Genomic DNA, 55447 nt, shown 5'->3' on the forward strand with positions numbered 1-55447 from the left:
CCCGCGACGAACCGGTCGCCCGCACGAGATCGGTGACGATCTGATTGGCCTCGTTGGCGTCGGCCGCCCAATGCACCACCCCACCGGCCGCCGTGACCTTCTCCTCGAGCTGCTCCAGCAACTCCGGAAGGTGCGCCATGGTGTGGGCCTTCAGCGCCGAACCGGCCGCCCGCAGCTCCTGCCAGTCCGGCAGTTCCGCGATGACCCGGCCGGACTTGCCGCGGATCGTGGTGGTCGCGTGCTGAAGATTGCGCCGCAGTTGCGAGTCGGCCAGCGCCGTGCGGGCCGCCGCCGGGAAGGACTCGTCGCCGCGCAGGTGCCCGACGCCTCGCGGCGCGTGGACCGGCATTCCCAGGAACGTGCTCATCAGGCCTCCGTCGATGCCAGGATCTCGGCGAGGTGGACGGTTCGCACGCCGGTGCGCAGCCGGGACAGGCCACCGCCGATGTGCATCAGGCACGAGGCGTCACCGGCCGTGCAGACATCGGCGCCGGTGTCGAGCACGTGCCGCATCTTGTCGGCGAGCATCGCGGTGGATGTGTCGGCGTTCTTCACCGAGAACGTGCCGCCGAAACCACAGCACTGCTCGGCCGCCGGCAGCTCCACCAGATCCAGGCCCCGGACGTTACGGAGCAGGCGTTCCGGCTTGTCCCCCACCCGCAGCACCCGCAGCGAATGGCAGGTCGGGTGGTAGGTCACGCGATGCGGATAGTAGGCACCGACGTCTTCGACGCCGAGGACATCGATCAAGAGCTCGGACAGCTCGTACGTACGGGAAGCGACCGCCGAAGCGCGAGCCGCGAGCTTCGTGTCGTCGCCCGCCACCATCGCGTGCTGGTGCCGCACCGAGCCGACACAGCTGCCGGACGGGGCGACCACCACGTCGAACCGCTCGAAGGTCTGGACGTGCCGTTTGACCAACGGCAACGCGTCCTTCTGATAACCGGTGTTGATGTGCATCTGGCCGCAGCACGTCTGCTCCGGTGGAAAGACGACCTCGTGGCCGAGCCGCTCCAGCAGCAGCACGGTCGCCTTGGCCGCCGCCGGAAACATGGTGTCCGCCAGGCAGGTCACGAACAACGCGATGCGCATCCGACCACCCCTTACGTGGTGATTCGCTGGGCCGCCGCTCGCCACGCGGCCGGGTCGCCGCCCGGCTCGTAACGCACGATCTGCTGAGTCTCCCGCAGAACGGCGCGCAGCGCTGCCAGCTCGCCGCCGATGACGCCGGCCGCGCGGGCCTGAACCAGGACGTTGCCGAGCGCGGTCGCCTCGACCGGCCCGGCGAGCACCGGCAGCCCGCAGGCGTCGGCGGTGAGTTGGCAGAGCAGCTCGTTGCGGGCGCCGCCACCGACGATGTGCACCGCGTCGACCGCCCGTCCGGCCAGCTCCTGGGCCTGCTCGATGGCGCTGCGCTGGGCGAGCGCGAGGCTGTCCAGGATGCACCGGGTCACCACGGCCGGGGTGGCATCGTCCGGCAGCCCGGCCGCCCTGGTCAGCCGCCCGACCATGTCTCCGGGCGGCAGGAACACCGGATCATCCAGATCCACGAGGTGTTTGAGCGCCGGTTCCCCGCCCGCCGCGCGCAGCAGCCCGGCGATATCGGAGATCTCCCACTCCCGCATGGCCTCCTGCAGCGGCCACAGGCCCATCACATTGCGCAAATAACGGATGGTGCCGTCGACTCCGCCCTCGTTGGTGAAGTTCGCTTCGCGCGACGCGGCGGTCAGCACCGGCTGCGGCAATTCCAATCCGACCAGCGACCAGGTCCCGCAGGAGATATAGGCGAATCGCTCGCCGGCGGCCGGCACTCCGACCACGGCCGAAGCGGTGTCGTGCGAGCCGACCGCGACCACCGGCGTACCGCCGAAATAACCCGTCACCGAACCCGGCTGCCGAATCTCCGGAAAGAGCGACGGCCGAAGGCCGAGTTCGGCGATCAACGACAAGGACCAATTGCGGGTACGCACGTCAACCAGCTCCGTGGTCGACGCGTTCGTGTATTCCGCGCCCAGCTCCCCGGTCAGCCAATAGGCCAGCAGATCGGGGATGAGCAGCATCTGCGCAGCGACGTCGTATTGCGGCGTCGCCCGCGCCGCCACCAGTTGATAGATCGTGTTGAACGGCAGCTTCTGCAGGCCGGTGATCGCATAGAGCCGCTCGTCGGGAACCGGCACCGAGATGCCCTCCGTCCGAGCGTCCCGGTAATGCACCGGATTGCCGAGCAGCGCTCCCGACGCGTCGAGAAATCCATAGTCGACGGCCCAGGAATCGATCCCGATGCTGTCCACCGGGCCGGCTTTCCGGAGACCTTCGAGCGCGCCGCGATAGAGGCGCAGGATGTCCCAGTGCAGGGTGCCGCCGGCGCGCACCGGCTCATTGCCGAACCGATGCGCCTCCGACAGGGCGAGCCGGCCGGGCTCGACGAGGCCGACCATGACGCGCCCGCTGGACGCGCCCAGATCGACCGCGGCGAACGCTTTCGCTTTCACCGGAGGAATGCCGCTGCCACCCCGGCGTCGACCGGGATGTGCAGGCCGGTGGTGTGCGTGAGGTCGCCGCCGGCCAGCGCGAAGACCGCGTTGGCGACGTGCTCGGGCAGGACCTCGCGCTTGAGCAGCGTGCGCTGCGCGTAGTACTCGCCGAGCTTCTCCTCGGGCACGCCGTAGACGGCCGCGCGCTTCGCGCCCCAGCCACCGGCGAAGATCCCGGAGCCGCGGACGACGCCGTCAGGGTTGATGCCATTGACGCGTACGCCGTAGGCGCCGAGCTCCGCGGCCAGAAGGCGTACCTGATGGGCCTGGTCGGCTTTGGTGGCGCCGTAGGCGACGTTGTTCGGCCCCGCGAAGATCGAGTTCTTGCTGGAGATATAGACGATGTCGCCGCCCATCCCCTGCGGGATCATGATCCGGGCGGCCTCGCGCGAGACCAGGAAGGATCCCTTGGCCATCACGTCGTGCTGCAGGTCCCAGTCGGCCTCGGTCGTCTCGAGCAGCGGCTTCGAGATGGACAGCCCGGCGTTGTTGACGATCAGGTCGACGCCGCCGAACGCGAGCACCGCCTCCCGGAGCGACTCGGTGATCGCGTCGGCGCTGGTCACGTCGGCCTCGACGGCGAGAGTCACGTCGCTTCCGCCGATCTCGCCGGCCACCGTCCTGGCCGCCTCGAAGTCGCGGTCGGCCACGATCACGCAGGCGCCCTCGGCGGCGAGCCGCAGCGCGATGGCCCGGCCGATGCCCGAGCCGCCGCCGGTCACATACGCGATCCGGGTCGCGAGGGGCTTCGGCTTCGGCATCCGCTGAAGCTTCGCCTCCTCCAGGGCCCAGTATTCGATCCGGAACTTCTCGGCTTCGTCGATCGGCGCGTAGGTCGACACCGACTCGGCGCCGCGCATCACGTTGATCGCGTTGACGTAGAACTCGCCGGCCACCCGCGCGGTCTGCTTGTTGGCCCCGAAGGAGAACATGCCCACGCCCGGCACCAGCACGATCGCCGGGTCGGCCCCGCGCATTTTTGGGGAGCCGTCAGTGGCGTGGCGCTCGTAGTAGCCGCGGTAGTCGTCCCGATAGGCCGCGTGCAGCTCCTTGAGCCGGGCGGCCACCTCCGCCAGCGGCGCGTCCGGCGCGGTGTCGACCACCAGCGGCTTCACCTTGGTGCGCAGGAAGTGATCGGGGCAGGAGGTGCCGAGCGCGGCGAGCTCGGGCAGCCGGGCGCTGTTGACGAAGTCGAGCACGACGTCGCCGTCGGTGTAGTGGCCGACCTGGGGCCGGTCGGTGGACGCGAGCCCGCGCAGAATCGGGAAAAGCTCCGCCGCCCGGTTCTTCCGCTCTTCCGGCGGCAGCGTGGTGTGCACGGCCGCCCCGAACGGCTCCGTGCGCCCGTGCGCGGCCAGATAGTCGGCGGCCAGCGCGATGATCTCGCGCGAGTTGGCCTCGGCCTCGGCGCTGGTGGCGCCCCACGCGGTGATCCCGTGTCCGCCGAGGATGACGCCGATGGCCTGCGGGTTGGCCCGCTGCACCGCCGCGATGTCGAGCCCGAGCTGGAAGCCCGGCCGCCGCCACGGCACCCACAGCACCCGGTCGCCGAAGATCTCCTTGGTCAGCGCCGGCCCGTCCGCCGCGGTGGCGATCGCGATGCCGGAGTCGGGGTGCAGGTGATCGACGTGCGCGACGTCGACGAGCCCGTGCATGGCGGTGTCGATGCTGGGCGCGGCGCCACCCTTGCCGTGCAGGCAGAAGTCGAACGCGGCGACCATCTCGTCCTCGCGCTCGATGCCCGGATAGACGCTGGTCAGCGCGCGCAGCCGGTCGAGCCGGAGCACCGCGAGCCCCTTCTCGGTCAGCGTGCCGAGGTCGCCGCCGGATCCCTTGACCCAGACGAGTTCGGTGGGCTCGCCGGTGACCGGATCGGTCTCGGTGCCCTTGGCCGAGGTGTTCCCCCCGGCGTAGTTGGTGTTGCGCGCATCCGAGCCGAGTCGGTTGCTGCGCTCCAGAAGCTCACGCACTGCGGGGTTCGTCATTTCCTCACCCGTCATGAAACGTTTCAGAGATTGCACGCAGATTACGGGTGAGGACCGCCCGCGGTCAAGATGCCCATTCGCGCCGCCACCCTGATTACCCACGGGTAAGTCCATCGGGCGAGTCGATGATCTCGCTGACCGGTTACCCGACCCCCTCCGGGGTCGATCACCCAGATGATGTCGATCTTCGTCCTGACCTGCACCGATTCCGTATTACTTTCAGCGGCAACCAACTCCGGCGGTGGCATGGTTGGCGAGGGCCTGTCCCCGCCGGTCACGCGAGAGCGAGGCGAGACAGGGCCGCTACCAAGGAGGACTTGTGGCGAACATCGAGACTTCCCTCAAGGAAGCCATGACGATCGACGGTGCCATCGGCGTCGCGCTCGTCGACCACACCAGCGGGCTGACCCTCGGCACGCTCGGTGGCGGGGCAGTCATGGACATGAACATCGCGGCCGCGGGCAACACCGACGTGGTCCGCGCCAAGCTGCGCACCCTCGACATGCTCGGCTTCAGCGACGGCATCGAGGACATCCTGATCACCCTCGACTCGCAGTACCACCTGATCCGCCTGCTCGGCGGCAGCCAGGGCCTGTTCCTCTACCTGTCGCTCAACAAGAGCCGGGCAAATCTGGGCCTCGCCCGCCACCAGCTGCGCAAGATCGAGGCCGAGCTCGAAATATGAGCTCGGCTGACGGGAGCTTCACCTTGCAAACCGCCGGCCCAGACCCCTATCAGGCAGTCCGCGGCGAGATGGCCGCGCTCCGGCATCAAGTGGCCGGGGTGCGCGGCTGCGTCATCGCCGGCGTCGACGGACTGCTGATCCTGCACGACACCATGACCGGCGTCGAGCCGCACGACATCGCGGCACTGGCGGCCGGTGCGTTCGGCCTCAGCCGCACTACCGGCGCCGTTCTGCAGCAGGGCGGGTTCAGCGAGGTGACGATCCGCAGCCAGAACGGTTACCTCGCCGTCTATGCGGTCGGCGAACTCGCGCTGCTGGCCGTGATCGGGGACAGCGGGTCGAACATCGCCCGCCTGCACCTCGAGGCCCGCCCGGTCACCCAGCGGCTGGCCTCGATGCTGACGATCGACGTGTCCCACCCGTTCGGTTAGCGCCTGTTTCAAAAAGGATGCCGTGCTGCGGCGTGGTCCAGCCGCTGCCTGGCCGCACGCCGGAATCACCCAGATACAACACCGGTATCCGGGCAATTCCGGCGCACACCCAGCCGACACCTGGATCTCACCGCAGCTCGACCCCTTTTTGAAACAGGCGCTAACGCCCCCTGGACGACGCGCGCGCCACCAACTCCGGGGTGAAGAAGAGCTGCTGGTGCTCATGGTCGGGGTTGGTGGCCTCGTCCAGCACCAGGCCGGCGGCGGCCCGCCCCAGCTCCTGCCGGGGCTGGCGCACCGACGACAGCGGGACGGCGGCGGCCGCGGCGAACTCGATGTCGTCGAAGCCGACGATCGCCAGGTCGTCGGGGACCCGCAAGCCGGAGCCGATGCCCTGCTGCAGCAGCCCGAGCGCGAGCAGATCGTTGGCGCAGAAGGCAGCCGTCGGCCGCCGGCGGGCGGGCAGACCGGCCAGGCGTTCGCCGGCTGACCGGCCCCCGGCCACGGTCATCGCCTCGGTCGGCAGGTAGACCAGGTCCTCCGCGGGCAGGCCCAGCTCGGCCCACACCTCGCGGGCGCCCTGCAGGCGCTCGCGCACCTGGCCGATCGACTCGGGGCCGCCGATGAACGCCACCCGCGCGTGGCCCTGCTCGACCAGGTGCTCGATCGCCACCCGGCCACCGTGCACATCGTCGACGGCGACCGAACAGCAGCTCTCGTCATCTCGGCGGCGGTCGACTATCACCAGCGGGACGCCGCGGCGGGTCAAGTCGTACAGATAAGGGGCCTCGGAATTCACCGGGGTGATGAGAATGCCCTGGACGCGCTGCTGGAGCAGGCGGTCGAGGTGGGCCTCCTCGCGCTCGGCGCGGCTGTTGCTGTTGCAGATGAACAGGGAGAGGTCGGCGTCCTCCGCCGCGAGCTCGATGCCCTGCGCCACGTCGTGGAAGAACGGGTTGGTGCCGTCGAGCATCACGTAGGCGAGGGTGCGGCTGGTGCCGGCGCGCAACTGGCGGGCCGACTCGTTGCGGACGAAACCGAGCTCGGCCATCGCCCGCTCGACCCGCTCGCGGGTGCGGGCGCTGACCACCTCGGGGCGGTTCATCACGTTCGACACCGTGCCGAGCGAGACACCGGCGGCCGCGGCCACGTCCTTTACGGACGGCGTCCTGCCGTTCAGCACCGCAAGACCTCCCATTGAAACGTTGAAGCAGCATCTTACGGTACCTGCCACCTGCGCAACGGCCGTGTTTCCGCCAGGTTTCCACCCAACGCTTGACATGTGTGATTGACGCCACCTACGTTTGTGAAACATTTCAACCCCGAGTTCCGGAGGTGGCTCGTGGCGGTGGCAACTGCCCTGCTCGAGGTCCACGACGTGACGAAATCGTTCGGTGCGGTCGCTGCGGTGCAGGGCGTCAGCTTCCCGCTTTTCGGCGGCGAGGCCCACGCGCTCGTCGGGGAGAACGGCGCGGGCAAGTCCACGATCGTGAAGATGCTCGCCGGTGTGCACCGCCCAGACACCGGCACGCTCCGCATGGATGACAACGATGTCGACTTCGCCGGCCCGGCCAACGCCAAAGCCGCCGGCATCGCGGTGATCTACCAGGAGCCCACACTTTTCCCCGACCTCTCCGTCGCGGAGAACATCGCGATGGGCAATCAGCCGCTGACCCGGCTGCGCCAGATCGACCGCAAGGCCATGCACGCCAACGCCGAGCGGCTGTTCCGCCGGCTGGGCGTGCACCTCGACCCGACCCGGCCGGCCCGCGGCCTGTCGATCGCCGACCAGCAGCTCGTCGAGATCGCCAAGGCGCTGTCCAGCGAGGCCCGCATCCTGATCATGGACGAGCCGACCGCCGCACTGTCCCGGGTGGAGGTCGAGCGGCTGTTCTCAGTCGTGCGGTCCCTGCGCGAGGAGGGTGCCGCGATCCTGTTCATCTCGCACCGCTTCGAGGAGATCACCGAGCTCTGCCAGCGCGTGACGATCATGCGAGACGGCAAGCTCGTCGCGACCGAGCTGGTCGCCGACCTCACCGTCGACGACATGATCCGCCGGATGGTCGGCCGCGATCTGAGCGCGCTCTTCCCCAAGCAGGAGGTCGAGCCGGGCGAGGTGATGCTCGATGTGGCGGGGCTCAGCCGGGAGGGCGTCTTCCGCGACGTCTCGTTCACGGTCCGGGCCGGGGAGATCGTCGCGCTCGCCGGCCTGGTCGGCGCGGGCCGCTCCGAGGTGGTGCAGGCGGTCTTCGGCGTCGACCCCTACGACTCCGGCACGGTCAAGGTCAAGGGCAAGCGGCTCAAGCCGGGCTCGCCACGAGCCGCGATGGCGGCCGGCCTGGCGCTCGTCCCCGAGGACCGGCGCCAGCAGGGCCTGGTGATGGAGCTGTCGATCGAGCGCAACGTGACCCTCCCCCGGGCCCGCAAGCTCGCCCGCCTCGGCCTGTTGTTCGGCGGCGCCGAGCGTTCCTCCGCGGAGAGATGGACGCAACGATTGCAGACCAAGCTGGGCAACCTGTCCGACGCGGTCGGCACCCTCTCCGGCGGCAACCAGCAGAAGGTCGTCCTGGCGAAGTGGCTGTCCACCGCCCCGCAGTTGCTGATCGTCGACGAGCCGACCCGCGGCATCGACGTCGGCACCAAGGCCGAGGTGCACCGGCTGATGTCGTCACTCGCGGCGGACGGTCTCGCCGTCGTCATGGTCTCGTCCGAGCTGCCCGAGGTGCTGGGCATGGCCGACCGGGTCGTGGTGCTGCGTGAAGGCCGGGTGGCCGCCACGCTGTCAAAAGCAGAAGCAACCGAAGAGTCCGTTATGTACGCCGCGATGGGCCAGGAGGCGGCATGACGTCGATGGCAGCGAAATCCCCTCGCGCGATCTTGAAAACCCGCGAGCTCGGCATCGTGCTCGCGCTGGCTGCTCTGGTCCTCTACACGACGATCAACAACTCGCGCTTCCTGTCCGGGCAGAGCATCCGCGACAACCTGCTGAACACCGCGATCCTCGCGGTGATGGCCACCGGCCAGGCGGTCGTCGTGATCACCCGGAACATCGACCTGAGCGTGGGCTCGGTGCTCGGCATCTCGGCCTTCGCGGTCGCCACCATGATGAGCGACCACCCCGGCCTCCCGATGATCGTGGCCATCGTCGCCGGCCTCGCCGTCGGCGCCCTGGCGGGCCTGCTCAACGGCGTGCTGGTCCGCTACGGCAAGGTTCCGGCGCTGGTCGTGACCCTGGGCACGCTCTACATGTACCGCGGCATCACCTACTCCTGGGCCGGTGGCTCGCAGGTGAACGCGGACGAGCTGCCCCCGCACTTCCTGAACTTCGCCAACGACAACCTCCTCGGCATCCCCTGGCTGGTGCTGATCGCGCTGATCGTGGTGGCCGGCACCAGCCTGGTGATGCGCAACTACCGGGTCGGCCGCGAGCTGTACGCGATGGGTTCCAGCCCGCAGGCCGCCGAGTTGGCCGGCATCAAGGTCGCCCGCAACCTGCTCGGCGCGTTCGTCCTCAGTGGCGCCCTGGCCGGCCTGGCCGGGGTGCTGTTCGCGGCCCGGTTCGGCACAGTCGACGCGTCGGCCGGCACCGGTTACGAGCTGAACGTGGTGGCCGCGGTCGTGGTCGGCGGGGTCGCGGTCTTCGGCGGCAGCGGCACGGCCTGGGGCGCCGGCCTCGGCGCACTGCTGCTCACGGTGATCAGCAGCGCCCTCGCGGTGCTCGACATCAACCAGTTCTGGCAACAGGCCATCGTCGGCGCGCTGATCATCCTGGCCATCTGCGCCGACCGCCTCGTCGCGGTGCGCATCGCCCGCTCGCTGCGAAGGAGGGACGCGCATGTCTAAGCGGTTGGCAAGCTGGGACAGCATCATCATTCTGCTGACCGTCGCCGTACTCGTAATCGCGTCTTTGATCGTGGACAACTTCGGCACGAGCCGGAACTTCACCTTCATGGTGCTCGACCTGATGCCACTCATCCTGGTCGCGCTGCCGATGACGTTCATCATCGTGACCGGCGAGATCGACCTGTCGGTGGCCAGCACCCTCGGCCTGACCAGCTCGCTGATGGGCTGGTTCTGGAACCAGGGCCTGTCGATCCAGACGATCATCCCGCTCTGCGTGCTGATCGGTGCGATCGCCGGGGCGCTCAACGGCTTCCTGATCACCGGGCTCGGCCTGCCGTCGCTCGCGGTCACGATCGGCACGCTGGCGCTCTACCGCGGCCTCGCCTTCGTGGTGCTGGGCGACGGCGCGGTGGCCGACTTCCCGCTCAGCTTCACCAACTGGGTCACCAGCGGCGCCACGAACATCCTCGTACTCATCGTGGTCTTCGCGTTGATCTTCGGGGTTGTCCTGCACGCCACCCCGGTCGGCCGGTCGCTCTACGCCATCGGTGCGAACGCGCAGGCCGCGCACTTCGCCGGCATCCGGGTGGCCCGCACCAAATTCTGGCTGTACGTCGTGAGCGGCGCGGTCTCCGGCCTGGTCGGTGTGCTGTGGACGCTGCGCTACTCCAGTGCCCGCGCCGACAACGGCGCCGGCCTCGAACTCGCCGTGGTCGCGGCCGTCCTGCTGGGCGGCGTCTCGATCTTCGGCGGCAAGGGCAGCCTGCCCGGCGTCCTCGCCGGTGTGGTGCTGCTGACCGCGCTGCAGAACGCGCTGCGCCTGGAAGACGTCTCCGGGCAGGCGCTCAACATCGTCACGGGCGCTCTGCTCGTGCTGTCCGTCCTGCTTCCCAACGTCGTCAATTCGGTCCGTGGCAACTGGCAGCGGCGCAGGCTCCGCCAGTCCGCCGTTTAGAAGAAGGAGCCAGCATGTTCCGACACCGCTTGGCCGTCATACCCGCGGCCGCGCTCCTGACCCTGGCTGTCGCCGCGTGCGGCGGCACCACCAAGGACAGTTCCGCCGGCGACAGCGCCGGTGCCCAGACCGGCGCCAGTGCGGACCCGAACGCGAAACTCAAAGAGGGCCTGAAGATCGCTTTCCTGCCCAAGCAGCTCAACAATCCCTACACGGATGTCGAGGTGGGCGGCGGTAAGGTCGCGACCGAGGAGCTCAAGGACGAATACAAGCTCGTCGGCCCGAACGACGCGTCCGCCTCGTCCCAGGTCTCCTACATCAACACCCTGATCCAGCAGCAGCAGGACGTCATCGTCGTGGCGGCCAACGACCCGAACGCGGTCTGCCCGTCGCTGAACCAGGCCCGGGCCGCGAAGATCAAGGTCGTCACGTTCGACTCGGACGCCAACAAGACCTGCCGGGACGCGTTCATCAACCAGGCCACCACCGAGGGCATCGGCCAGTCGCTGGCCAAGATGGCGCTCGAGCAGGCCGGTGGCTCGGGAGAGATCGCCGTGCTCTCGGCCACGCCGAACGCCACGAACCAGAACTCCTGGATCGAGGTGATGAAGACCGAGCTGGCCAAGCCGGAGTACGCCAAGCTCAAGCTGGTCAAGGTCGCCTACGGCAACGACGACGACCAGAAGTCGTTCCAGGAGGCCCAGGGCCTGCTCCAGTCGTACCCGAACCTGAAGGTCATCGTCGCCCCGACGACGGTGGGCATCGCGGCCGCCGCCCGTTACGTAGGAAGCTCGTCCTACAAGGGCAAGGTGCAGGTCACCGGCCTGGGCCTGCCGAACCAGATGCGGCAGTACGTCAAGGACGGCACGGTGAAGAAGTTCGCCCTGTGGAACCCGGCCGACATCGGCTACCTGGCCGCGTACGCCGGCGCCGCTCTTTCGAGTGGCCAGATCACCGGCGCCGAGGGCGACAAGTTCACCGCCGGCAAGCTCGGCGAATACACGGTCGGCAAGGACGGCGAGATCGTGCTCGGCCCACCGACCGAGTTCACCGCCGAGAACATCGACAAGTTCAACTTCTGACATGACCCGTTACTGCTTCCAACTCCAGGTCCGCCCTGACCGGATCGCGGAGTACAAGGAGCGGCACCAGACCGTGTGGCCCGAGATGCAGGACGCACTTCGGGCCACCGGCTGGCGCAACTACTCCCTCTTCCTCCGCCCCGACGGCCTGCTGATCGGTTACGTGGAGGCGGATGACCTCGCGACGTCCCAGTCGGCAATGGAGGCGCTGGACGTCAATACCAGATGGCAGGCGGAGATGGCGCCGTTCTTCGCCGGTACCGGCCCGAATGACGGATTCCCTCTCCTTACCGAGGTGTTTCACCTAGAGGAGAACTGACAATGGCTGACCTCGCCGCAGTCAAGCGCGCGCTCACCGCGCAGCGCATCGAGACGCCGTCCTGGGCGTACGGAAACTCGGGCACCCGCTTCAAGGTCTTCACCCAGCCCGGGGTGCCGCGCAATCCGGAGGAGAAGATCGCCGACGCGGCGGCCGTGCACCGGTTCACCGGGGTCGCGCCGACGGTCGCCCTGCACATCCCGTGGGACAAGGTCGAGGACTACGCCGCGCTCACGCGGTACGCCACCGACCAGGGCGTCGGCATCGGGGCGATCAACACGAACGTCTTCCAGGACGACGCCTACAAGCTCGGCTCGGTCACCAACCCCGACGCCGGCGTGCGGCGCAAGGCCACCGATCACCTCCTCGAGGCGATCGACATCATGGATCAAACCGGCTCGCAGGACCTCAAGCTCTGGTTCTCCGACGGCATCAACTACCCAGGCCAAGACGATTTGCGTACGCGTCAGGACCGGCTCGCGACGGCACTGCGCGAGACGTACGACCGGCTCGGTCCCGACCAGCGGATCCTGCTCGAATACAAACTGTTCGAGCCGGCCTTCTACGCCACCGATATCCCCGACTGGGGCACGTCGTACGCCCATTGCATCGAATTGGGCGAGCGCGCGACCGTCTGTATCGACACCGGCCACCACGCGCCCGGCACCAACATCGAGTTCATCGTCGCGTTCCTGCTCCGCCAGGGCCGGCTCGGCGCCTTCGACTTCAACAGCCGCTTCTACGCCGACGACGACCTGATGGTGGGCGCCGCCGACCCGTTCCAGCTGTTCCGGATCATGTACGAGATCGTCCGCGCCGGCGCGCTAGACCCGGCGTACGGGATCGCTTTCATGCTCGACCAGTGCCACAACATCGAGCGCAAGATCCCGGCGATCATCCGCTCGGTGATGAACGTGCAGGAAGCAACGGCCAAGGCCCTGCTGGTCGACCGGGCCGCGCTGACCGTCGCGCAGGACTCCGGCGACGTCCTCGAGGCCAACGCGGTCTTCATGGACGCCTACAACACCGACGTCCGCCCGCTGCTCGCCGAGGTGCGCGCCGACGCCGGCCTGGACCCGGACCCGGTCGCCGCCTACAAGCGCAGCGGCTACGACGAGAAAATCATCGCCGACCGGGTGGGCGGCAACCAGGCGGGTTGGGGCGCCTAAACCCTAAGCCGCCGAGCCTGCCGTCCGATTCTTGCGGCCGTCCCTGACAACGAGGAGCGACCGATGGACCAGGTACTGGACAAGGCCTATACCGTGACCAGCAATCTGTTCGGCCCGGAGTCAGGCATTCCGTGGTGGGCGTGGATGGCCATCCTGGCCCTCGTCTTCTGGAAGGTGCTGATCCCCGAACAGAAGACGGCCCAGCAGATGGCCGACGAACGTGACGAACAGATGCTGGCCGAACTTTTCGCCGCCGAGGGCGGAAAGAAGGGCAAAAAGAAGAAGTAGCAACGAAGGCCCCGAGGATCTCGGGGCCTTCGCGCGTCAGGCGGCCTGGGGTGGGGGCTCGGCCGCGCCGGTCATGATCGCTACGGCCTCGGACATCGAGTGGGACTTCGGGGTGATCACCGTGGCCCGGCGGCCCAGGCGCTGGATGTGGATGCGGTCGGCCACCTCGAAGACGTGCGGCATGTTGTGGCTGATCAGGATTACCGGCAGGCCGCGGTCGCGGACGTCGCGGATCAGCTGCAGCACGCGGTTGCCCTCCTTGACGCCCAGTGCCGCGGTGGGCTCGTCGAGGATCACCACCTTGCTGCCGAACGCCGCCGACCGGGCCACCGCCACCGCCTGGCGCTGGCCGCCGGAGAGCGACTCGACCGCCTGGCCGATGTTCTGCAGGGTGGCCACGCCGAGCTCGCTCATGTGCCGTTTCGCCTCGGAGCGCATGTGGCCGCGGTCGAGCATCCGGAACACCGAGCCGAGCACGCCGGGCTTGCGTTCCTCGCGGCCGAGGAACAGGTTGTCGGCGATGTCCAGGCCGGGCGCCACGGCCAGGGTCTGATAGACGGTTTCGATGCCGGCGGCGCGCGCGTCCATCGGCGTACGGAAATGGACGGGTTGGCCGTCGAGGAGAATCTCGCCGCTGTCCGGGATCAGGGCGCCGGAAAGGGCCTTGATCAGGCTGGACTTGCCGGCGCCGTTGTCGCCGATCACCGCGAGGATCTCGCCGGGGTAGAGCTCGAGGTCGCTGCCGTCGATCGCGACCACCCGGCCGTAGCGTTTCGTGAGGCCACGGGCCTCCAAGACTGGCGTAGTCACGTTTTCACCTTCCTGATCCACTGGTCGAGAGACACTGCGACCAGCACGAGCAGGCCGATCGCGAAGCCCTGCCAGACCACCTCGACCCCGCCCAGCTGCAGACCGTTGCGGAAAACGCCGACGATGAGCGCGCCGATCAGCGTGCCGATGACGCTGCCCCGGCCGCCGAAGAGGCTGGTGCCGCCGAGCACGACGGCGGTGATCGAGTCGAGGTTGTATTCGACGCCGACGTTCGGGCTGGCCGAGGCGAGGCGGCCGATGAGGATCCAGCCGCCGACCGCGTAGAGCAGGCCGGCCACGGTGTAGACGGAGAACAGCACCCGGTTGGTCTGGATGCCGGCGAGCCGCGCGGACTCGACGTCGTCGCCGGTGGCGTACACATGCTTGCCCCAGGCCGTGCGGGAGAGCGCGTAGAAGAAGTACGCGAACAGCAGCAGCATGATGATCGAGCCGTAGGTGAGCCGGAAGCTCCCGATCGGGATCGAGTTGCCGGTCCAGGTCATCAGTCCGGGCATGTCGGTGCCGCGCACCGTCTCGCTGTTGCTGACCACCGAGTTGAGCGAGAAGAAGATGGTCAGCGTGCCCAGGGTGACGATGAACGGGGGCAGTTTGATCCGGGTGACGAGGAAGCCGTTGAGCGCGCCCATCGCGGTGCCGAAGGCGAGCCCGAGCACCAGCGCGATGATCCCGGGCATCCCGCCCTTGGTGCAGAACGTCGCCATCAGGATCGAGGAGAAGACGGCGATGGCGCCGGTGGACAGGTCGATGCCGGCGGTCAGGATGATCAACGTCTGCCCGAGAGCGAGTACGGCGATGACCGTGACCTGTTGAAGGACGAGGGAGAGGTTGGTCGCGGTCAGGAACCGGCCGTTGACGATCGAGAACGCGATGATCGCGACGATCAGCACGGCCAGGGGTCCGAAGACCGGGTTGGAGTGCAGGACATGTTGCAGGCGCAGGCCGAGCGACTCGTTCCGGCGCACATCGAAGTCAGCAGAGGCGGTTGTCGCCATTCTCAACCCCAACAGTTCTGCTTGCCCCACGCGGAGTCTTTCGCCTCCACGCCGGCCTGCGGATCGTCAGTGATCAGTTGGGTACCGGTGTCGTAGAAGTCCTTGCCCGGCGTCACCTGCGGCTTGGTGCCGTCCTTGGCGAACGCCGCGATGGCGTCGACTCCCATCTGCGCCATCTTGAGCGGGAACTGCATCGAAGTGGCCCCGATGATCCCCTTGGACACGTTGTCGACGCCCGGGCAGCCGCCGTCGATCGAGACGATGACCGCGTCCTTGTCCTTCCCGGCGGATTTCAGGGCCTGGTAGGCCCCGGCCGCCGCGGGCTCGTTGATCGTGTAGATCAGGTTGATCGACGGATCTTTCTGGAGCAGGTTTTCCATCGCGGTCCGGCCGCCGTCCTCGGCGCCCTCGGTGACGTCGTGCCCGGCGATCCGCGGGTCGTTCTCGTCGCCGATCTTGTTGGGGTCGCCGACCTGGATGCCGAAGCCGTCGAGGAAGCCCTGGTCCCGCTTGACGTCCACGGAGACCTGGTTGGCGTTGAGATCCAGCATCGCGATCTTCGCCTGCTTGCCGTCCTTTTCGAACTTCGCCTTGGCCCACTGCCCGATCAGCTTGCCGGCCTGGTAGTTGTCGGTGGCGAAGGTGGCGTCGGCGGCGTTGGGCGGGTCGACCGGGGTGTCCAGGGCGATCACCAGCATCTTCTGCTCGTGCGCCCGGTCGAGGGAGGGGACGATCGCCTTCGAGTCGTTCGGGGTGATCAGGAAGCCCTTGGCGCCGAACGACATCAGGTTCTCGATCGCCAGCACCTGGGCCTCGTTGTCGCCGTCCTGCTTGCCGGCGAAGCTCTGCAATTCGACACCCTGGGCTTTCGCCGCGCCCTGGGCGCCTTTCCGCATCTGCACGAAGAAGGGGTTCGTGTCGGTCTTGGTGATTAGCCCGACCACGTCCTCGCCGGAAGCGCGGTTGCAGGCCGCGGTCGTGCCGAGTGCCAACATCAGCACGCAGCACGTCGCGACGGTCCTGGATTTGGTGGGATCGCGCATGCCTCCTCCAAATCGATTGAGCATCATCGCTGCCAGGCAAGTAGACGACCGTGTTCACAACATGTCAACGATGTGTTTCGATTACGTAGCGCTCGGTGATGCGGCGTCGATGGAGGTCTGGACATGGGCAGGACCATCGCGGTGTTGCTGGAAGATGCTGCCCTGCATCGGGTCGTCGAGGATCAGGGCCGCAAGCTCGGCTTCCAGGTGCGTGACGGCGGCGAGGACGAGGCCTTCGACGGGCTGATCACCGATGGATACCGCCCGAAACGGCTGCCGGCGGTGTTCGTGGATCGCGCCGCGGACGATGCCGACGCGGTCGTGTCGACGAACGTGGCGGGGGCCGCGAGCGCGATCCGCCACCTCGTTTCGCACGGGCACACGCGGGCGATCTTCGCGGCCCGCAGCCTGATCAGCCGTCGACGCGCTGTTCGAGCGCATCGACGGCTTCGACGGACCGCCACGCGAGATCAGGATCCCGACGACCCTGATCCCGCGCGGCAGCGGTGAGATTCCCTAGGGGAAATTCGTCACGGTGCGGGGGACGACCGCATCCGCTGTGGCCGCGTCGCCGATCCCGTTGACGACGTGGTCGATCGTGCCCGAGGCCAGCGAGATGGTGAAGATGTTGTGCAGCTTCACCCCGCCGTTGGCCGGCGCCTGGAACCCGTTCGCCGAGTGCACGGCCGGGTTGTTCTGGAAGAACGCGTAGCTGCCCATGCCCCACGCCTCGTGGCTGGTGACGCTGTCGGCCACCTTGTACGCCGGGTAACCGGTGCCGTCGGTACGCCACACGGCGTTGGACGGCGGGTCGTACGGCTGCTCGTTCTGCAGGAAGTAGGTGCGGCCGCCGTTGCCGTTCCAGAGCACCTCGTTCTTCTGGTAGTGCTCGACGAACAGGCCGTACGCGGTGACGTTCTGCCCGTTCACGATCAGGCCGCTGTCCGCGGTGTTGACCGTCCAGCCGTACGTGCCGGCGTTGCCGTGGTCGGCCCGCCACGCCCAGATGTGGTCGATGATCGTGTTGCTGCTGTTCACCAGCAGGCTGTTGGTGGCCTTGCCGGCGATGTAGCCACCGATCCGGAAGAAGACGTCCTGAACGGTGGTCGGGTTGGAAGCGTGCGACGCGGATGAACCGGACGGCCCGATGACCAGCAGGTTCGCCGAGTTGGTGGTGCCCGCGTCGAAGAGGATGCCGGCGATCTTCACGCCGTCCACGTCGGCCACCTGCATCGGGGTGACGCCACCATCGGGGATGATCGTCGCGTAGCCGAGGCCGAGCACCACGGTGTTCGCCCGGGTCACGTTGATCGTCTGGTTCACGTGGTAGACGCCCGGCTGGAAGATCAGGTTGAGGCCCTGCGCGAGAGCCTGGTTGATCGTCGCGGCGCTATCGCCCGGCTTGGCCACATAGAACTGGGTCAGCGGGATCGACGTGCCGGGCGTGTTGCCGTTCGCCCAGCTCACGCCGGACGAATTGGTTGACAGGTTAGGCACGAAAACCGCGTATGCCCCGCCGGCCTGGTACAGGTAGGGCTTCTCCCGGATCACTGGCGTCGACGCGATCGTCGTGTAGGGAGGGTTCGGGAAGCTGGTCGCCGGAGCGCCCTGCACACCCACGAACACCTGGTTCCACACGGCGTTCGAGTTCGACCCGATCTGGCTGTTCCGGGTGAACCACTGCTGCTGCGAGTACTGACCCTCGACCCCGCTGATCCGCGAGTCGGCGATGTAGCCGCCGGACGCCCAGCCGTAGCCGTTCGGCGCCAGGTTCACGCCGCCGTGGATGTCCATCCGCCGGAACGGAGCGGCCTGCGAGACGGCCCACCGGTCGTCGCCGGAAACCGGGTAGAGCGACAGGTTCTCCACCGACCGCCAGAAGTTCTGGGTGGCGTTTCCGGCCATCCAGCCGGCGTCGACGGTGATGTCACCGTTGATCCGGGTGTCCTGCGGGTTCTGCCCGAGCCCGACGACCGAGGTGTAGAAGCCGACCTGGATGTTCAGGCCGTTGTAGGTGCCCGGCTTGAACGCCAGCACGTACCGCTGGGTGCCGAACTGGTTCGACTCCTGCTGCTTGAAGATCGTGTCGGCCTGCGCCTGGATCGTCGCGGTCGACTGCGAAGGGTCGAAAACGATCACGTTGGCGCCCAGCGAGCCACCACCCGGGACGGTCGGCCCGGTGGTGGGCGGCGTCGTCGGAGGCGTGGTCGGTGTGGTCGTGCCGCCGCCGTAAACCTTGAACTCCCAGAGCGAATAGCCGTAGCCGGTGGTGCGCTGGGTGCCGTACATCCGGACATAGCGCCCGGTGCCGCTCACCGTCAGCGACTGGTTCCCACCGGTCGACGTGGTGGTCGAATAGATCGAGGTCCAGGTCGACGCGTTGTCCGACACCTGGATCTGAAACGCCTTGGCCGCCGCGGTCTCCCAGTTCAACTCGACCCGGGTGATCGACTGCGAGCTGCCGAGGTCGACCTGCAGCCACTGCGGGTCGGAGAACGCCGAACCCCAGCGGGTGCCGGTGTTGCCGTCGACGGCCTCGGACGCAAGGTAGGCGCCGGCCGCCTCGGTCGACGACGCGGTGGCCGGTTTGCCCTGCGAGAGCAGGGTTTCCGCGGCACTGGCGCCAACCATGGTGATCGCGGCGTACCCGGCGACGACGGCGGCGACGAGGCCACCGATCGCACCGAGGCGCCAGGGGGAGCGTCTCCGCAGGGGTGCGGAGCTTGCGGGGATGGTCATTGCTTCTCCTAGGGCGGGGACTTGCAAGGGGGACTGCTTGCACCCTGGGGAGGCGGAACTCTCCACACGAACGGGGAGAGCGCTCCCCCGCCACTGAAGCTAGGTAGCCCTCCGACGCCCTGTCCAGAGCTGGACACAGTTCCGGAACCGATCGATAACAGAGGCGTGCTTGCGGATGTCACAACCATGCGCCAACGGGGCCCCTCCGACTCTTGCCCTTTCGGGCAGACTCCCAGCTCAGAGCCATGACACAAATTCCCTTTCGTTGTCATGGACGTCTTTGCCGAACCCCGATAACCAAGACCCCGGAACCGGTTCCGGCGCTGATCAGCAAAAGCACCATCGCCCACCGATTCCGGCATTCTGCGCGATCCAGTTCCGGGAAGCGCTTCCCCAGCCCCGCAAGATCAAACCCTAGATATACGGGATTTTCCGACAAGTCCCACTTCCAGGGAAACGCCAGGCGCACCCTCCCAGCCGTCCCCGGCCCCCGGCCCAGCCGCGCCCTCACCCCACCGGCTGCGCCGGCAAAACCCAACCTCGCAGGGCTCCTATCGTGGGAGCCGTGCGCCTTGTCCTTACCAGCGACACCCATCTCCCGAAGCGGGCCCGCGATCTCCCCGCCGCACTGTGGGCCGCGATCGACGCCGCCGACGTGGTCATCCACGCCGGCGACTGGGTCGATGTCGCCGCGCTCGACGCGCTCGAGGCACGCGCGAAACGCCTGATCGCCTGCTTCGGCAACAACGACGGCCCGGCCCTGCGCGCCCGCCTGCCCGAGATCGCGGTCGCCGAACTGGCCGGCGTGCGACTAACGGTGATCCACGAGACCGGCCAGTCGACCGGCCGCACCGAGCGCTGCGCGGCCCAATTCCCCGACACCGACCTGCTGGTCTTCGGCCACTCCCACATCCCGTGGGACACCACCGCCACAACGGGCCTACGCCTGCTCAACCCCGGCTCGCCGACCGACCGCCGCCGCCAGCCGTTCGCCACGTTCATGACCGCCCAGATCACCAAAGCCACCCTCACCGACGTGACCGTCCACAACCTGCCACCTCGCTGAGCCCGCGCGCCGCTGAGCTGCCAGCCTGCTGATCTTGTGGCTGCGGAGGTGGCGCGCCGGTCGCACAATCGCGTTATGGCGACGTTGCTCTTTATCGGCATTCTGGTCGCGGCGGGCGTGGGCGCCGGCGTGACGGCCCGCCGTACTCGGAAGATTCCGCCCCCGCCGCCGGGGGACAACAACGGCCCCGACTTCCGGAATATCGGCGGTGGGCCGACCGCCGGCATGTCCTAGCCTTCAGCATCCGGCCGAACGTAGATCGATCGCCGGAAGGGCCGGGGCGGTTCACTCGGGTTTGTAGCGGCCGGCTTCGGTTCGGGCCTGGCCCACGATCTGGGCTGCGGTCGCTTCCGCCTCGGCGATCCGGTCGGCGGCCTGTTCCTCGGCCAGCTTCAAGATCTGCTCGACCCGTGGGCCGAGAGCCTGGAAATTGGGCCGGTCGGCCGTGGCTTTCGGCACCGTCTTGCCATCGCCGGACGTGGTGCTGGCGGCCAGGGCGTCGCCGACGAGTTCGCGTGTGGTGGAGCGGCGGTTGAGGGCGAGGAGGACCAGCCCCAGGACGACGGCGACCAGCGCGGGCAGCGTCGCCGGATCACCGACCCCGACACCGACGAGCACGCCGATGCCGGCGCCGAGCAGGAACAGACCCCAACGCTTCATGGCGGCATGCTATCGGCGATCTCCGATGGCAGCAGCACACCGTTCGGGTCCGGCCCGGCCGCCAGCATGCCGGGACCTGCACCAATTTCCTTATACCGGGCCCTCGTTCGCGCCGGGAGACCCCGACATCAAGGAAACCGGTGTGGCGCGGGCGGCGAAAGGCGGACATATGCCTTGCCGGGCGGATCTACGCTTCGGGCATGATCGATGAGCCGGGGCTGCTCGAGTTTGCCGTTTCCGGCATGGTGGTCGGGATTCCGGTTCTCGTCGGGCTCGTCGCGATCGTCGCGGGCATCCGCCGGTGGCGGCGAACCCGGCACCTGGCGCTGAGCGGTCAGAGCGGCACCGCAGTCGTCTCCGACAACCAGCAGGTGTCGCGGAGCGAGAGCCGGGTGCTTTTCCTGCCGGTGGTGCGGTTCCGAACCACCGACGGCCGCGAGATCCAGACCGTGCTCGACGACGCCCCAGCCATCGATCACATCTGACCGACGTGCTTTACGACCCGGACGATCCCCAGTGCGTCACCGCTCCGGGAAACCGCACCGGTGGCGGGATCGTCGTGGGCCTGTTCTTCGTGGCGTTCGGGCTCGCCGCCTACTTCCTGATCACGGGCTCCGGATTCCTGGACACTCCGTAATGGTGGGGTGAGCGCAACCATTTACGCAGGTCGCCCGGGTGGGGTGAGTGGTTTGGACGCGCCGGCGGCCAGCTCGGCCCGGCCGGGTCCCGGCGGGAGCGACGATCCGTCACACACCACCCGGCTACGACATCTTGATCTTGAAGAAAAAATGCCCCGGGGACGATGGTGTCCCCGGGGCGTGCGAAGAAGGAATCAGCCCAGGTCGACGCTGGGGTAGAGCGGGAACGGGGCCAGCAGTTCGGTGGCCTGCTTGCTCACTCGGTCGGCGACGGCCGGGTCGAGGTTGTACTTCGCCTTTGAGCCCTCGGCCGGGGTCGTGCTGGTCAGGACCGTGTGGATCAGGTCGGCGATCTGGTCCATCTCGGCGGTGCCCAGGCCGCGCGACGTCAGTGCGGGGGTGCCGATGCGGATGCCGGAGGTGTACCAGGCGCCGTTCGGGTCCTGCGGGATCGCGTTGCGGTTGGTGACCACGCCCGAGTCGAGCAGGGCCTGCTCGGCCTGGCGGCCGGTCAGGCCGAACGGGTGCACGTCGAGCAGCACCAGGTGGTTGTCGGTGCCGCCGCTGACCAGTTGGACGCCGCGCTTGCTCAGGCCCTCGGCCAGGGCCTGGCTGTTCGTGACGATCTGCTGGGCATAGGAAGCGAACGACGGGTCGCGGGCCTCGGCGAAGGCGATGGCCTTGGCCGCCATCACGTGCGACAGCGGGCCGCCGAGCACCATCGGGCAGCCGCGGTCGACCTGGTCGGCCAGCTCAGGCTGGGCGAACACGGCGCCGCCACGGGGGCCGCGCAGGCTCTTGTGGGTGGTGGTGGTGACGATGTGGGCATGCTCGATCGGGTTGAAGTCGCCGGTGAAGACCTTGCCCGCGACCAGGCCGGCGAAGTGCGCCATGTCGACCATGAAGGTGGCGCCGACCTCGTCGGCGATCTCGCGCATCTTGGCGAAGTTCACCTTGCGGGGGTAGGCCGAGTAGCCACCCACGATGATCAGCGGCTGGAACTCGCGGGCGGTCTCCCGAAGAGCGGCGTAGTCGATCTGGCCGGTCGTCCGGTCGACGCCGTAGGACCGCTGGTCGAACATCTTGCCGGAAATGTTCGGCCGGAAACCGTGGGTCAGGTGGCCGCCGGCGTCCAGGCTCATGCCGAGCATGCGCTGGTTGCCGAAGGCCTGCCGCAGCTCGGCCCACTCAGCGTCGTTCAGGTCGTTGATCTGGCGCTTCTCAAACTTCTTGAGAGCCGGAACCTCGACGCGGTCGGCCAGGATGGCCCAGTAGGCGACCAGGTTGGCGTCGATGCCGGAGTGCGGCTGCACGTACGCGTATGGCGCGTTGAACAGGGCTTTCGCGTGCTCGACGGCGATCGACTCGACGGTGTCGACGTTCTGGCAACCGGCGTAGAAGCGGCGCCCGATGGTGCCTTCGGCGTATTTGTCGGAGAGCCAGTTGCCCATCGCCAGCAGCACGGCCGGCGAGGCGTAGTTTTCACTGGCGATCAGTTTCAGCGATTCGCGCTGGTCGCGCAGCTCCTTGGCGATCGCGTCGGCGATGCGGGGCTCGACGGAGCGCACCACCTCGAGCGCGGAGCGGAAGGCGACGGACTCAGCAGACAACTCAGGCATAGGACCTCCCTATCACGATGCAGAGGCCCAGGCGCACGGCAGGTCGTCAGGCGACGGGGCCGCTCCCCGATGGTTCCCCATCCGAACGCGCCAGTCACGGCCCGCCCGGAAGCATACCGCCTCGTGGCTCATCAAACGGGCGGCGATTCACTAGCCTGATCAAGTGAACGGCGTCCAGCTTCTGCTCATCATCGGTGCCGGGATCGCCGTCTCGGCGGTCGCCCGCAAGCGCAACATCGAACCCGGATGGATCATCGTGGTGCTGGCCGCCGCGGCGTCGTTCATCCCTGGCGGGCCCCGGCTCGAGCTGGACAGCGAGATGATCCTCGCGATCGTGGTGCCGCCGCTGCTCTACTCGGCCACCCGCAACGCGTCGTTCTCCTCGTTCGGCGCGAACATGAACGCGATCATCACGCTCGGCCTGATGCTGGTGCTGTTCACCGCGGGGGTGCTCGGCCTGGTCGCGACGTGGCTGCTGCCGACGATCGGCGGGGCCGCCGCGTTCCTGCTCGGCGCGGTGCTCGCGCCGCCGGACACGATCACCTCGGTCTCGCACGGTGACGAGATCGGCCTGCCGAAACGGGTCACCTCGATCCTCACCGGGGAGAGCCTGGTCAACGACGCGACGGCGCTGACGCTGTTCGCCATCGCGCTGGGCGCCGCCAACGGCGAGCACGCCTCGTTCGGGTCGGGCGCTCTCGATCTGGTGCGCAACGCCGGGGTCGGCCTGGTGATCGGGGCGGCGCTGTCCTTGCCCACGCTGTGGCTCCGCAAGCGACTCGGCAACCCGACGCTGGAGACGACGCTGGTCCTGCTGCTGCCGTTCACCGCGTTCCTGCTGGCCGAGGAGGCGCATGCGTCGGGCATCCTCGCGGTGGTGGCGGCCGCGTTCTCGGTGAGCCTCAACCTGGCGCTGGATCCGAAGCATCAATATCCGGGCGGATACCGCACCCGGCTCCAGGAGGAGTCGCTCTGGCCGGTGGTGGACTTCCTGTTGGAGACGTTCGTCTTCGCGTACATCGGCCTGCAGTTGAAGTTCGTTCTCGAGGATCTTGCCGAATCGGACGACCCGGGCCTGGTCCGCACGCTGGTGGCGGCCGGGGTGCTGCTGGTCGTCGCGATCCTGTTCCGGCTGCTCGGCGTCTGGGTGCTGTTCGGCCAGTGGCGGCGCAAGGATGCGCGCGTCAAGCGCCGTGTGGAGCAGGACGTCTACTTCCGCCAGCGGGTGCAGCGGCTCGAGGAGCGGCGGAGCCGCCGGGGCGGCAAGCCACTCGATCCGCCCACCAGGAAAGAGACGCTGCTGGTCGGCTGGACCGGCATGCGCGGCATCCTCACCCTGGCGGCGGCCGCGGCCGTCCCGCAGACCATCGAGCACGGCACCAAGGCCTTCCCCGGCCGGGACGCGATCCAGGCGATCGCCCTGATCGTCACGCTGGGGACGCTGCTGATCCAGGGCACCACGATCGGCTGGCTGGCCCGGAAGCTGAAATTCGATCTGACCGAGGAGCAGGCCGAGACGGAGCAGTTCCGCAAGCAGGCGCGGGAGATCGTCATGACGGCAGACACCAGCCACACCACCGACATCGACGTCCACTACGACGTGCAGCGAGCCGCGCTGGGCAAGGCGGTCGCGGAGCACCGGCTGACCGAGGACATCGCCCGCGAGGCGATCGAGGACCTCGACCTGCGCCAGGCGGCCCAGCACACCGGCGAGTAGTGGGGCGGCCGACCGTAGCCGGCCGCCCCACCGCATCAGCTCGCGGCGTAGACCCGCACGTAGTCGAAGCGGGCGGTTGCTCCGGTGCCGCCCATCGCGACCACGCCGATCTTCAGGGCGGCCGGGCGGGACAGCGTCCAGGCGTTGCCGGACCAGTCCCAGGTGACGCCGTCGCGGCTGGTTGCCATCCGGGCCACGCCGTTCGCGTAGCGCAAACGCAGCCACATCGTCGACGGGGCCGGGCCGCCGAACGACGGGCCGGAGAAGAGCGCGCCGGTGGAGGCGCGGGTGTCCTCCTTGGTGAACTCGGTCTGCTGGAGGAACGTGCCGGCGAACCCGGAGAGCGGCAGCACCGAGTGGGCGAGCTTCAGGAAACGGTCGTCGTTGTCGTAGAGGACCAGGCCGGCCTGCTGATTACTCCGTACACCATCGAATTGGACCTTGGTTTCGGCCACGAACGAACCCGCCGGCGCGTCGCGCAGCAGGACCCCCGCCGAGTTGCTCGCGAGGGCGAGGTCGCCCGCCTGGGTGGGGCGCACGAGAGAGCCGCCGGCCACCGTGGCGGTGTCATCCGGGCGCACCCAGCTCCAGCCGGTTCCCGGCGAAGAACCATTGAATTCATCGGAGTACGCCGGGAGCAGCGCACCAACCGCAGGATCGGCGACCCGCTGGGTGACCGGCGTGTAGAGCGGGACCGCGCCCAGATTGTCCACTTCGGCCGCGCCGGAGCGGGAGACCGCCGCGATCTTGCCGCCGGTGAAGGACGCCGGCAGCGTCAGCGAGACCGTCCCGGTGTCCTCGAGCAGGCGGTCCGCACTGACCGAGACGGTGAGGGCGGTGCCGCGCCGCTGCAGGACGAGGGTGTGCCAGGACTGGTAGTTGAAATTGGCCGGCAGCACTGCCGCGCCGTTGACCGGGCCGTCGACGACCAGGCGTTTCGTGGCGCTGTCGAGCCAGGCCGTGAGGGTGCCGTAGCCGATGCCGGCCGCGGTGCCCCGCACGTCGCCCTCGATTCGAACATTTCCTGATATGGCGGATGCACTGCCGGAAACGGCCGCGGCCGACGACGTCAGCGCCCCGGACGACCACGTGAATCCACCAGTAAAGCCGGCCGTATCCGTGTCGAAAGTGCTGCCTACCGTCCATGTGGTCAGAGGCGCAGCCACGGCCGACGACGACGGGCCCGCGCCGGCCCGCACCACCGGCCAGCCGTTGATCCAATCCAGGCGGTCGATCATCAGCGGGCGCCGGGTGAGGTTGAGCGTCGCCCCGTTCGCCCCGGTGACCGGCGGGAAGTCCGGGGTGGACTGCGGGATCGCGTGGTAGACCAGCCAGTCCTGACCGGCCAGATCGGTGGCGATCGCGTTGTGACCGGGCCCGACCCAGCCGTTGCCGGTGGCGGCGAGAACGACACCGTCCTTGCTGGTCAGGTCGGTGAGGGCGACGCCGGTCGGTGAGGTGAACGGCCCGAGCGGCGAGGTGGCCCGGCCGACCTTGACGGTGTAGCCGCTGAACGCGCCGTCGCAGCAGCCGCCGTCGGAATAGAACAGGTAGTAGAAGCCGTCGCGGTGGACGACGAAGCCGCCCTCCATCCGCCGGCCGTGGCCGATCTGGGTGACCGCCCCGGAAATCGCCGTGCCGTCGGCGTTCATCCGGGCCACGCAGATCGTGTCGTAGCTGCCCCAATAGAGGTAGTACGAGCCGTCGGTGTCGGTGAACATCGCCTGGTCGATGGTGCCGCTCGGGCAGCCGCTGGAGGCTGGCACGATCATCCCGCGGTCGGTCCACGGGCCGGCCGGGTTCGGGCTGGTCACCAGGCCGATGCCGCCGACGCTGAGGGCGTACGTCAGGTGGTAGAGGTTGTTGTAGAAGCGCACATCCGGCGCCCACGGGCGGGTCGCGGCCGGCCACCACGACGGCTTGGCGGTCAGCGCGAAGACGTCGCCCACATAGGTCCAGTGCACCAGGTCGGTCGAGGCGATCGTCGGCAGGATGTGCTCGCCGGTCTCGCCCTTGCTGTTGAAGATCGGGTTCGTGGTGCCGTAGGCGTACCACTTCCCGTCCTTGGCCTTGATCATCGCCGGATCGGGGAAGGTGTCGACGGTGCCGGCGCTGACCGGGTTGGTGTAGGTGGCGGCCGACGCCTGCGCCGGACAGGCCAGGAAACTAGTAAAAAGCAGGATAAATGCCCAGAGTGAGCGTGCCATCCGTGGCGCTCCTTCTTACCGAATTTTTACCGAACGGTGCGGAAACCGGTGTTGCCCGTCGACGAATCGGGAGTGTTCGACGATCGGGCGGCATTGCGATAGCGGTTGCAATACGAGTCGTGACAGAGATAGGAACCGCCGCGAATCACGCGAGCGGCGCCGGTGCCCGGGCCCGGCGGATCGTCGAGCGGCGACGTCGCGTAATAGGTGGGCGAGAACCAGTCCGCGCACCATTCCCAGACGTTGCCGATCGGCTGGTAGAGGCCGTAGTCGTTGGGTGCGAACGAACGAGCCGGCGCGGTGGTGAGCCAGCCGTCGTCCATCGTGTTCTCGGTCGGAAACGTGCCCTGCCAGATGTTGCAGGCCCATTCCGCCGGCAGTTCGTCGCCCCAGGGGTAACGGAGCGACGGCAGCCCACCGCGGGCGGCGCATTCCCATTCCGCCTCGGTCGGCAGTCGACGGCCGGCCCACTGGCAGTAGGCGACCGCGTCGTTCCAGCTCACGTGCACGGCCGGGTGGTCGTCGGGCGCTTCCGATCCCGGGCCGCCGGGATGCTGCCAGTCGGCCCCGGAAACACCTAGCCACCAGGGCGTTCCGGCCATCTGCCCGACGATCTGCCGCTCGTCGGCGACGGCCAGGTGGAAAACCGCGGACCAGCCGAACGCCTCGGCCTCGGTGCGATATCCGGTGCCGGCCACGAAGGCCCGGAAATCGGCGACGGTCACGGTGCTGACATCAATGTCAAAACTATTGAGGTGTACGTCGTGGACGGGCGACTCGCCGTCCGGGCGGGCGCCGTCACCGTGCGCGTCACCCATCGCGAAGGTCTGGCCGGGAATCCGAGCCTGGGCAACGCGATGCTTTCCCCGCTGCTCGATCTTGAGAGCCGCCCTGTTCGGCCGGCCGGACGACGGGCTGCAGCATTCCCTCATGCGCCCACCGGCCTAGGTTGGCTCGGATGCGGCTTGTCGCCGAGTCGTGCCTGCTCACGCCACATCGCGACCTTCAGCTCTTCGCGCCGGCCGAGGTAGGAAGGGTCGTCGTAGACGTTGTGGAGCTCGGCCGGATCCGTCTCCAGGTCGTAGAGCTCCCACTCAGGCGGATAGGTGCCCCAGCCACAGCCGGGAATCCCCATGCCGTCGTTGTAGAAATAGATCAGCTTGTAGCGCGCGGTGCGGTAACCGTAATGGGCCGGCGCCTTGTGGAAGACGTCGTCGTGCTCCCAGTAGCGGTAGTAGATGCCGTCTCTCCGCGCGGAAAGGCCGTCCTGCAACAGGTCCCAGAAGCTGCGGCCCTGCATGCGCGGGTGCGCTTCGACGCCGGCCGCCTCCAGGATCGTTTGCGCCCAGTCCACATTGGTGACCATCTCGGCGATCGGCTCGCCGGGCGCGACCCGGCTCGGATACGACAGGACCAGCGGCATCCGGAGCGATTCCTCGTACATGAAGCGCTTGTCGAACCAGCCGTGGTCGCCGAGGAAGAATCCCTGGTCCGACGCGTACAGGAGAAGGGTGTCGTTGAATTCGCCGCGTTCCCGGAGGAAGTCGGTGACCCGGCCGACGTTGTCGTCGACCGAGGCGACGCAGCGCAGGTAGTCCTCCATGAAGCGCTGGTATTTCCAGAGCGCCTCCTCCTCGTAGGACAGACCGGTCGGCGGCGCGGTTTTCAGGTCCTCGAGAGTCAGGTGTTCGGCGATGCGCATGGCGGCGCGGCGGGCCGAGGAGGAACGGGTTTCGTAGTCGTCGTGGAAGGTGGATGGGAGCGGGATCGGCTCCGTGAAACGGTCTTGGTAAGCGGGCGACGGGACCCACGGCCGGTGCGGGGCCTTGTGGTAGATCAGCGCGCAGTACGGGCCGTCGTCGAGCGTGGAGATCCAGTTCAAGGCAAGGTCGGTGATGATGTCGGTGGCGTAGCCCGGCTCCGTCCGCAAACCGGACTTGTCCAGAAATGTTGGGTCGACGTATTCGCCCTGCTCGATCAGCACGTCCCAGTAGTCGAAATGCTGTGGATCGTGGCCGGCGCCGTCGCCCATGTGCCACTTGCCGATCATGGCGGTGCGGTAGCCGGCCTCCTTCAGCGCGCTCACGAAGGTCGGCTGCGATGCGTCAATCGGGGTGACCAGCGTGGTCACCCCGTTGACGTGGCTGTAGGTGCCGGTCAGGATGCTGGCCCGGGACGGCGAGCACAGCGAGTTGGTGGCGAAGCAGTTGTCGAAGCGCCGGCCGGCCGCGGCGATCTCGTCGATCCGCGGCGTCGTGTTGACCACCGAGCCGTACGCCGAGATCGCGTGTGCGGCGTGGTCGTCGGTCAGGATCATCACGATGTTCGGCCGGGTGCTCATTGGTACGAGGCCTCGTCCAACCCGCTCTGCGTCGGGTCGTGGTCGACCTCGCCGATGTCGTACATCGAGGTCATCCAGTGATAGAAGCGGTCGTCGCGCTCCTTGAGCAGGGTGTAGAGCCGACGCATCATCCGGCTGCGAACCGGCTCCATCTCCGGGTGGCGATAGATGTTGAGCAGCTCGTCCGGGTCGTTGACCAGGTCGTACAGCTCGTTGGTCGAGTCCGGGTTGACGACCAGTTTGTAGCGGTCCTCCCGGAGCATCCGCTGCGGATAGGGAAAGTGATGTCCGTGGAACTCGCCGAGAATGTCCGGCTGCCACTCGGGCGTCTCCCCGCGGAGCAGCGGCAGGAGGCTGCGCGAATCGACCGCTTCGTCGGTCGACAGTCCGGCAAGATCCAGAATCGTCGCGGTGCAGTCGAGCAGGCTCACGAACTCCTGCCGCTCCTGCGGGTGGCCGCCGGGAATCCGGACAATTCCGGGAGTCCGATAGATGTCCTCATACATCGCCGGGCCCTTGTCGTGCAGCCGATGCGACCCGGTGAACTCACCGTGATCGCAGGTGAAGAACACCGAGGTCTGATCGTCGAGGCCCAGTGATGACATCGCCTCGAGGATTCGCCCGATCTGTTCATCGATCAGGGTCACGTAGCCCCAGTAGACCGCGATCAGCTTGCGGGTGACCTCGATCGGCATCGTGTCGAAAGTCCAGTGCGCGCTGTAGTTGGCCTGCACCGGCGGCTTGCCCTCGAACGTCTCCGCGATCGACTTGGGCAGCTCGACGTCCGCCGGGTCGAACATGTCGAAGTACTCGTCCGGCACGATGTACGGCAGATGCGGCCCGAAGAAGTGGGTGGCCAGGAAGAACGGCTTCTTCTCCGGCGACGCCGCGTATTTCTCGAGCAGGGAGATCGTCCGGGTCGCCATGTAGTACTCGAACGTCGCCTCCACCGGCTGCTTCAGCCGCGCCGCCAGCAGATTCCCCGGCCCACCGTTGGGCAGCGTCCCCCGGACCCGGTCATGGATCTCGTACGGCGGGAGGTCGTGCTCCTTCAGGTAGGCCAGGTAGTCCTCATGATCGACCGGGTTGTGCCAGCCCGGCAGGTGCGGCCCGTCGAACCCGTAGTCGGCCGGCGTCTTGACCGTCCCGGCGTGCCACTTGCCGATCAGCCCCACGTTGTAGCCCCGGTCGCGCAGCGCGACCGGGAACGTGAACGTGCCGTCCGGCAGGTCCTCCAGGTAGCCCACGTTCCGCTCGTGGTTGGCGAGCACCTTGTGCCGGAACGGCGCCTGCCCGGTGAGCAGGCTGGCCCGGGCCGGCGTGCAGATGGCGGTCGGGGTGTACCACCGGTCGAACCGGGTCCCGCTCGCGGCGAGCCGGTCCAGATGGGGCGTACGGGCCAGGGTGTTGCCGTACGCCCCGAGCGTGTCGACCCGGTGCTGGTCGGTCATGAGGAAGAGGAAATTCACTTCGAAGCTGCCCCAGTGAAGGTGTCACCCAGGTAATAAGTGTTGGGGTCCGGATTTGACGTGATCTTCTTGGCCCCGACGAAGTAGTCGCCCAGCCCGGTCAGCCACTTGTTGATCGTGCCATCGGCGGTGTAGCCGTCGAGGGTCTTCGAGTCGAGCATCTGGCTGTTGGCGGCATCCGCCTTGACCGCGTCCACCGGCTGCTTGAGCAGGGCGGCGACGAGCTCGACGGTCTTGTCGGGGTTAGCCGCCCGGTAGTCCATGGCCTCGCGCAGCACCTGAACGACCTTGGTGATCTTGTCGGCCGACACGTTGTTGCCGCCCACGAAGGCGGTCGGGAACGAGTTGTCGGTGAAGTCGCTGTCCTTGGCCAGCTCGACCAGGCCCGGCTTCTTCTGCTTGATGTTGTTGAGCAGCGGATACCAGATGCCGGCCACGTCGATCTGCCCGGACGCGAACGCCGCGACGATGGTCGAGGCATCCATCGGCACGCGCTGGATGTCGTCGTTGGTGAGCCCGGCCTTCTTCAGCGCCAGGGTGAGGATCATGTCGCCGGAGGTGCCCTCGGGGACGCCGACCTTCTTGCCCTTGAGCTGGGCCAGGTCGGTGATGCCGGGCTGGGCGATGACCCGGTCGGCGTTGCCGAGCGAGTTCAGCGCGACGATCTTGGCCTTGCCCGACTGGGGCAGCCAGATCGCGCCCGGGCCGATGTAGCCGAAGTCGAGGTCGCCGGCGTTGATCGCGGTGATCTGCAGCGGGCCGTTGGTGAACACCTTGGTGCTCACCTCGAGGCCGTGCTTGGCCCACAGCTTCTGGTCATCGGCGACGGCGAGCAGCGAGCTGCCGTTGTAGTCGCCGATGTAGCCGAAGTTGACCTTCACGGTCGACGAGCCGGAGGTCGAGTTGTCATCGGATGATCCGCACGCGGTCAACAGCAACAGGGACGCGGCGGCAACCGCCGCGAGAAGACGCTTCATGCAACTGGCTCCTGGTGGTAGACGGCGCTCCACACGCGATTGCGTAGCGCCGTGAAGGCGGGACTGAGCCGCAGTTCTTCATTTCGGGGATAGGGCAGGTCGACGTCGACGATCTCGACGATCCGACCGGGCCGGGCCGCCATCACGACGACCCGATTGGCGAGGAAGACGGCCTCGTCGACGTCATGGGTGATGAAGACGACGGTGCGTTTCTCCTGGCTCCACGTCTGGAGCAGTTGTTCCTGCAGGCGTACTCGGGTGAGCGCGTCCACCGCCCCGAAGGGCTCGTCCATCAGCAGGATCGACGGGTTGACGGCGTACGCGCGGGCGATGGCGCAGCGCTGCTTCATACCGCCGGAGAGCGTGCGCGGCAGCGCGTCGGCGAAGTCGTGCAGGCCGACCAGATCGATGAAGTGCTGGGCGCGCGAACGGCGCTCGACCCGCCCGACGCCGGCGGTACGGAGCCCGAACTCGACGTTCTTCCGCACGGTCAGCCACGGGAAAAGCGCATATTGCTGAAATATCACCCCGCGGTCGGGACCGGGTCCGTTGATCTTCGTGCCGTCGACGAGCGCGGTGCCGCCGGTGGGTGTCTCCAGCCCGGCCAGGATGTTCAGCAGCGTGGTCTTGCCGCAGCCCGAGGGCCCGACGATGGTGACGAACTCGTTCTCCGCAACGGAGAGATCGACACCGCCCAACGCGACAAACTCGGCGCCGCCCATCGGGAAGACTTTCCGGACATTCTGCACAGAGATCATTGGCGGCGCTCCTGCCAGGAGGTCAGACGGCGCTCGGCGTAGAGCAGGCCGCGGTCCATCAGCAGGCCGAGAACGCCGATGCTGATCAGGCCGACGAAGATCGTCGGGAGGTCGTAGTAGAGCTGCGCGGCCTGCATCCGGTAACCGAGGCCCTCCTGCGCCGCGATCAGCTCCGCCGCGACCAGCGTCGCCCACGCCGAGCCGAGCCCGACCCGCATGCCGACCAGGATGAACGGCGTCGAGGCCGGCACCACCACCCGCACGAAGATCGTCCCGTCCTTGGCGCCGAGCACCCGGGCCGCGTTGATCAGCGTCGGATCCACGTTAACCACGCCCTGCAGGGTGGCGATCACGCAGGCCAGGAACGCGGCCGCGAAGATCACCCAGATCTTCGGGGTCTCGCCGATGCCGAGCAGCACCACCGCCAGCGGCAGGATCGCCAGCGGCGGAATGGTGCGCAGGAACTGCACCCACGGCTCGAACAGCCCGCGCACCGGCGCGTACCACCCCATCAGGAACCCGACCGGCACCGCCGCCGCCGTGCCGAGCACGAACCCGACCAGAACCCGGGTCAGGCTGGCCACGATGTCCTTCTCGAGCGTGCCGTCGCCGAGCAGCTCACCGAAGCGCTTGGCCACCGTCGGCGGGTCCGGCACGTCATAGCCGCCCAGCGAGATCCCCCACCAGACGCCAATCCCCAGGATCAAGGACAGGAGATTCCAGACCCACTTGGGTACGCCACGACGACGGCGCCCGGTCGGCACGTCGGAGGTGGCCGTTGCCGCGTCCGCCTGGACCAATGTCATGAGGAACTCCCACTCGGGTATCCGGCCAGCAGGGGAGACTGCCGGAAGCTGGCGGCGATCGCCCCGCGCGCGCCGTCGTCGTCGCCGAGCCGCGCGGCCCGGACGACCGGCCCGCGCCGTGCCGGGGCGAGCGGCGGGCCGGGGCGGTCCGCGACCAGTTCGGCGGCGACCACCGCGCCGATCCGGGCCACGATGCCGGGTGCGGCGGCGATCAATGGGCCACCGATGACGATCTGTTCGGGGTCGAGGATCAGGGCGGCGGCGGCGAGCACCCGGCCCACCGCGTCGGCGACCCGGTCCATGGCGGCGCGCACCACGGATTCGTCGCGTCGGGCCGCGAGCTCCGCGAGGTCGCGTACACAAGCAGCTTTTAAAGCGGGACCGACCGCCGCCACCGTTTCCAGGCAGCCGTGCTTGCCGCAGCGGCAAAGGCCGCCCGAAGGGTCGGCCTTGACGTGCCCGAACTCCCCCGCCACCCCACCGGCCCCGGCGACCAGCCGGCCACCGACCACCAGGCCGCCGCCGATGCCGTCGGCGAGGCGGATGTAGAGCACGTCGCGCGCCTCGCTGAGGCTCGCCTCGGCCAGCGCCGCGAAACGGGTGTTGTTGTCGACCACGATCGGCGCGCTGAATCTGTCCCGGAAGGCGGCCTGCACGTCGTCGCGCGCCGCGCCGGCCGGATAGGGACCGGCGACACCGACGCCGATGCCCTGCAGCGCCGCGAGCGTGATGCCCTGCTCCCGGGCGACCCTCTCGATCAAGGCGATCCCGGCCGCGAGCCGCTCCGGCCAGCCGCTGTCGGCCGGATAGGCGCTGACCTCGCTCGCGATGATCTCGTGCGCCGCGTCGGCGACGGCCACCCGCACCCGGGTGTGGCCGAGGTCGACGCCGAGGAACTGGCCCGAGCGCGGGTCGAGCGCGAGCAGTTCGGCCGGGCGCCCGCTGCCGGCCCGGCGGGGCGCGTCGGTATTGACCACGACGATCGCGCCGCGGGACAGCAGGTCGCCGGTGATCTCCGACAGGGTGGTCCGGGAGAGGCCGGACCGGGCCGCGATCTGGGCCCGGGACAGCCCGCCGCGCTCGCGCAGGATCGCCAGGACGCGCTCCTCGTGAGCGCGCCTGACCAGCGCATGAACGCCTAACGACCCGGGCATGCGGCCACGGTAGGCAGTACCGAATTTTTCCGTCAACGGTCCGACAGAATTATCTCTTCTAAACCGGTAGGAAAACTTCCTGCGTAACGGTGGCGTAACGGACGGCAGCCAGGGACAAGTTGTCCGTGGATAGATCCGGCCTTCATCAGATTTCCCTTTCGGGCCAGTCTTGAGAGGTCGAACAGGGGAGGCTGCATTCATGGACCGGGCACAGCTTGCCGATTTCCTCCGGGCTCGCCGCGAGGCGCTGCAACCGGAGGACGTGGGCCTGCCGCGCGGGCAGCGCCGGCGCACCGGCGGCCTGCGGCGCGAAGAGGTGGCGGCGCTGGCCGGGATGTCGGCCGACTACTACAGCCGGATCGAGCAGCAGCGCGGGCCGATCCCCTCCGAGCAGATGCTCGCCGCGCTCGCCCGCGCCCTGCACCTCAACCTCGAGGAACGGGACCACCTGTTCCGGCTTGGCGGGCACGCCACGCCGCAGCGGGTGCTCCGCGAGGACCACATCAGCCCCGGCATGATGCGGATCCTCGACCGGCTCGCGGACACCCCGGCCATGATCATGTCCCGCTTCGGCGAGACGCTGCTGCAGACCCGGCCCGCGGTGGCGCTGCTCGGCGACGAGACGCGATGGACCGGGATGGCCCGCTACATGGTCTACCGCTGGTTCACCGAGCCGTCGTCGCGGCTGATCTATCCGGCCGAGGACTACCCGATGCACGGCCGGATCTTCACGGCGCAACTGCGGCACGCGTACGCGGCGGCGCCGGACAGCCGGGCCGGTGAGATCGCCGACGCGCTGCTCGCGGTCAGTCCCGAGTTCGCCGAGATCTGGCGCTCGCACGAGATCGGGCTCACCCACCTCGACCGCAAGCGTTTCCAGCACGCCGAGCTCGGTCAGATGGAGCTGTACTGCCAGACCCTGTTCGACCCGGACCAGTCGCAGGTGTTGCTGGTCTTCACCGCCGTACCCGGCTCGCAGAGCTACGAGAAGCTCCAGCTTCTCGCGGCCGTCTAATCGCAGGTTTGATCGAAGAAAGGCACCACCATGTCCAAAATCGCCCTGATCACCGGCGGCAACCGCGGTCTCGGCCGCGCCACCGCTCTCGCTCTCATCTCCGACGGCGTCGAGGTCATCTACACGTACCGGGACGACCCGGGCGAGAAGATCGACGCGGTCGCGCTCAAGCTGACCGTCGGCGACCTCGACTCGTACCCCGCTTTCGTCGAGGAACTTCGCGGGGTGCTGCGCGACCGGTTCGGCCGCGAGGACTTCGACTTCCTGGTCAACAACGCCGGCGTGGGCAAGGCCGGCACGGTCGCCGACTTCTCCGTCGAGGACTTCGACGAGCTGGTGAACGTGCACTTCCGCGGGGTGTTCTTCCTGACCCAGAAGCTGCTGCCGGTCATCGCCGACGGCGGCCGGATCATCAATCTGTCCACCGGCCTGGCCCGCTTCACCGGCGAAGGCATCTACGCCGCGTACGGCTCGGTCAAGGGCGCGATCGAGGTCTTCACCCGCTACCTGGCCAAGGAGCTCGGCCCGCGCCAGATCAGCGTGAACGTGGTCGCCCCCGGCGCAACCGGCACCGACTTCGGCGGCGGCGCGCTGCGCGACAACGAGGCGGTCCGCAACCACCTCAGCGGCGTGATCGCACTGGGCCGGGTCGGCGAGCCGGAGGACATCGCCGGCGTGATGGTCGCAATGCTCGCCGACAACACCAAGTGGATCACCGGCCAGCGCATCGAAGCCTCCGGCGGCATGCTCCTGTAAATCCGCCCGAGGTTCCGTAACTCAGATTGCTTGCGTGTTACGGAATGCATCGACAAGACTGACTGAGTCGGACGCACCCCGCCGCCGATCCCCCACCGGATCACCCCGGCCCTTCCCCGAGCCGGTCCCGGCGCGGCGGCGGAGGTGCGTTCATTTTCCCGGTTTCTGCAGCATCTCGATGTAGCTCGACTCGTACCGGTCGAGGATCGGTCCGATGTCGACGGTCTGCTCATCCAGGATGTCGAACACTTGGCGGTAACTCTCCACGTCCCGGCGGCTGCGGGAGATGAGGCCGGTGTTGAAGAGGTCGACAACGACGAGAGTGTCGTCGTAGAGCGAGAATCCGTGCATCAGAGGGACACCCACCGGTGCGTCGTCGGGCAGCATCACAATGCGCACGTTGTCGTGCTCGGCGGCGATCTCCCGGATGCGATGGATCTGGTTCAGCATTTCCAAGGGTGGATATGTCCGGCGCTTGAGCACGGCCTCACTGAGGATGATGTTGAACGACTTGGATTGGTCGGCCAGCACCTGCCGCCGACTCACCCGCGCCGAGACCGCGGCCAGGAGCGACGCCTCCGTCGGGCTGTCCGCTGCGGCCGGCGTCAGACGTTGAAACGCTTGGAGAACCAATCTCGCATAACCGTCGGTCTGCAGAAGGCCAAGCACCAATGCGGGCTCGAAGGCTCGCACCACCTTGGCCGCGGATTCCCAGTCGGCCAGCGTCTTCTGCCGATCGGCCAGGCCGACCGAGGTAGGTCGCCAGTCGGTCATCCGGTCACTCAGGCGTTCGGCCCGGGCCATCAACGCCTGAGCGTCGCTCTCGTCGGCTCCGAGGGCACGAGCGAGGACGCCCACGTCCTCGGGATCCGGTAGACCTTTGCCCCGCTCGATCCGTGAGATCTTCGGTTGGCTCATGCCCACGATCGCGGCGAGCTTGGCACCGGTGATCCGTTTGGAACGGCGCATCCGAGCCAGCACGGCGCCGACGGACTCATCCTCGTCGTCGGGGGTGCCGAGTACGTTCGGCATCCGGTCACCCCCTTCGCGTCGATTGGTCAGGAGAGGTTACGAACCGCCTCGGCCAGCAGGTCGCGAGGAATCCTGATCAGGACCTCACCCTCCGGAACATCGATGCCCGCCTGATCGCCCGTCATTGCAAAGCCCTGCACCACCACGGTGGCGGGGTCACCGGTCGAATACACCGTCGGGCAGCTACCGCTGGCGCACAGGTTTGCCACCGGCTGAAGCGGGGTGAGCGATGCAGCGTTGAGTTGGACCTTATTCACGAGGGCACCGTATTCGTCAAGTAGTCTAGGGTTGCGTAGACACGCCTGACGAGTAGCGTAGTTCATTCTAGCGCTCAAGTTGCAAAGTATCAGGTTGCCACCTAGCTGATTTCTAGTTAGATCCTTTGATACTGGGTGAATCGCCGTGGAAAATTCAGGGGTCTGAATAGAGACTTGAGGCAGTCACTTCGATGCCTTGGTGGTTCTCATGACTGACCGGACACCGCAGACTCCCTCGCTCCTGACCGGGCGGCCATCGCCGCCGAACCGGCCAGAAGTCCCTAGGCGAACCTGGGTGCTCCTCATCCTGCTCGCGGCCGGGGCGATCAGCGGTGTCGCCGGATTCCTGTCCCACGCCGCCGGGAACAACGTGCCCGCAGCCATCCTCACCGGCGGCGGCGCCTTCGCCGGCACGGTCGGCCTTCTTTTGGCCATCGCGCACTACGCCGGCGAGAAATAGGCGCGATCACGGCTGAATCAGTCGTAGCGAGAGCCAAAGCGCCAGCACGCCCGCGAGCAGGGCGCACGGGACGGTCAGCAGGCCCAGGCGGAGGAAGTCGCCGGCGTCCGGTGGTTCGTCCTGGGTGTGCAGGATCTGCCGCCACAGCAGGGTGGCCAGCGAGCCGACGTAGGTCAGGTTCGGGCCGACGTTCACGCCGATCAGCACGGCCAGCAGCAGCGCCGGCCGAGCCTGCACCGCCGGGACCAGCACCAGCGTGGCCGGCAGGTTGTTCACCAGGTTGGCCAGCAGCGCCGCCAGCCCGGCCACGGCCAGCAACTGCATCAGCCCGCTCCCCGAGGGCACCAGCGCGTCCACGAACTTGTCCAGCCCGTGTTGCCGGACGGCCAGAACCACCACGCCGAGCCCCAGCACGAACGCACAGAACGGCAGGTTCGCTTCACGAAGCAGAATGCGAGGCGAGACCCGGCGGGGTACGGCGAGGGCCAAGGCACCGACGGCGGCGACCCAGGCCGGGTGTACGCCGAAGGGCTGCGCCACCGCGAAACCGGCCAGGGTCAGCGCCAGCACGACGAGGGCGTAGCGAGGGGCGGGCGGTTGATCGCCACCGTCGGCCGGTTCGCCCGGCGCTCGCAGGTCGGTGCGGAAGAACCAGCGGAAGATGACGTACTCGGCGAGGATCACCGCGACCCAGGGCAGCGCCATCACGGCCGCGAAGCCGAGGAACGTCAGCCCACTCGCTGCAAAAGCCAGCAAATTGGTCAAGTTGGACACCGGCAGCAGCAGTGACGCCGAGTTGGCCAGGTGGGCCGAGGCGTAGGCGGCCGGGCGGGGCCGGGCGCCGGTGCGGGCGGCGGTGGCCAGCACGACCGGGGTGAGCAGCACCACCGTGGCGTCGAGGCTGAGCGCGGCGGTGGTCAACGCCGCGGCTACGAAGACCGCGGTCAGCAGCCGAGCCGGCCGGCGACCGCTGATCCGGGCGGTCAGGGCACCGGCGTACCGGAAGACGCCGTGCTCCCCCGCCAGATAGGCGAGCAGGAGGACCGCGGCCAGGAACCCGACGGTCGGGCCCAGCTCGCGGGTCTCGGCCAGGGCGTCGTGCCAGGAAAGCAGGCCGGTGACGACGACCAGCAGCGCGGCCGGCACCGCGACGACCGCCTCGGGCAGGCCGCGGGGGCGGGCCACGGCCCACGCGAGTACGCCGACGAGCAACGCGGCCGTGAACAGGAGCGGCACCTAGGCGCCGAACAGATCCTGCGCGCCCGACACCTGCAGCACGCGGGCGACCAGGCCCTGGGCGTTGACCACCTGATAGCCGGCCGAACGGCGCCGGGCCTCGTTGTAGCCGTCGATCAGCGAGCCGAGCGCCTCGGAGTCCAGAAAGGTCACGTCGCCGAGGTCGATCACGACGTCACCGACGTCCAGAGCCGCCCGGATCGACTCATGCAGGTCGTCGCGCGCCGTGATGTCCAGCTCACCGCTGATGTGCAGGAGCGCCCCGGCCCCGTCGGCCGCGCGCTCCTGACCGATCTTGTAGGAGTCCGCCACGGGAGAATTTTTACCAGCACCGGAGCGATTCAGCTGGGGAAGCTGGCCCAGACGTGTTTGGTGACGTCGGTCGAGTACCACCCGACGTCGGTCGCGAACGTCCGAGCGAGCTGCAGACCGAGCCCGCCGGCACCGAGCGGCCGGCCCGCGTCGACCGCGGGCGTGGCCTGCCGATCATGGTCGGCGACGTCGATGATCAGGCGATCGCCCTCGCGCAGCAGCCGGACCACGGTCGGCGGCAGGCCGTGCCGCAGGGCGTTGGTGGCCAGCTCGGTGACGACCAGCGCCATCCGCTCGACGCCGTCACCCGTATTGGTGGTCATTTCGGACACTGCCTCGCGCAGGGCGGCCCGCAAGTTGCGCAGATCACTGAAAGTTCTCAACGTCCACCGGCATATCTCGGCGGCCTGGGGGTACGGCACCGACGCGGGCAGCGAGGTCATGGTGTCCATCTTGCCTGGACAGGGCGAGACGGGGCATTGACCGACCAGTCCGCACGGGTGAACCGGCCGGACAGCGACCCCGTGATGATCAATCCGTATAGTTGTCATAACGCAAAGTCACTCATACTTTCGGCTAGTTTTTTGTAGGCCTCTCGGTTAGGGTCGGTACACCCGAATGGCTAACGTGCTTGGTCGGCGGCGGTCTCATCGACTGCCGTCGACCGTTGAAATAGGAACGCCCGACCGACTCGGGTCCAGCAAGACCGGACCGGCTCTCCGGTTAGGTATCAGGGAGGACCAAGCATGACCGTCACCCAGACGTCGCAGATCTCGCCGACCACCACGGCCGCCGCCGCGGCTCCGGTCGACAGTGCCGCCGAGCTGCTCAACGCGATGGCCGCGATGCCCGTCGGGCACCCGTCCCGCCCGGCTCTGCGGGACAAGGCGATCGAAGCGTGGCTGCCGCTGGCCCGTCACCTCGCCAACCGCTACTCCGGCCGCGGCGAGCCCACCGACGACCTCATCCAGACCGCCACCGTCGGCCTGATCAAAGCCGTCGACAAGTTCGATCCCGAGCGCGGCGTCGACTTCGCCGGCTACGCGATCCCGACCATCATCGGCGAGATCAAGCGCCACTTCCGCGACCGCACCTGGTCCGTGCGAGTCCCGCGCCGGCTGCAGGAACTCCGCCTGGCGATCACCGAGGCCAACAGCACCCTGACCCACTCGCTGGGCCGCTCGCCGACGGTCGCCGACATCTCCGTGCACCTGGGCATCACCGAGGAAGAAGTCCTCGAAGGCCTGGAAGGCGCCCGCGCCTACAACGCCACCTCGCTCAGCACGCCGATCTCCTCCGACGGCACTACCGAGCTCGGTGAGACCCTCGGCGGCCTCGACCACGAGTACGAGCTGGCCGAGACCCGCGTCGCCCTCGGCCCCGCCCTCGCGACCCTGGACGAGCGTGAGCAGAAGATCCTGACGCTGCGCTTCTACGGCAACCTGACCCAGTCGCAGATCGCCGACCAGATCGGCATCTCCCAGATGCACGTGTCCCGCCTGCTCACCAAGGCGCTCACGAAGCTGCGTGGCGAGCTGGCCGGCGACCAGATCTAAGCCTCATACCTCCTGGAATGCGAAAGGCCGACCCGATTCGGGTCGGCCTTTCGCAGCTTCTTGCCAGTAGGACTCGTCGTCAGGACAGCGGCGACATGTAGTTGAACGACGAGATCAGCGTTCGCGAGGTCAGCGTCTTGCCGTTGCCCCGGAACAGCAGCAGCGAGCCGTCGGTCCGCTTGATCGCGACCAGGTCGGTGTAGCCGTCCCGGTCGAAGTCGCCGACGCCGACCAGGTCGCGAAGACCCATCCACCCGGCGCCGATCGACACCCGGGCGGCGTAGGTGCCCTTACGGCCGGGGTGCAGATAGAGCGTGGCGTTCGAGTTGTCCCGGGCCACCAGGTCGGGGTAACCGTCCTTGTTGAAGTCGCCGATCCCGGCCAGTTCGCTACGCGTGCCCCACCCGCTGCCGAGCGACTTGCGGGCGGCCAGCTTCGTGCCGGACGCGCCCGGGTAGAGGTAAAGCGTGGAGCCCTGGATGGCAACCATGTCCGGGTAACCGTCCTTGGTCAGGTCGCCGACCGGGGTGATCTCGCGCAGCGCCCCGGTGCCACCCAGCAGCTTCTTACGGCTGCCGAAGCCGGTGGTGGTGCCCGGATAGAAGTACAGATCGCCGTTGGTCGCCCGGGCGATCACGTCTTCCTTGCCGTCCTTGTTCAGATCACCGATCCGGATGATCGCGTTGTACGACTTCCACCCGGTGGCCACCTGGGTCCGCCCACCCGCGGCGGCGCCGTTGCCCGGGTAGAGGTAGATGTTCGACGTCCGCCAGTCCTTGGCGAGGAAGTCGGACCAGCCGTTGGTGTTGAAGTCGGCCATCGTGGCGGACGGCAGCGGCGCGAAGTCGACGTAGTTGTTGTCGATGTTGATCGTCACGCCGCCGTACGTCTCGGTGTGACCGCCGCGGTACTGCTTCATCCGCCGGTGCCCGGGCCAGTTCGCGGCCGGGATGTTGGCGTCGGTCGTCTTGACGACCTGGTCCCAGCGGGCGAAGTCGATGTAGTCCGGCTTCGCGTAACCGGGCACCGTGTACTGCGCGACCTGGTCGGCGATGCCGGAGCTGACGCTGGAGTAGTAGCCGGAGAAGTAGCCGAGGTTGTGCAGCCGCGACGTCCAGCCGTTCATGAAGTTCAGCACGCCGGCCCGGCAGACCTTGTCGGCGGTGTTGTACGCCTCCATGTCGTAGATCAGCACGCTGTTCTTGGCCAGGCCGAGCGAGATGGCCTGGGTGACCGCATCGCCCGCCGCCGCGCTGCCCTGCGCGTACGCGTTCGCGTTGTCGATCACGTGCGCCTTGACCACGGAGGAGCAGGTGGCCTGCGGACCGACGTACAGCGGCAACAGCTTCCAGCCGGCGGTGACCTGTTCCTGCACCCACGCGGCGGTCAGGTTGGCCTGCGTGCAACCGCGAGAGACACCACCGATATAAATGCCGATTCCCTTGTACGGGGAACTGGCGCGCCACGTCTTCATGGTCGCGCTGGACGGCGCGGTGCACGCGTCGAACGCGTAACCGGTGAACGTGCCAGGTTGGACAGTGGAGTATGCGCTGGCGGCGCCGGCGTTAGCCCGGGCCAGAGTGAGTGAGGTCGCGAGCAGGATCAGCGCGCAGAAAACCGCTTTGACCCTGACATTACGACGCGCCGGGATGAGCCGGTGAGCCCCCATGATTGCCCTTCTCGGCAGGAATCGACCACCGAGCTAAACAGCTGATCATGGGACATGCCTCCGCCGAACGGCTCGTCATCGCGAGCCGCTCGGCGGAAAAGAAGCGCGTCTATCCGTTCAAATGCCCTTAATACCAATACTTACGACCGCCGATGGGACGCCCGACCGAGCCGAGAATCCAGAACACGGCGCCGACGATGATCAAGATGATCCCGATCGTGTAGAGGATCGAGATATGGGCGAAGATGCCGATCAGCAACAGGATCAGGCCGAGGACCAACATGGGAGCGCTCCAATCAGCGGGGGGTGGCTTCCGCCGCACTGATACCCATGACTCCCTACTGCCGAAACCGCTTGATCGGGCGGTTGACTTTTCACAGTGACGGCACAGTGACGCCACAACGCAGGGAAAGTGCCCGGGCCGATCTTTGACCGCATGAGACCAGTACTCGATGTCGTCATCCCCGTGTACAACGAAGCCGCCGATCTCGAACGCAGCGTGCGCCGCCTGCGCGGCTACATGCAGACGGTGCTGCCGTTCCCGTTCCGGATCACCATCGCGGACAACGCCAGCACCGACGAGACCCCGCTGATCGCCGGCCGGCTCGCGGTCGAACTGCCCGAGGTCACGGCCGTCTATCTGGCCGAGAAGGGCCGCGGCCGGGCGCTGAAGTACACCTGGCTGAACTCGAACGCCGATGTGCTCGCGTACATGGACGTCGACCTCTCCACCGACCTGGCCGGCCTGCTGCCGCTGGTCGCGCCGCTGGTCTCGGGCCACTCCGACCTGGCCATCGGGTCGCGGCTCAAGCGCGGCTCGCGGGTGGTGCGCGGCCCCAAGCGGGAGTTCATCTCGCGCACCTACAACATGATCCTCAAGGCCTCGCTCGGCGCCCGGTTCTCCGACGCCCAGTGCGGCTTCAAGGCCATCCGGGCCGACGTGGCGCACCTGCTGTTGCCGCTGGTGCAGGACACCAACTGGTTCTTCGACACCGAGATGCTGGTGCTGGCCGAACGGGCCGGACTGCGGACGCACGAGGTGCCGGTCGACTGGGTGGACGACCCGAACAGCAAGGTCGACATCGTCGCCACCGCCCGCGAGGACCTGCGTGGGATCGCCCGGCTCCGCCGCACCATCCCGACCCTCCCGATCCCGGCGATCCGCGCCCGGATGGGCCGCGGCACGCCGCGGGCAAGCGAACTCGCCACTCGATAGGGGTTCGCACCCGGGCCCGGCTACCGTAGGTACCCGATGCCACCTACTGACGACCTTCCTGGATTTCTGCACGGAGTCGCCCCGATCCTCGACCGATGGGGTTACCTGTCCGTCGCGGCGACGATCGGCGTGGAAAGTTTCGGAGTGCCCGCTCCCGGCCAGACCTTCATGGTGGCCGCGGCGATCTACGCCGGCGCTGGTCGCCTGAACATCTACGGGGTGGCCGCCATCGCCTTCGTGGCGGCGGTGCTCGGCGACAACATCGGTTACTGGATCGGCGTGCGCGGCGGGCGCAAGGCCGTGCACCGCTGGGGTAAATACGTCTTCCTCACACCCGAGCGCTTGGAACGTGCCGAAGGTTTCTTCGCACGTCGCGGAGGACGTATCGTCGTCATCGCTCGCTTCATCGACGGTCTCCGGCAGTTCAACGGCGTGATCGCCGGCATCACCGCGATGCCGTGGCGCTCGTTCCTGATCTACAACACGATCGGCGCGGCACTCTGGGTCGGCTGGTGGACGAGCATCGCGTACGTGTTCGGGACCCATCTCGTCGAGATGATCGACCACGCACATCGGTACAAATGGTGGGCGATCGCCGGAATCATCCTCGCAGTGATCGCCTACGTCGCATTGCACCTCCGGCACAGAAAACGCCGGCGCGCCCGCAGCGCCGCGGCCGTTGCCGATGAGCCCGTCGAAGAGAAGCAGGCCTGACGGTCGCCGGAGGTTGCGAATCGGAAGGAGAGTTCGTGACCACCCCTCAGCTCGATCGTCGGCGTGCGCAGTCCGCCGCCGCCGGCACCGCGGCCGACAAGGCCCGCCAGGCCGTCACCGACCTGGACAACCGGCTCAACACCAACGCCGAGCTCACCAGGCAGCAGTCGCAGGCCTTGCGTAACGCCGAGGCCGAGGTGAAGCGCCTCAAGCGCGCACTCAAGACCCAGGAGCGCGATCGCGCCCGGCTGACCAAGGCGCACAAGAAGGCAGTCGCCAAGGCCGGCAAGACGAAGAGCCGCGCCGCCGAGTCCGACGCAAAGTACGACAAAGCGGTGCTCGCCAACCTGATCCGCCGGGAAAAGGAGCGCGACCTCCAGGCCGCCGCAACCACCCCGGCCACCGCGGTCGCAAAGCCGGCCCCGAAGACCGTCGCAAAGCCGGAGGCCACCGCCCCCGAGCCCGCCACCGCGACGCCTGTCGCCACCGCCACGCCTGCTGCCGCCGCGCCTGCCGCTGCCACCCCTGCCGCCCCCGCCCCCGCGCCTGTTACCGCCACAGCGGCGGAGCCGGTGACCGCGCCCATCGCTCAGCCCGCCGTCGTGGCGCAGCCGGCCGCCGAGCCGGTTGCTCCGCCGGCCGCTCCGGCCCGGCGGGCTACCCGGGCCGCCGCCCCCGTCAAGGCCACCCCGGCGCGCGGAACAGCGGCGAAAACCACCGCGGCCCGCGTTACCGCGGCGAAAGCCGCGGCCGGTGCATCTGGCGATCGGACTGGCACGGCCCGGGCCACGACGCCACGCAAGGCTGTCGCCGACGAGCAGCCCGCGACAACCCGCCGCGCCCCGCGCCGGACAACCGGTCGATAGCCCTTGTCGCCACCCGGTCGGCCTGGCACGGCGAGATCGCGCTCGCTGTAGCGCCCCGCCGGCAACTGCCCGAAAAGATTTGGCGGCGAAAGCCGGGCCTGGCCCCGGGAACGGTGGTCCCGCTCCTCGCGGTCGAGATGCAGGGCGCAGGCAAACGCCCTTGCCGAGGCCGTGGTCCTGCGCGACGACACCGCGCAAGGCGGCGCACTCCGGCGGGACGACCACGGTGTGCCGGGTGACCGGCCGCTGAGAAATGCGTCGGTACAGAGCAGCCCGCCCCGACCCGGGGCGGGCTGTTCTGTCCATCGCCTCCGCAGCCCAGCCCCGCAGCCGGGATGCGCGCCGATGAGCGGGTCAGTTCTGAGGGCCGCCGGCCGACGCGAGGCTCGAATCGGTGATCGAGGTGGCGGTGATCTTCTGCTTGGCGCTGGTCGCCACGATCCGCACCGTGTGCCCCTTGAGAACGTCGGCGATCCGGCCGCTGCCGACGGTGGTCGAGGTGCTGATCACGTACGTCTTGCTGTAGCCGTCGTCGCTCTTCACCGTGACCGAGCTGCTGCTGATCGCGGAGACCGTCCCGGTCTGCGTGAGTTGCGTGGTGTAGCCGCCGTTGCCGTCGGAAACGACGTAAGTCCCGTGCAGTGCGTTCGTCGTCGCGGTCGCGACGCCCTGATTTCCGCCCGGTCCGCCCTGGCCGATCCCCTGGCCGCCGCCGGGACCGGTCGTGGCCGCGCTTCCGCCGCCGACCGCCGCCATGATCCCGGCGGTCAGACCGGCGCTGGCCACGGCCACCGCGACGATGCCGCCGATCAGCGCGAGCCGCTTGCTCTTCGGGGCGGCGGCCGCGGTGTCGCTCTTCTCGGGCGGCGTCCAGGCCGGGGGCGGCCCGTCCGCGTGCGCCGGGGTCCAGTCAGCCGGCGCCCGCTCCGGAAATTCCTCCTGACCAGCAGCCAGGTCACCCGAGAACCGCCCCGGATAGTCCGCCGCCGGTGCGTGGACCGCCGCGTAGTCCGCCGGCGCCGAACTGACCGGCGGCCGGGCCGGGTAGCCGTCGGGCGCCGGGAAGTCGGTGTAGGGATCGCGCGCCGGAGCTTCGTCCCGATAGCGATCCGGCGCCGGTGCCTCGGCCCGGTGGCGTTCGTAGACCGCCTCACCCGGTTCTCGGTCGTACCCCGGCGCGCCCAGATGTCGCTCATACATCGCGGTCTCATCGCGATGGCCAGCTCCGGCCGCAAAATCTCGATACCCGGCCCCGGCCGCGAAATCTTGCTGACCGGGCAACGCGGCGAAGTCATGACCGGACCACGAGTCGAAGTCTTGGCCAGGGCCTGCGACGAAGTCTTGGCCAGGCCCCGCGACGAAGTCTTGGCCGGGCCCCGCGGCGAAGTCTTGGCCGGGCCCAGCCGCGGACACTTGGAGATCATGAGGGCCGGGCGCCGGGAAGTCGCGCTGGACGGACGCCTGGTAGACGGTCGGCTCGGTGTAGTGGCCGGCGTCGGCCGGCCAGGTCGGGGAGTCGGCGGACGAACGCGTCGAATGGTCGTAAACGGTCATCGTTTCGGGTCTCCCTCGGGTTCGGTCCGGCTCACCAGGGAGACTGGCCACGGCGACTATGTGCGAGCTGTGGAGGCATTAGGTGGCGGATATCAAGGCGGAGACCGCGGCGGTGCTCTTCGACATGGACGGCACGCTGGTCGACTCCGACCGTGCGGTCGAGCGGTCGTGGCTGAGCTGGGGCGAGGAATACGGCGTCGACGGTCCCGCCGCGTACGAGATGGCCCACGGCGCACCGAGCCTGACCACCGTCCGCAAACTCCTCGCCCACCTGGACGAGGAGGAGATGCTGCGCGCGTCGGTCCGCCAGTTGGAGCTTCAGTACGACGACCTCGCCGACGTGGTGGCCGCCCCCGGCACCGACGAGCTGCTGGCGGTGCTGGCGCACCGTGGTCTGCCGTGGGCCGTGGTGACCAGCGCCGACGCCCGGCTCGCCAAGGCCCGGCTGGGCGCGGCCGGCATCACCCCGCCGGTGCTGGTGACGACCGATGACGTGGCGGCGGGCAAGCCTGACCCGGCCGGCTACCTGCGCGCGGCCGAGCTGCTCGGGGTGGCCCCGGCGAACTGCCTGGTCGTCGAGGATGCCGAGGTGGGCCTGCAGGCGGCGCGAGCGGCCGGCGCCCGCACCGCCGCACTACGGGACCTGGACGGAGACGTACGGCTGAAATCGCTCTTTGATCTTGCGAAATTACTCGGGTAGGTCGTCGAGGAACTCCGCGGTCGGCACGTAGAACAGCGAGCCGGTGGTGGCGACCGAGAAGTCCAGGATGCGGTCGTGGTTGCCGGGCGGGTCGCCGAGGAACATCCGGCGCAGCATCAGTTCCGGCACGTCGGGGGTGGCCGCGTAGGCGATGTAGTACGTCCCGAACTCGCCGTCCTTGATCGAGCCGAACGGCATGTTGTCCCGCAGGATCTTCAGCTCGTTGCCGTCCGGGTCGTCGACCGTGTTCAGCGCGACGTGGGAATTAGGCGCTTTATCGGAAAGCTCGATGTTGTCGAGCTTTGTCCGCCCGATCGCAGCTTCCTGCTGCTCCACGGAGAGAGCATTCCACGCGACCAGATCATGCAGATATTTCTGGACAAGAACATAAGTTCCGCCAGCGAACGAGGGATCCTCGTCGCCGATCAGCACGTGCCGGGAGGCCTCGTCGCCGATCGGGTTCTCGGTGCCGTCGACGAAGCCGAGCAGGTCGCGCTCGTCGAAGTATTTGAAGCCGTGCGTCTCGTCGACCACGTCGGCCACGTCGCGGAGCCGGGCGGCGATCTTCGAGGCCAGCTCGAAGCAGACGTCCATCTGCCCGGCCCGGATGTGGAAGAGAAGGTCACCGGGGGTGGACGGGGCGGTATGACGCGGGCCCTTCCAGGCTCGGAACTTGTGCAGCTCAGCCGGGCGCGGCCCGGTGAACAGCCGGTCCCACAGCTCGCGGCCGATGCCGGTGACGCAGGACAGCTCCGCCGCCGGCAGCCGGAAGCCGACCGCACGCTGCAGGCCGCTCAGGTCCTCGAGCAGGTCCCGCACGGTCTCCTCGCCGCCGGTGCGGACGGTGAGAACCAGGAAGACGGCGGCGTCGGTGAGCGGGGCCAGCACGGCTTGCGGGTTCACGAGCGGGCCGAGCGAGCGGGGCGCTGTCATGATCCGGAGATTACCGTCCGGCGGGCCGATAATGGGCCGATGAGTGATCGGGTTGACGTCCTCGTGGTCGGTGCCGGCCTGTCCGGCATCGACGCCGCCTACCGATTGCAGACCGAGTGTCCCGGCCGCAGTTACCTGATCCTCGAGGGCCGCGACACGATCGGCGGCACCTGGGACCTGTTCCGCTATCCCGGGGTCCGCTCCGACTCCGACATGTTCACCCTCGGTTACCCGTTCCGGCCCTGGCGCAACGTCAACGCGATCGCCCCGGGCGAGACGATCCTCGACTACATCCGGGACACCGCCGCACAGTTCGGCATCGTCGAGCGCATCCGGTTCGGCCGGCGGGTGGTGTCGGCGAGCTGGTCCACGCCGGCGGCGACCTGGACGGTGCGCACCGCCGGCGGCGAGGAATACACCTGCTCGTTCCTCTATCTGTGCACCGGCTATTACCGCTATTCGGGTGGCTACGACGCCGATTTCCCAGGCCGCGCCGACTTCACCGGCCCGATCGTGCACCCGCAGCGGTGGCCGGCTGACCTCGACCACACCGGCAAGCGGATCGTCGTGATCGGCAGCGGGGCGACCGCGGTGACGCTGGTGCCGGCGCTGGCCGAGACCGCCGCCGAGGTCACCATGCTGCAGCGGTCGCCGACCTGGATGCTCAACCTGCCCGGCGGCGACCCGCACGAGGGCCGCCGGCTGAGCCCGGTCGCCGCCCGCCTGGCGCGCACCCGCAACGTGCTCGGCGCCACGCTGCTCTATCAGGCGTCCCGGCGCTGGCCGGAGAGGGTGGGCGGTTTCCTCCGTTCCCGAGTCGCGCGCGAGCTGCCCGCCGAAGTGCCGGCCGATCCGCACTTCACGCCCGGCTACGGGCCCTGGGATCAGCGGTTGTGCATCGTGCCGGACGGCGATCTGTTCACCGCGCTGCGAAGCGGAAAGGCGTCGGTGGTCACCGGCGCGATCGACACCTTCACCGACAAGGGCGTACGCCTCACCGACGGCACCGAGCTGCCGGCCGACATCATCGTGACCGCGACCGGCCTGGCCATGGTGACGCTGGGCGAGATCGCGGTGGACGTCGACGGCGAGCCGTTCGATTCCGGGACATCGGGCGTCTACAAGGGAATGATGTTCTCCGGCGTGCCCAACCTGGCCTGGTGCGTCGGCTACATCAACGCGTCGTGGACCCTGCGCGCCGACCTCACCTCCCGTTACGTCTGCCGGCTGCTCAACTACATGCGGAGGCACGACATCGACAGCACCACGCCGGCGCCACCGCCGGGCACCGACTTCACCGACGAGCCGGCCATGGGACTCTCCTCCGGATACGTGCGCCGGGCCGCCGGGGTGCTTCCCCGGCAGGGCGGCCGGCGGCCGTGGCGGATGAGCAGCAACTATCTGACCGACATGCCGGCCATGCTGCTGGGCCGGATCGATGACGGACACGTTCGATTCGCGAGGACGGCACGATGAAGCGATTTACGTTCGCCGGGCGTACCTGCCTGATCACCGGCGCGGCCAGCGGCATCGGCGCGGCGCTCGCCCTCGACCTGGCCAAGCGGCGGACGGTGCTGGCGCTGCTGGACGTGAACGCCGAGGGCCTCGAACGGGTCGCGGCGGCGGCGCGCGAGATGGGGGCGGCGGAGGTCACGACGTACACCGTCGATCTGAGTGATGGGGGCGACCGGCTGGACCTGGCCGCCGAGATCGCCTCCCGCCATGGCGGGGTTGACCTTTTGATCAACAATGCCGGCGTGACCCTGATGGGCACGTTCGAAGAGAACCGGATGTCGGATTTCGACTGGCTGCTGGAGATCAACCTGCATGCCGTGATCCGGATGACCAAGGCGTTCCTGCCGCAGTTGCTGGCCCGCCCCGGCTCGCACGTGGTCAACATCAGCAGCCTGTTCGGCCTGGTCGCCCCGCCCGGCCAGGTCGCCTACGCGACGAGCAAGTTCGGCGTGCGCGGCTTCTCCGACGCGCTGCGCCACGAGCTGGAGCCGGTGGGTGTCGGCGTCACGGTCGTGCACCCGGGCGGCATCAGGACCAACATCGCCGCCGCCGCCCGGACCAGCGGCAACGACCCGGACGGGGAGCAGACCGCGCAGGCACGACGCTTCGCCGAGAAGGCGCTGACCCTCCCGGCCGAGGAGGCGGCTCGCCAGATCGTCGCCGCGATCCAGTCCCGCCGGCCGCGCCTGGTGCTGACCAAGGAGGCGAAGGCCGGTGACTGGCTGGTCCGGCTCACCCCGACCCGCTGGTGGGCGGTGACCCAGCGCGTCGGCAAACGGCGCGGCATCCTGTAAGCAGATCAGAAAATCGCGAGCCGGCGCCGGTCCTGGCCGTCGATCGTGGTGAAGTCGCCGCCCGCGGTCAGCGTGCCGGTGGCCTGGTTGACGCTCAGGACCCGCACGCCGATCACGCCGTTGCCCTGCGGCGCCCACGGCGCCAACTCGCCGGTCGCGGTCACCGCGGCCAGCTTGTAACGCGGCTGCGAACCGTCCACGCAGGCGCCGTGCACGCCGTTCTTGCTGGTCAGGCAGGCGCTGTCGAAGTGGCCGCCGACGTAGGTGATGGTGCCGGCGGTGGCGATCGCGGCCGCGTCCCCGTCGAACACCCGCTGCCAGCGCACCGTCCCGTCGAACGAGTAGGCGATCGCCCGGCCGCCCACCCCGGCCGTGGCCACGTAGACGCCGGCCTTGTCCACCGCGACCGACCGCACCTCGGCCGGCGGCCGCGGCAGGAACTTCTCGTCCACCTTGCCGGTCTTGCCGTGCAGGGCGGCCAGCCGCAGCGTGCCGTGCACCTCGTCGATGTTGTGGAAGCCGCCGCCGGCGTAGACCCGGCCGTCGTACGTGGCCAGCGAGTGCACCGCGTCGTCGGCCTTCGGCTTCCACACCACGTCCAGATCGCCGTCGTCCAGCGCGAACGCGGCCAGCCCGCCCCGCCGGCGCCCGTCCACGTCGGTGAAGCTGCCGCCCAGGTAGAGCCGGCCGTTACCGCTGGTCAGCGTGTAGGCCGTGCCGGTCAGCGTGTGGTGGAACGGAAGCACCGCGCCGGTGCCGGTGCTGAGCTGGGCCAGCGAGTCGCGCACCTGCCCGCCGACCGAGTGGAAATCGCCGGCCGCATAGACGCTGTCCCCCGACGCCTCCAGCGCCCGCACCGTGCCGTCCGCCGCCGGCGCCCAGCTCAGCAGCGCCCCGGTGCGCGCGTCCAGGGCGGCGAACCGCAGCCGCGGGTAGGTCCGCCCGCGATAGGTGGCGCTGGTGAAGGCGCCGCCCAGATAGACGATCGGGCCGCGGTGGGCGATCGCGTAGACGCCGCCGTTGAAGGTGGGCGCGGACTCCAGGGCCCGGGCACCGACCGCGGCGGCTTGGGCGGGAAGGCCCAGCAGGAGGGTGAACAGGCTGATGGCGGCTAAGCGGAGTGCGGGCACAAACCTCTAACCGTCGTGCGCACGGGAAAGTCTCGGCGACGACGATTCGGCTTCCAACTCGTCGACCGCGATCGGTTGCGAGCGCAGCCCGAGCATGTCCAGCCATTCGACGAGCTGCCGGTGCACCGCGTCCGGACCGTTCAGCTCCGTCCGCCCGATCGGCCAGCGCGACGGGTGCACCAGCACCGCGTCGGTCTGCCAGCCGCCCAGCCCACCGTGCGAGCCGACCAGTTCCTCGAACGCGGCCACCTCCTCGGTCACCGGGTCCACCGAGGAGATCAGCACCAGGTCGCCGACGTGCGCCGACTCCTGGTGACGCCGCAGGTCGGCGCGGGCGTGCGGCCCGTACGGCAGCAACGGGTCGGTGCCCTCCACCGTGCCGTCGCTCAGCCGGTGCCGGCCGGCGGTGCCGAGCGCGACCGGGCCGTCCTCGTCGCGCACCACCACCAGACCGATGCCCGGATGCGCGACCAGCCCCGGCACCAGCTTGGGATAGGCCTCGTCGATCTCGGCCCGGGAGAGCCGGTGCGGGAACCGGGTCAGGTAGAGCAGCGACAGGTTGCCGGAGGAGACCACCAGCAGCGGCGCCACCACCGGCGCGTCCTCCTCGGCCGGCGTGTCCGGTGCGTCCACGGCGTCGGTGGACAGCCGCTTGACCACGTTGTCCAGGGTCTCGCTGTAGCGCTGCCGGAACGTCGCGCCCTGGCTCTGCCCATGATCGGAGAGCACCACGATGTGGTAGCGGCGGGCCGCCTCCGGGGCGAGCCGCTCCAGTACGCCCAGCATCCGGTCCAGGCTCTCCAGCTGCCGCATCGACTCCGGCCGGGCCGGGCCGGCGTGGTGCGCCACCTCGTCGTAGTCGACCAGGTCGCAGTAGATCGACGGGGCGCCGCGGGCCATCTGCTCGGCGATCAGCGAGATGTTGACGTCGCGCAGCAGCATCGAGGCCGGGCGCAGGGCCAGGAACTTGCCGGAGCGGCTCACCCGGGGTTGCATGTTGCGGCGGCGCTGGAGGCGGGCCTGGTGCAGCTCGGTCAGGACCTCGCCGACGCCGAGGACGAGAGCGCGGGTGAAGCCGTACGGCGAGGCCATGAACGCCGCCCAGCCGCGCGCCGACCGGCCGGGCAGGGCCGCGTGGCTGACCGTGAGCAGGGCGACCGCGGCGTCCCCGCTGAACGCGTTGCCGATGCTGACCCCGCCGTCGCGCAGCAGCCCCCGCCCGTCGGACAGGCGCGGCTCGATCACCGCCGCGTCCCGGGGCCGGCTGGTGACCATCAGCTTGCCGGTCTCCTTCTCGAACCACCGGAAGGCAGGAACCTGGCGGCTGGCGCCGTGCAGGATGCCGGCCTGCGAGGCGGGCGTGGTCGCCGGCAACCCGGTGTGCCAGCCGACCATGGTGTGACCGCCGGAGCGCAGCCAGTGCCCGAGCGTGGGCAGGTTCCCGGCCCGGATCGCCCAGCGCAGCACATGCTCGCTCAACCCGTCGAACTGCAGCATGAGCAGGCCCGGATCGGTGCCCGGGCGGGACCGGCGCAGGGTGAGGAACGGGCCGCCGGCCTGCCGTGCCTGCCGCCGCCGCACGCCGCGCATGAGGCGCTTGGCCTCCTTGACGAACGTGTCGTCGGAGCCGGAGTCGAGCATCCAGTCGATCACGGCGGCGAAGACCACGGCCAAGATCGCGGCCAGCACCAGCGACGGCAGGCCGCTGATCCGTTCGGCCGGGTCGAGCTCGAGCGCCACCACGATCACCGTGATCTGGGCGACGACGCCGAGCAGCATGGCGCCCCAGCCGCCGAGCGCCACGATGCCGACCAGCAGCAACGGGCGCAGCACCGCGCCGACCCCGGCGACCAGCAGCACCAGGCCGAGCGTGTCGACGATGTCGGCGCTGGCCACCCCGGGCATCAGCCACAGCGTGGCGGTGAGCACGACGAACGTCACCACGGCGCTGCGCAGCACCGCCCGCAGGCGGTTGAGGATGCGCCGCCAGCTCAGCAGCGCACGCACCTCGGCCCGCAGGTCCCTGGTGGTCGGCGCGGGCGACGGTTCGTGCGGGCTTACGGCCACCGGGAAACGATCGCACAGACCGTTGTTTCGATGGCGCACCGTGCCGGGAATCACCCCGGGATGGAAGTGACACCCGTTCGGGGGACGGATCGGCCGATCCACTCCCGCGCCCGGATAGCTTCGGCCCGGTGCGCCGGATAGCTCCCCTGATCTTTCTGCTGCCGCTGGCCCTTTTCGCCTGTTCCGGCAGTCCCCCGCCACGTCCCGCCCCGGCCCCGGCCGCCACTGCCAAGGTGGTCGGCTATTTCACCGATTGGGGCGTCTACGGCCGCGACTTCCAGGTGAAAGATCTCGACACGAGCGGAACGGCCAAAAAGCTCACCCATCTGATGTACGCATTCGGCAAGGTCACCGACGGCCGGTGCTCGACCGGCGACGGCTGGGCCGATTTCCAGAAACCGATGCCGGCTGCGGACAGCATCGACGGCGTCGCCGACCCGGCCACCGCGACCCTGCGCGGAAACTTCGGCCAGCTGCGCAAGCTCAAGGCGAAATACCCCCAGCTCAAGGTGATCTGGTCGTTCGGCGGCTGGAACGGCTCGGCCGGTTTCTCCGACGCGGCCCGCGACCCGGCCGCGTTCGCCAAGTCCTGCCACGATCTCCTCGCCGACCCACGCTGGGCCGGGTTGTTCGACGGCGTCGACGTCGACTGGGAGTACCCGAACGCGTGCGGCCTGACCTGCGACACCAGCGGCCCGCCGGCGCTGGCCGGGCTGCTCGCCGCGCTCCGCTCGTCGCTGGGCACGAACGCCCTGATCAGCGCGGCGGTCCCGGCCGACCTGAGCAAGCTGAAGACGGCCGACTATCTCGCCGCGTCCCGCTCGGCGAACTGGCTGAGCGCGATGACGTACGACTACTTCGGCACCGACGACGCGAAACGCACCGAGCCGCACTCGCCGCTGTCGGTCTACCCCGGCATCCCGCGCGAGTCGGCCACCACCGCGGCCACCATCGACGAACTGCTCGGCCTGGGCGTGCCGGCCGCGAAGGTGTTGCTCGGCATCGGCTTCTACGGCCGCGGCTGGACCGGCGCGACGACCGCGACACCCGGCGGCCCGGCCACCGGCCCCGCGGACGGCCGCTACGAGAAGGGCCTCGAGGACTACGAGGTGCTGGCCGCCCGCTGCCCACCGACCGGCACGATCGGCGGCACCGCTTACGCGCACTGCGGCACCCAGTGGTGGTCCTACGACACCCCGGCAACCATCAGGACCAAGATGGCGTACGCCCGGAGCAAGGCTCTCGGCGGCGCATTCGCCTGGGAGCTCTCCGGCGACACCAGCTCAGCCGACCTGCTCAACGCGCTCGCCGGCGGCCTCGAAGGCGGCTAACCGACCTCGACCCAGACGTTGTCCAG

General features: G+C 68.6%; 54 protein-coding genes and 3 pseudogenes (2 of these 57 only partly in view). 26 read left to right on the forward strand and 31 right to left on the reverse strand.

Translation table 11 applies throughout. The annotated features are described in order from the left end of the window. The 4 genes in view from AB0E90_RS15230 to AB0E90_RS15245 are tightly spaced (at most 11 nt apart) and all read right to left on the reverse strand, a layout consistent with a single transcriptional unit that may run on beyond the window. Positions 1-367: the 5' end (the start) of a lactate utilization protein B gene (locus tag AB0E90_RS15230; RefSeq protein ID WP_360404565.1), read on the reverse strand. 1061 nt of this gene lie to the left of the window's left edge; only the first 367 of its 1428 coding nucleotides appear in the window; it begins with the start codon at positions 365-367; its stop codon lies beyond the left edge, outside the window. After that, complete coding sequence (locus AB0E90_RS15235) at positions 367-1092, reverse strand: (Fe-S)-binding protein (protein ID WP_360404568.1); 726 nt, start codon at positions 1090-1092, stop codon at positions 367-369. The genes AB0E90_RS15230 and AB0E90_RS15235 overlap by 1 nt, the downstream gene beginning before the upstream one ends. Positions 1093-1103: 11 nt before the next feature. Further along, positions 1104-2492: a rhamnulokinase family protein gene (locus tag AB0E90_RS15240; protein WP_360404571.1), complete on the reverse strand. Its 1389-nt coding sequence runs from the start codon at positions 2490-2492 to the stop codon at positions 1104-1106. Next, positions 2489-4519, reverse strand: coding sequence for a bifunctional aldolase/short-chain dehydrogenase (locus tag AB0E90_RS15245; protein ID WP_360404574.1), 2031 nt, complete (start codon positions 4517-4519; stop codon positions 2489-2491). Before AB0E90_RS15245 ends, AB0E90_RS15240 begins: the two co-directional genes overlap by 4 nt. A gap of 319 nt (positions 4520-4838) precedes the next feature. Between AB0E90_RS15245 and AB0E90_RS15250 the strand changes: the two genes are divergently transcribed. Together AB0E90_RS15250 and AB0E90_RS15255 are read left to right on the forward strand one after the other, a co-directional pair. After that, positions 4839-5204: a hypothetical protein gene (locus tag AB0E90_RS15250; RefSeq protein WP_360404577.1), complete on the forward strand. Its 366-nt coding sequence runs from the start codon at positions 4839-4841 to the stop codon at positions 5202-5204. Beyond that, entirely contained in the window at positions 5201-5635 is a 435-nt protein-coding gene (locus tag AB0E90_RS15255; RefSeq protein ID WP_360404580.1) for a roadblock/LC7 domain-containing protein, read from the forward strand. The genes AB0E90_RS15250 and AB0E90_RS15255 overlap by 4 nt, the downstream gene beginning before the upstream one ends. Before the next feature lie 160 nt (positions 5636-5795). Here the strand turns inward: AB0E90_RS15255 and AB0E90_RS15260 are convergent, their stop codons facing one another. After that, positions 5796-6818 carry a LacI family DNA-binding transcriptional regulator gene (locus tag AB0E90_RS15260; protein WP_360404583.1) on the reverse strand — a complete coding sequence of 341 codons (1023 nt, stop codon included), beginning with the start codon at positions 6816-6818 and terminating at the stop codon, positions 5796-5798. 159 nt (positions 6819-6977) lie between these two features. Between AB0E90_RS15260 and AB0E90_RS15265 the strand changes: the two genes are divergently transcribed. The 7 genes from AB0E90_RS15265 to AB0E90_RS15295 all read left to right on the forward strand — a co-directional run bounded on the left by AB0E90_RS15265 (position 6978) and on the right by AB0E90_RS15295 (position 13291). Continuing rightward, the gene (locus tag AB0E90_RS15265) at positions 6978-8480 is read left to right on the forward strand and encodes a sugar ABC transporter ATP-binding protein (RefSeq protein WP_360404586.1); all 1503 of its coding nucleotides are present in this window, start codon (positions 6978-6980) and stop codon (positions 8478-8480) included. Next, the gene (locus AB0E90_RS15270; protein WP_360404589.1) at positions 8477-9478 is read left to right on the forward strand and encodes an ABC transporter permease; all 1002 of its coding nucleotides are present in this window, start codon (positions 8477-8479) and stop codon (positions 9476-9478) included. The genes AB0E90_RS15265 and AB0E90_RS15270 overlap by 4 nt, the downstream gene beginning before the upstream one ends. After that, complete coding sequence (locus AB0E90_RS15275; RefSeq protein ID WP_360404592.1) at positions 9471-10433, forward strand: ABC transporter permease; 963 nt, start codon at positions 9471-9473, stop codon at positions 10431-10433. The genes AB0E90_RS15270 and AB0E90_RS15275 overlap by 8 nt, the downstream gene beginning before the upstream one ends. Before the next feature lie 14 nt (positions 10434-10447). Continuing rightward, the gene (gene rhaS, locus AB0E90_RS15280; RefSeq protein ID WP_360404595.1) at positions 10448-11515 is read left to right on the forward strand and encodes a rhamnose ABC transporter substrate-binding protein; all 1068 of its coding nucleotides are present in this window, start codon (positions 10448-10450) and stop codon (positions 11513-11515) included. Position 11516: 1 nt separating this feature from the next. After that, on the forward strand, positions 11517-11834 hold the full coding sequence (locus tag AB0E90_RS15285; RefSeq protein WP_360404598.1) for an L-rhamnose mutarotase: 318 nt from the start codon (positions 11517-11519) through the stop codon (positions 11832-11834). A gap of 2 nt (positions 11835-11836) precedes the next feature. Continuing rightward, complete coding sequence (rhaI, locus tag AB0E90_RS15290; RefSeq protein ID WP_360404601.1) at positions 11837-13003, forward strand: L-rhamnose isomerase; 1167 nt, start codon at positions 11837-11839, stop codon at positions 13001-13003. 63 nt (positions 13004-13066) lie between these two features. Next, positions 13067-13291 carry a hypothetical protein gene (locus AB0E90_RS15295; RefSeq protein WP_360404604.1) on the forward strand — a complete coding sequence of 75 codons (225 nt, stop codon included), beginning with the start codon at positions 13067-13069 and terminating at the stop codon, positions 13289-13291. 36 nt (positions 13292-13327) lie between these two features. On the opposite strand, the gene AB0E90_RS15300 is transcribed toward AB0E90_RS15295, so the two are convergent. Genes AB0E90_RS15300 through AB0E90_RS15310 form a run of 3 tightly spaced genes read right to left on the reverse strand, consistent with a single transcriptional unit; the run spans position 13328 to position 16157 of the window. After that, positions 13328-14101, reverse strand: coding sequence for an ATP-binding cassette domain-containing protein (locus tag AB0E90_RS15300; RefSeq protein ID WP_360404607.1), 774 nt, complete (start codon positions 14099-14101; stop codon positions 13328-13330). Beyond that, positions 14098-15114 carry an ABC transporter permease gene (locus AB0E90_RS15305; RefSeq protein ID WP_360404610.1) on the reverse strand — a complete coding sequence of 339 codons (1017 nt, stop codon included), beginning with the start codon at positions 15112-15114 and terminating at the stop codon, positions 14098-14100. The genes AB0E90_RS15300 and AB0E90_RS15305 overlap by 4 nt, the downstream gene beginning before the upstream one ends. 2 nt (positions 15115-15116) lie before the next feature. Continuing rightward, on the reverse strand, positions 15117-16157 hold the full coding sequence (locus AB0E90_RS15310; RefSeq protein ID WP_360404613.1) for a sugar ABC transporter substrate-binding protein: 1041 nt from the start codon (positions 16155-16157) through the stop codon (positions 15117-15119). Positions 16158-16280: 123 nt separating this feature from the next. On the opposite strand from AB0E90_RS15310, the gene AB0E90_RS15315 reads away from it, so the two are divergent. Then, a complete protein-coding gene (locus tag AB0E90_RS15315) occupies positions 16281-16667 on the forward strand; it encodes a hypothetical protein (RefSeq protein ID WP_360404616.1) in 387 nt (128 codons plus the stop codon). A gap of 6 nt (positions 16668-16673) precedes the next feature. Here the strand turns inward: AB0E90_RS15315 and AB0E90_RS15320 are convergent, their stop codons facing one another. Next, a complete protein-coding gene (locus tag AB0E90_RS15320) occupies positions 16674-18896 on the reverse strand; it encodes a discoidin domain-containing protein (RefSeq protein ID WP_360404619.1) in 2223 nt (740 codons plus the stop codon). Positions 18897-19461: 565 nt separating this feature from the next. Between AB0E90_RS15320 and AB0E90_RS15325 the strand changes: the two genes are divergently transcribed. Together AB0E90_RS15325 and AB0E90_RS15330 are read left to right on the forward strand one after the other, a co-directional pair. Beyond that, on the forward strand, positions 19462-19962 hold the full coding sequence (locus tag AB0E90_RS15325) for a metallophosphoesterase (protein WP_360404622.1): 501 nt from the start codon (positions 19462-19464) through the stop codon (positions 19960-19962). 75 nt (positions 19963-20037) lie between these two features. Further along, positions 20038-20196 (forward strand): hypothetical protein, encoded by a 159-nt coding sequence (locus tag AB0E90_RS15330; RefSeq protein WP_360404625.1) that lies wholly within the window; start codon positions 20038-20040, stop codon positions 20194-20196. A 72-nt stretch (positions 20197-20268) separates the two neighbouring features. Here AB0E90_RS15330 and AB0E90_RS15335 read toward each other — a convergent pair. Further along, a pseudogene (locus AB0E90_RS15335) lies at positions 20269-20403 on the reverse strand (cell division protein DivIVA); the annotation flags it as partial. A gap of 419 nt (positions 20404-20822) precedes the next feature. Here AB0E90_RS15335 and AB0E90_RS15340 point away from each other — a divergent pair. Continuing rightward, the gene (locus AB0E90_RS15340; RefSeq protein ID WP_360404628.1) at positions 20823-21107 is read left to right on the forward strand and encodes a DUF3592 domain-containing protein; all 285 of its coding nucleotides are present in this window, start codon (positions 20823-20825) and stop codon (positions 21105-21107) included. Between the two features lie 5 nt (positions 21108-21112). Further along, the gene (locus AB0E90_RS15345) at positions 21113-21259 is read left to right on the forward strand and encodes a hypothetical protein (protein ID WP_360404631.1); all 147 of its coding nucleotides are present in this window, start codon (positions 21113-21115) and stop codon (positions 21257-21259) included. 195 nt (positions 21260-21454) lie between these two features. Here AB0E90_RS15345 and AB0E90_RS15350 read toward each other — a convergent pair whose 3' ends face one another. Further along, positions 21455-22879 (reverse strand): glycine hydroxymethyltransferase, encoded by a 1425-nt coding sequence (locus tag AB0E90_RS15350; RefSeq protein ID WP_360404634.1) that lies wholly within the window; start codon positions 22877-22879, stop codon positions 21455-21457. A 163-nt stretch (positions 22880-23042) separates the two neighbouring features. On the opposite strand from AB0E90_RS15350, the gene AB0E90_RS15355 reads away from it, so the two are divergent. Beyond that, on the forward strand, positions 23043-24596 hold the full coding sequence (locus tag AB0E90_RS15355; RefSeq protein WP_360404637.1) for a sodium:proton antiporter: 1554 nt from the start codon (positions 23043-23045) through the stop codon (positions 24594-24596). A 35-nt stretch (positions 24597-24631) separates the two neighbouring features. Here AB0E90_RS15355 and AB0E90_RS15360 read toward each other — a convergent pair whose 3' ends face one another. Genes AB0E90_RS15360 through AB0E90_RS15395 form a run of 8 tightly spaced genes read right to left on the reverse strand, consistent with a single transcriptional unit; the run spans position 24632 to position 34308 of the window. Beyond that, positions 24632-26803 carry a family 43 glycosylhydrolase gene (locus AB0E90_RS15360; protein WP_360404640.1) on the reverse strand — a complete coding sequence of 724 codons (2172 nt, stop codon included), beginning with the start codon at positions 26801-26803 and terminating at the stop codon, positions 24632-24634. Positions 26804-26829: 26 nt separating this feature from the next. After that, the gene (locus AB0E90_RS15365) at positions 26830-27735 is read right to left on the reverse strand and encodes a formylglycine-generating enzyme family protein (RefSeq protein ID WP_360404643.1); all 906 of its coding nucleotides are present in this window, start codon (positions 27733-27735) and stop codon (positions 26830-26832) included. Continuing rightward, positions 27732-29144 carry a sulfatase gene (locus AB0E90_RS15370; RefSeq protein WP_360404646.1) on the reverse strand — a complete coding sequence of 471 codons (1413 nt, stop codon included), beginning with the start codon at positions 29142-29144 and terminating at the stop codon, positions 27732-27734. The genes AB0E90_RS15365 and AB0E90_RS15370 overlap by 4 nt, the downstream gene beginning before the upstream one ends. Next, the gene (locus AB0E90_RS15375; RefSeq protein WP_360404649.1) at positions 29141-30613 is read right to left on the reverse strand and encodes a sulfatase-like hydrolase/transferase; all 1473 of its coding nucleotides are present in this window, start codon (positions 30611-30613) and stop codon (positions 29141-29143) included. The genes AB0E90_RS15370 and AB0E90_RS15375 overlap by 4 nt, the downstream gene beginning before the upstream one ends. Beyond that, on the reverse strand, positions 30610-31590 hold the full coding sequence (locus AB0E90_RS15380) for an aliphatic sulfonate ABC transporter substrate-binding protein (protein WP_360404652.1): 981 nt from the start codon (positions 31588-31590) through the stop codon (positions 30610-30612). The genes AB0E90_RS15375 and AB0E90_RS15380 overlap by 4 nt, the downstream gene beginning before the upstream one ends. Further along, positions 31587-32348, reverse strand: coding sequence for an ABC transporter ATP-binding protein (locus AB0E90_RS15385; protein WP_360404655.1), 762 nt, complete (start codon positions 32346-32348; stop codon positions 31587-31589). Before AB0E90_RS15385 ends, AB0E90_RS15380 begins: the two co-directional genes overlap by 4 nt. Further along, positions 32345-33154 (reverse strand): ABC transporter permease, encoded by an 810-nt coding sequence (locus AB0E90_RS15390; protein ID WP_360404658.1) that lies wholly within the window; start codon positions 33152-33154, stop codon positions 32345-32347. The genes AB0E90_RS15385 and AB0E90_RS15390 overlap by 4 nt, the downstream gene beginning before the upstream one ends. Then, positions 33151-34308, reverse strand: a complete 1158-nt coding sequence (locus AB0E90_RS15395) for an ROK family transcriptional regulator (RefSeq protein WP_360404661.1) — start codon at positions 34306-34308, stop codon at positions 33151-33153. Before AB0E90_RS15395 ends, AB0E90_RS15390 begins: the two co-directional genes overlap by 4 nt. 199 nt (positions 34309-34507) lie before the next feature. On the opposite strand from AB0E90_RS15395, the gene AB0E90_RS15400 reads away from it, so the two are divergent. Both AB0E90_RS15400 and AB0E90_RS15405 read left to right on the forward strand, forming a co-directional pair. Further along, the gene (locus AB0E90_RS15400; RefSeq protein WP_360404664.1) at positions 34508-35323 is read left to right on the forward strand and encodes a helix-turn-helix transcriptional regulator; all 816 of its coding nucleotides are present in this window, start codon (positions 34508-34510) and stop codon (positions 35321-35323) included. 30 nt (positions 35324-35353) lie between these two features. Continuing rightward, positions 35354-36079 carry an SDR family oxidoreductase gene (locus AB0E90_RS15405; RefSeq protein ID WP_360404667.1) on the forward strand — a complete coding sequence of 242 codons (726 nt, stop codon included), beginning with the start codon at positions 35354-35356 and terminating at the stop codon, positions 36077-36079. Positions 36080-36229: 150 nt separating this feature from the next. Here the strand turns inward: AB0E90_RS15405 and AB0E90_RS15410 are convergent, their stop codons facing one another. Continuing rightward, the gene (locus AB0E90_RS15410) at positions 36230-37111 is read right to left on the reverse strand and encodes a helix-turn-helix transcriptional regulator (protein WP_360404670.1); all 882 of its coding nucleotides are present in this window, start codon (positions 37109-37111) and stop codon (positions 36230-36232) included. Positions 37112-37137: 26 nt separating this feature from the next. Then, positions 37138-37368 carry a hypothetical protein gene (locus AB0E90_RS15415; protein WP_360404673.1) on the reverse strand — a complete coding sequence of 77 codons (231 nt, stop codon included), beginning with the start codon at positions 37366-37368 and terminating at the stop codon, positions 37138-37140. Positions 37369-37663: 295 nt separating this feature from the next. Here AB0E90_RS15415 and AB0E90_RS15420 point away from each other — a divergent pair, with 295 nt between their 5' ends. Next, the gene (locus AB0E90_RS15420) at positions 37664-37828 is read left to right on the forward strand and encodes a hypothetical protein (protein ID WP_360404676.1); all 165 of its coding nucleotides are present in this window, start codon (positions 37664-37666) and stop codon (positions 37826-37828) included. A 6-nt stretch (positions 37829-37834) separates the two neighbouring features. Here the strand turns inward: AB0E90_RS15420 and AB0E90_RS15425 are convergent, their stop codons facing one another. From AB0E90_RS15425 to AB0E90_RS15435, 3 genes are read right to left on the reverse strand one after another with little or no spacing between them, the layout of a single operon-like run. Next, entirely contained in the window at positions 37835-39064 is a 1230-nt protein-coding gene (locus AB0E90_RS15425) for an SLC13 family permease (protein ID WP_360404679.1), read from the reverse strand. Further along, positions 39065-39376, reverse strand: a complete 312-nt coding sequence (locus AB0E90_RS15430) for an STAS domain-containing protein (RefSeq protein WP_360404682.1) — start codon at positions 39374-39376, stop codon at positions 39065-39067. It lies immediately after the preceding gene. A 29-nt stretch (positions 39377-39405) separates the two neighbouring features. Continuing rightward, positions 39406-39819 (reverse strand): ATP-binding protein, encoded by a 414-nt coding sequence (locus AB0E90_RS15435; RefSeq protein ID WP_360404685.1) that lies wholly within the window; start codon positions 39817-39819, stop codon positions 39406-39408. Between the two features lie 303 nt (positions 39820-40122). Here AB0E90_RS15435 and AB0E90_RS15440 point away from each other — a divergent pair, with 303 nt between their 5' ends. Further along, positions 40123-40932, forward strand: coding sequence for a SigB/SigF/SigG family RNA polymerase sigma factor (locus AB0E90_RS15440; protein ID WP_360404688.1), 810 nt, complete (start codon positions 40123-40125; stop codon positions 40930-40932). Between the two features lie 79 nt (positions 40933-41011). Here AB0E90_RS15440 and AB0E90_RS15445 read toward each other — a convergent pair whose 3' ends face one another. Together AB0E90_RS15445 and AB0E90_RS15450 are read right to left on the reverse strand one after the other, a co-directional pair. After that, a complete protein-coding gene (locus AB0E90_RS15445; protein WP_360404691.1) occupies positions 41012-42601 on the reverse strand; it encodes a glycoside hydrolase domain-containing protein in 1590 nt (529 codons plus the stop codon). A gap of 127 nt (positions 42602-42728) precedes the next feature. Next, positions 42729-42884: a DUF6131 family protein gene (locus AB0E90_RS15450; protein WP_360404694.1), complete on the reverse strand. Its 156-nt coding sequence runs from the start codon at positions 42882-42884 to the stop codon at positions 42729-42731. Positions 42885-43037: 153 nt separating this feature from the next. Here AB0E90_RS15450 and AB0E90_RS15455 point away from each other — a divergent pair. The 3 genes and pseudogenes from AB0E90_RS15455 to AB0E90_RS15465 form a co-directional block, all read left to right on the forward strand. Continuing rightward, positions 43038-43781: pseudogene (locus tag AB0E90_RS15455) on the forward strand (dolichyl-phosphate beta-glucosyltransferase); the annotation flags it as partial. 72 nt (positions 43782-43853) lie between these two features. Continuing rightward, entirely contained in the window at positions 43854-44531 is a 678-nt protein-coding gene (locus AB0E90_RS15460; RefSeq protein WP_360404697.1) for a DedA family protein, read from the forward strand. Positions 44532-44566: 35 nt separating this feature from the next. After that, positions 44567-45397 carry a hypothetical protein gene (locus tag AB0E90_RS15465; RefSeq protein WP_360404700.1) on the forward strand — a complete coding sequence of 277 codons (831 nt, stop codon included), beginning with the start codon at positions 44567-44569 and terminating at the stop codon, positions 45395-45397. Positions 45398-45751: 354 nt separating this feature from the next. Here the strand turns inward: AB0E90_RS15465 and AB0E90_RS15470 are convergent, their stop codons facing one another. Then, complete coding sequence (locus AB0E90_RS15470) at positions 45752-46597, reverse strand: hypothetical protein (RefSeq protein WP_360404703.1); 846 nt, start codon at positions 46595-46597, stop codon at positions 45752-45754. A 436-nt stretch (positions 46598-47033) separates the two neighbouring features. Here AB0E90_RS15470 and AB0E90_RS15475 point away from each other — a divergent pair, with 436 nt between their 5' ends. Then, positions 47034-47651, forward strand: a complete 618-nt coding sequence (locus AB0E90_RS15475; RefSeq protein WP_360404706.1) for an HAD-IA family hydrolase — start codon at positions 47034-47036, stop codon at positions 47649-47651. Here AB0E90_RS15475 and AB0E90_RS15480 read toward each other — a convergent pair. Further along, positions 47640-48584: a Dyp-type peroxidase gene (locus AB0E90_RS15480; protein ID WP_360404709.1), complete on the reverse strand. Its 945-nt coding sequence runs from the start codon at positions 48582-48584 to the stop codon at positions 47640-47642. The genes AB0E90_RS15475 and AB0E90_RS15480 overlap by 12 nt on opposite strands. Positions 48585-48623: 39 nt before the next feature. Between AB0E90_RS15480 and AB0E90_RS15485 the strand changes: the two genes are divergently transcribed. Both AB0E90_RS15485 and AB0E90_RS15490 read left to right on the forward strand, forming a co-directional pair. After that, positions 48624-50060 carry an NAD(P)/FAD-dependent oxidoreductase gene (locus AB0E90_RS15485; protein ID WP_360404712.1) on the forward strand — a complete coding sequence of 479 codons (1437 nt, stop codon included), beginning with the start codon at positions 48624-48626 and terminating at the stop codon, positions 50058-50060. Next, on the forward strand, positions 50057-50893 hold the full coding sequence (locus tag AB0E90_RS15490; RefSeq protein WP_360404715.1) for an SDR family NAD(P)-dependent oxidoreductase: 837 nt from the start codon (positions 50057-50059) through the stop codon (positions 50891-50893). The genes AB0E90_RS15485 and AB0E90_RS15490 overlap by 4 nt, the downstream gene beginning before the upstream one ends. Positions 50894-50898: 5 nt before the next feature. Here AB0E90_RS15490 and AB0E90_RS15495 read toward each other — a convergent pair whose 3' ends face one another. Together AB0E90_RS15495 and AB0E90_RS15500 are read right to left on the reverse strand one after the other, a co-directional pair. Then, positions 50899-52023 (reverse strand): hypothetical protein, encoded by a 1125-nt coding sequence (locus AB0E90_RS15495; RefSeq protein ID WP_360404718.1) that lies wholly within the window; start codon positions 52021-52023, stop codon positions 50899-50901. Positions 52024-52029: 6 nt separating this feature from the next. After that, entirely contained in the window at positions 52030-54090 is a 2061-nt protein-coding gene (locus tag AB0E90_RS15500; RefSeq protein ID WP_360404721.1) for an alkaline phosphatase family protein, read from the reverse strand. A gap of 188 nt (positions 54091-54278) precedes the next feature. On the opposite strand from AB0E90_RS15500, the pseudogene AB0E90_RS15505 reads away from it, so the two are divergent. Continuing rightward, positions 54279-55421 (forward strand): annotated as a pseudogene (locus tag AB0E90_RS15505) (glycosyl hydrolase family 18 protein); the annotation flags it as partial. Here AB0E90_RS15505 and AB0E90_RS15510 read toward each other — a convergent pair. Beyond that, positions 55418-55447, reverse strand: partial view of a LamG-like jellyroll fold domain-containing protein gene (locus AB0E90_RS15510; RefSeq protein WP_360404724.1) — the final stretch only. Its footprint extends 690 nt past the window's final position; 30 of the gene's 720 nt are visible here — the last part of the coding sequence; the start codon falls outside the window, past its right edge; the stop codon is at positions 55418-55420. The pseudogene AB0E90_RS15505 and the gene AB0E90_RS15510 overlap by 4 nt on opposite strands.

The sequence above is a fragment of the Actinoplanes sp. NPDC026619 genome (genome assembly GCF_040638295.1).
Taxonomy (GTDB): Bacteria; Actinomycetota; Actinomycetes; order Mycobacteriales; family Micromonosporaceae; genus Actinoplanes.

What these genes read in the sequence shown, in the direction of transcription:
- AB0E90_RS15380 (WP_360404652.1), bottom strand. Translation starts at nt 31,590, where the DNA reads ATGAAGCGTCTTCTCGCGGCGGTTGCCGCCGCGTCCCTGTTGCTGTTG.
- AB0E90_RS15350 (WP_360404634.1), bottom strand. Translation starts at nt 22,879, where the DNA reads ATGCCTGAGTTGTCTGCTGAGTCCGTCGCCTTCCGCTCCGCGCTCGAG.
- AB0E90_RS15285 (WP_360404598.1), top strand. Translation starts at nt 11,517, where the DNA reads ATGACCCGTTACTGCTTCCAACTCCAGGTCCGCCCTGACCGGATCGCG.
- AB0E90_RS15370 (WP_360404646.1), bottom strand. Translation starts at nt 29,144, where the DNA reads ATGAGCACCCGGCCGAACATCGTGATGATCCTGACCGACGACCACGCC.
- AB0E90_RS15435 (WP_360404685.1), bottom strand. Translation starts at nt 39,819, where the DNA reads ATGACCTCGCTGCCCGCGTCGGTGCCGTACCCCCAGGCCGCCGAGATA.
- AB0E90_RS15340 (WP_360404628.1), top strand. Translation starts at nt 20,823, where the DNA reads ATGATCGATGAGCCGGGGCTGCTCGAGTTTGCCGTTTCCGGCATGGTG.
- AB0E90_RS15440 (WP_360404688.1), top strand. Translation starts at nt 40,123, where the DNA reads ATGACCGTCACCCAGACGTCGCAGATCTCGCCGACCACCACGGCCGCC.
- AB0E90_RS15235 (WP_360404568.1), bottom strand. Translation starts at nt 1,092, where the DNA reads ATGCGCATCGCGTTGTTCGTGACCTGCCTGGCGGACACCATGTTTCCG.
- AB0E90_RS15255 (WP_360404580.1), top strand. Translation starts at nt 5,201, where the DNA reads ATGAGCTCGGCTGACGGGAGCTTCACCTTGCAAACCGCCGGCCCAGAC.
- AB0E90_RS15485 (WP_360404712.1), top strand. Translation starts at nt 48,624, where the DNA reads ATGAGTGATCGGGTTGACGTCCTCGTGGTCGGTGCCGGCCTGTCCGGC.
- AB0E90_RS15490 (WP_360404715.1), top strand. Translation starts at nt 50,057, where the DNA reads ATGAAGCGATTTACGTTCGCCGGGCGTACCTGCCTGATCACCGGCGCG.
- AB0E90_RS15320 (WP_360404619.1), bottom strand. Translation starts at nt 18,896, where the DNA reads ATGACCATCCCCGCAAGCTCCGCACCCCTGCGGAGACGCTCCCCCTGG.
- AB0E90_RS15405 (WP_360404667.1), top strand. Translation starts at nt 35,354, where the DNA reads ATGTCCAAAATCGCCCTGATCACCGGCGGCAACCGCGGTCTCGGCCGC.
- AB0E90_RS15470 (WP_360404703.1), bottom strand. Translation starts at nt 46,597, where the DNA reads ATGTATGAGCGACATCTGGGCGCGCCGGGGTACGACCGAGAACCGGGT.
- AB0E90_RS15460 (WP_360404697.1), top strand. Translation starts at nt 43,854, where the DNA reads ATGCCACCTACTGACGACCTTCCTGGATTTCTGCACGGAGTCGCCCCG.
- AB0E90_RS15305 (WP_360404610.1), bottom strand. Translation starts at nt 15,114, where the DNA reads ATGGCGACAACCGCCTCTGCTGACTTCGATGTGCGCCGGAACGAGTCG.
- AB0E90_RS15245 (WP_360404574.1), bottom strand. Translation starts at nt 4,519, where the DNA reads ATGACGAACCCCGCAGTGCGTGAGCTTCTGGAGCGCAGCAACCGACTC.
- AB0E90_RS15275 (WP_360404592.1), top strand. Translation starts at nt 9,471, where the DNA reads ATGTCTAAGCGGTTGGCAAGCTGGGACAGCATCATCATTCTGCTGACC.
- AB0E90_RS15270 (WP_360404589.1), top strand. Translation starts at nt 8,477, where the DNA reads ATGACGTCGATGGCAGCGAAATCCCCTCGCGCGATCTTGAAAACCCGC.
- rhaI (WP_360404601.1), top strand. Translation starts at nt 11,837, where the DNA reads ATGGCTGACCTCGCCGCAGTCAAGCGCGCGCTCACCGCGCAGCGCATC.
- AB0E90_RS15310 (WP_360404613.1), bottom strand. Translation starts at nt 16,157, where the DNA reads ATGCGCGATCCCACCAAATCCAGGACCGTCGCGACGTGCTGCGTGCTG.
- AB0E90_RS15400 (WP_360404664.1), top strand. Translation starts at nt 34,508, where the DNA reads ATGGACCGGGCACAGCTTGCCGATTTCCTCCGGGCTCGCCGCGAGGCG.
- AB0E90_RS15315 (WP_360404616.1), top strand. Translation starts at nt 16,281, where the DNA reads ATGGGCAGGACCATCGCGGTGTTGCTGGAAGATGCTGCCCTGCATCGG.
- AB0E90_RS15395 (WP_360404661.1), bottom strand. Translation starts at nt 34,308, where the DNA reads ATGCCCGGGTCGTTAGGCGTTCATGCGCTGGTCAGGCGCGCTCACGAG.
- AB0E90_RS15445 (WP_360404691.1), bottom strand. Translation starts at nt 42,601, where the DNA reads ATGGGGGCTCACCGGCTCATCCCGGCGCGTCGTAATGTCAGGGTCAAA.
- AB0E90_RS15410 (WP_360404670.1), bottom strand. Translation starts at nt 37,111, where the DNA reads ATGCCGAACGTACTCGGCACCCCCGACGACGAGGATGAGTCCGTCGGC.
- AB0E90_RS15360 (WP_360404640.1), bottom strand. Translation starts at nt 26,803, where the DNA reads ATGGCACGCTCACTCTGGGCATTTATCCTGCTTTTTACTAGTTTCCTG.
- AB0E90_RS15480 (WP_360404709.1), bottom strand. Translation starts at nt 48,584, where the DNA reads ATGACAGCGCCCCGCTCGCTCGGCCCGCTCGTGAACCCGCAAGCCGTG.
- rhaS (WP_360404595.1), top strand. Translation starts at nt 10,448, where the DNA reads ATGTTCCGACACCGCTTGGCCGTCATACCCGCGGCCGCGCTCCTGACC.
- AB0E90_RS15385 (WP_360404655.1), bottom strand. Translation starts at nt 32,348, where the DNA reads ATGATCTCTGTGCAGAATGTCCGGAAAGTCTTCCCGATGGGCGGCGCC.
- AB0E90_RS15365 (WP_360404643.1), bottom strand. Translation starts at nt 27,735, where the DNA reads ATGAGGGAATGCTGCAGCCCGTCGTCCGGCCGGCCGAACAGGGCGGCT.
- AB0E90_RS15450 (WP_360404694.1), bottom strand. Translation starts at nt 42,884, where the DNA reads ATGTTGGTCCTCGGCCTGATCCTGTTGCTGATCGGCATCTTCGCCCAT.
- AB0E90_RS15330 (WP_360404625.1), top strand. Translation starts at nt 20,038, where the DNA reads ATGGCGACGTTGCTCTTTATCGGCATTCTGGTCGCGGCGGGCGTGGGC.
- AB0E90_RS15295 (WP_360404604.1), top strand. Translation starts at nt 13,067, where the DNA reads ATGGACCAGGTACTGGACAAGGCCTATACCGTGACCAGCAATCTGTTC.
- AB0E90_RS15390 (WP_360404658.1), bottom strand. Translation starts at nt 33,154, where the DNA reads ATGACATTGGTCCAGGCGGACGCGGCAACGGCCACCTCCGACGTGCCG.